The 56,208-nt window shown below is 56.5% G+C and carries 55 protein-coding genes, 2 tRNA genes and 3 rRNA genes (2 of these 60 only partly in view); 21 read left to right on the forward strand and 39 right to left on the reverse strand.

The window, feature by feature from the left end; genetic code table 11:
* Nucleotides 1-325, forward strand: the 3' end of a protein-coding gene (locus tag ACMGG5_RS07530; protein ID WP_420277668.1) for a response regulator. It extends 407 nt beyond the left edge of the window; the window shows 325 of its 732 coding nt (coding positions 408-732); the start codon falls outside the window, past its left edge; it ends in the stop codon at nt 323-325.
* Here ACMGG5_RS07530 and ACMGG5_RS07535 read toward each other — a convergent pair.
* The 6 genes from ACMGG5_RS07535 to ACMGG5_RS07560 are packed head-to-tail and all read right to left on the reverse strand — an operon-like array spanning nt 322 to nt 6,420.
* On the reverse strand, nt 322-1,326 hold the full coding sequence (locus ACMGG5_RS07535) for a carbohydrate kinase family protein (RefSeq protein ID WP_420277669.1): 1,005 nt from the start codon (nt 1,324-1,326) through the stop codon (nt 322-324). The genes ACMGG5_RS07530 and ACMGG5_RS07535 overlap by 4 nt on opposite strands.
* The gene (locus ACMGG5_RS07540; RefSeq protein WP_420278610.1) at nt 1,326-2,186 is read right to left on the reverse strand and encodes a ketose 1,6-bisphosphate aldolase; all 861 of its coding nucleotides are present in this window, start codon (nt 2,184-2,186) and stop codon (nt 1,326-1,328) included. The genes ACMGG5_RS07535 and ACMGG5_RS07540 overlap by 1 nt, the downstream gene beginning before the upstream one ends.
* Nucleotides 2,187-2,196: 10 nt before the next feature.
* Nucleotides 2,197-2,883 (reverse strand): D-lyxose/D-mannose family sugar isomerase, encoded by a 687-nt coding sequence (locus tag ACMGG5_RS07545; RefSeq protein WP_420277670.1) that lies wholly within the window; start codon nt 2,881-2,883, stop codon nt 2,197-2,199.
* 50 nt (nt 2,884-2,933) lie between these two features.
* A complete protein-coding gene (locus ACMGG5_RS07550; protein WP_021242935.1) occupies nt 2,934-3,875 on the reverse strand; it encodes an ABC transporter substrate-binding protein in 942 nt (313 codons plus the stop codon).
* A 32-nt stretch (nt 3,876-3,907) separates the two neighbouring features.
* Nucleotides 3,908-4,903: an ABC transporter permease subunit gene (locus ACMGG5_RS07555; RefSeq protein WP_048990313.1), complete on the reverse strand. Its 996-nt coding sequence runs from the start codon at nt 4,901-4,903 to the stop codon at nt 3,908-3,910.
* A 2-nt stretch (nt 4,904-4,905) separates the two neighbouring features.
* Nucleotides 4,906-6,420: a sugar ABC transporter ATP-binding protein gene (locus ACMGG5_RS07560; RefSeq protein ID WP_023334199.1), complete on the reverse strand. Its 1,515-nt coding sequence runs from the start codon at nt 6,418-6,420 to the stop codon at nt 4,906-4,908.
* A 125-nt stretch (nt 6,421-6,545) separates the two neighbouring features.
* On the opposite strand from ACMGG5_RS07560, the gene ACMGG5_RS07565 reads away from it, so the two are divergent.
* The gene (locus ACMGG5_RS07565; protein WP_420277671.1) at nt 6,546-8,825 is read left to right on the forward strand and encodes an ATP-binding protein; all 2,280 of its coding nucleotides are present in this window, start codon (nt 6,546-6,548) and stop codon (nt 8,823-8,825) included.
* Between the two features lie 69 nt (nt 8,826-8,894).
* Entirely contained in the window at nt 8,895-9,218 is a 324-nt protein-coding gene (yjdP, locus tag ACMGG5_RS07570; protein ID WP_032650638.1) for a DDRRRQL repeat protein YjdP, read from the forward strand.
* A 52-nt stretch (nt 9,219-9,270) separates the two neighbouring features.
* Here the strand turns inward: yjdP and phnP are convergent, their stop codons facing one another.
* The 16 genes from phnP to ACMGG5_RS07650 form a co-directional block, all read right to left on the reverse strand.
* A complete protein-coding gene (phnP, locus tag ACMGG5_RS07575; RefSeq protein ID WP_420277672.1) occupies nt 9,271-10,029 on the reverse strand; it encodes a phosphonate metabolism protein PhnP in 759 nt (252 codons plus the stop codon).
* A 9-nt stretch (nt 10,030-10,038) separates the two neighbouring features.
* Nucleotides 10,039-10,473: an aminoalkylphosphonate N-acetyltransferase gene (gene phnO, locus ACMGG5_RS07580; RefSeq protein ID WP_024906746.1), complete on the reverse strand. Its 435-nt coding sequence runs from the start codon at nt 10,471-10,473 to the stop codon at nt 10,039-10,041.
* A complete protein-coding gene (gene phnN, locus ACMGG5_RS07585; RefSeq protein ID WP_208763893.1) occupies nt 10,466-11,017 on the reverse strand; it encodes a ribose 1,5-bisphosphokinase in 552 nt (183 codons plus the stop codon). The genes phnO and phnN overlap by 8 nt, the downstream gene beginning before the upstream one ends.
* The gene (gene phnM / locus ACMGG5_RS07590; protein WP_420277673.1) at nt 11,014-12,150 is read right to left on the reverse strand and encodes an alpha-D-ribose 1-methylphosphonate 5-triphosphate diphosphatase; all 1,137 of its coding nucleotides are present in this window, start codon (nt 12,148-12,150) and stop codon (nt 11,014-11,016) included. Before phnM ends, phnN begins: the two co-directional genes overlap by 4 nt.
* On the reverse strand, nt 12,147-12,827 hold the full coding sequence (phnL, locus tag ACMGG5_RS07595; RefSeq protein ID WP_420277674.1) for a phosphonate C-P lyase system protein PhnL: 681 nt from the start codon (nt 12,825-12,827) through the stop codon (nt 12,147-12,149). The genes phnM and phnL overlap by 4 nt, the downstream gene beginning before the upstream one ends.
* Nucleotides 12,828-12,836: 9 nt before the next feature.
* Nucleotides 12,837-13,592 (reverse strand): phosphonate C-P lyase system protein PhnK, encoded by a 756-nt coding sequence (gene phnK, locus ACMGG5_RS07600; RefSeq protein ID WP_420277675.1) that lies wholly within the window; start codon nt 13,590-13,592, stop codon nt 12,837-12,839.
* Nucleotides 13,589-14,434, reverse strand: a complete 846-nt coding sequence (locus ACMGG5_RS07605) for an alpha-D-ribose 1-methylphosphonate 5-phosphate C-P-lyase PhnJ (protein WP_048990321.1) — start codon at nt 14,432-14,434, stop codon at nt 13,589-13,591. Before ACMGG5_RS07605 ends, phnK begins: the two co-directional genes overlap by 4 nt.
* The gene (locus ACMGG5_RS07610; RefSeq protein WP_420277676.1) at nt 14,427-15,491 is read right to left on the reverse strand and encodes a carbon-phosphorus lyase complex subunit PhnI; all 1,065 of its coding nucleotides are present in this window, start codon (nt 15,489-15,491) and stop codon (nt 14,427-14,429) included. The genes ACMGG5_RS07605 and ACMGG5_RS07610 overlap by 8 nt, the downstream gene beginning before the upstream one ends.
* A complete protein-coding gene (phnH, locus tag ACMGG5_RS07615) occupies nt 15,491-16,075 on the reverse strand; it encodes a phosphonate C-P lyase system protein PhnH (RefSeq protein ID WP_048990324.1) in 585 nt (194 codons plus the stop codon). Before phnH ends, ACMGG5_RS07610 begins: the two co-directional genes overlap by 1 nt.
* Nucleotides 16,072-16,524, reverse strand: coding sequence for a phosphonate C-P lyase system protein PhnG (gene phnG, locus ACMGG5_RS07620; protein ID WP_407821138.1), 453 nt, complete (start codon nt 16,522-16,524; stop codon nt 16,072-16,074). Before phnG ends, phnH begins: the two co-directional genes overlap by 4 nt.
* The gene (gene phnF, locus ACMGG5_RS07625) at nt 16,525-17,250 is read right to left on the reverse strand and encodes a phosphonate metabolism transcriptional regulator PhnF (protein ID WP_290094316.1); all 726 of its coding nucleotides are present in this window, start codon (nt 17,248-17,250) and stop codon (nt 16,525-16,527) included.
* A gap of 20 nt (nt 17,251-17,270) precedes the next feature.
* On the reverse strand, nt 17,271-18,050 hold the full coding sequence (gene phnE, locus ACMGG5_RS07630; RefSeq protein ID WP_023334213.1) for a phosphonate ABC transporter, permease protein PhnE: 780 nt from the start codon (nt 18,048-18,050) through the stop codon (nt 17,271-17,273).
* 126 nt (nt 18,051-18,176) lie between these two features.
* On the reverse strand, nt 18,177-19,193 hold the full coding sequence (gene phnD / locus ACMGG5_RS07635; protein ID WP_024906756.1) for a phosphonate ABC transporter substrate-binding protein: 1,017 nt from the start codon (nt 19,191-19,193) through the stop codon (nt 18,177-18,179).
* 24 nt (nt 19,194-19,217) lie between these two features.
* Entirely contained in the window at nt 19,218-20,006 is a 789-nt protein-coding gene (gene phnC, locus ACMGG5_RS07640; protein WP_048990326.1) for a phosphonate ABC transporter ATP-binding protein, read from the reverse strand.
* A 135-nt stretch (nt 20,007-20,141) separates the two neighbouring features.
* Nucleotides 20,142-20,579: a VOC family metalloprotein YjdN gene (yjdN, locus tag ACMGG5_RS07645; protein WP_024906758.1), complete on the reverse strand. Its 438-nt coding sequence runs from the start codon at nt 20,577-20,579 to the stop codon at nt 20,142-20,144.
* Between the two features lie 80 nt (nt 20,580-20,659).
* Nucleotides 20,660-20,995, reverse strand: a complete 336-nt coding sequence (locus ACMGG5_RS07650) for a zinc ribbon domain-containing protein YjdM (protein ID WP_023310096.1) — start codon at nt 20,993-20,995, stop codon at nt 20,660-20,662.
* A gap of 596 nt (nt 20,996-21,591) precedes the next feature.
* Between ACMGG5_RS07650 and crfC the strand changes: the two genes are divergently transcribed.
* The gene (gene crfC / locus ACMGG5_RS07655; RefSeq protein ID WP_148768858.1) at nt 21,592-23,946 is read left to right on the forward strand and encodes a clamp-binding protein CrfC; all 2,355 of its coding nucleotides are present in this window, start codon (nt 21,592-21,594) and stop codon (nt 23,944-23,946) included.
* Entirely contained in the window at nt 23,943-24,818 is an 876-nt protein-coding gene (locus tag ACMGG5_RS07660) for a diguanylate cyclase regulator RdcB family protein (protein ID WP_024906760.1), read from the forward strand. Before crfC ends, ACMGG5_RS07660 begins: the two co-directional genes overlap by 4 nt.
* 62 nt (nt 24,819-24,880) lie before the next feature.
* Here the strand turns inward: ACMGG5_RS07660 and kdgT are convergent, their stop codons facing one another.
* A complete protein-coding gene (kdgT, locus tag ACMGG5_RS07665; RefSeq protein ID WP_024906761.1) occupies nt 24,881-25,873 on the reverse strand; it encodes a 2-keto-3-deoxygluconate transporter in 993 nt (330 codons plus the stop codon).
* A gap of 649 nt (nt 25,874-26,522) precedes the next feature.
* Between kdgT and proP the strand changes: the two genes are divergently transcribed.
* Nucleotides 26,523-28,025: a glycine betaine/L-proline transporter ProP gene (gene proP / locus ACMGG5_RS07670; protein ID WP_024906762.1), complete on the forward strand. Its 1,503-nt coding sequence runs from the start codon at nt 26,523-26,525 to the stop codon at nt 28,023-28,025.
* Nucleotides 28,026-28,058: 33 nt separating this feature from the next.
* On the opposite strand, the gene ACMGG5_RS07675 is transcribed toward proP, so the two are convergent.
* Complete coding sequence (locus ACMGG5_RS07675) at nt 28,059-29,012, reverse strand: nickel/cobalt transporter (protein WP_420277677.1); 954 nt, start codon at nt 29,010-29,012, stop codon at nt 28,059-28,061.
* A gap of 497 nt (nt 29,013-29,509) precedes the next feature.
* Between ACMGG5_RS07675 and ACMGG5_RS07680 the strand changes: the two genes are divergently transcribed.
* From ACMGG5_RS07680 to rrf, 4 genes are all read left to right on the forward strand, one after another.
* Nucleotides 29,510-31,051 (forward strand): 16S ribosomal RNA (locus ACMGG5_RS07680).
* 85 nt (nt 31,052-31,136) lie between these two features.
* Nucleotides 31,137-31,212, forward strand: a tRNA-Glu gene (locus ACMGG5_RS07685).
* A 183-nt stretch (nt 31,213-31,395) separates the two neighbouring features.
* Nucleotides 31,396-34,300, forward strand: a 23S ribosomal RNA gene (locus ACMGG5_RS07690).
* Between the two features lie 72 nt (nt 34,301-34,372).
* Nucleotides 34,373-34,488, forward strand: a 5S ribosomal RNA gene (gene rrf / locus ACMGG5_RS07695).
* The 16S, 23S and 5S rRNA genes sit together here with 1 tRNA gene alongside, the layout of an rRNA operon.
* 240 nt (nt 34,489-34,728) lie before the next feature.
* Here the strand turns inward: rrf and ACMGG5_RS07700 are convergent.
* From ACMGG5_RS07700 to aspA, 6 genes are all read right to left on the reverse strand, one after another.
* Nucleotides 34,729-34,804: transfer RNA gene (locus tag ACMGG5_RS07700), tRNA-Phe, on the reverse strand.
* Nucleotides 34,805-34,931: 127 nt separating this feature from the next.
* Nucleotides 34,932-35,507, reverse strand: coding sequence for a transcriptional regulator (locus ACMGG5_RS07705; RefSeq protein ID WP_021240733.1), 576 nt, complete (start codon nt 35,505-35,507; stop codon nt 34,932-34,934).
* 49 nt (nt 35,508-35,556) lie between these two features.
* A complete protein-coding gene (locus ACMGG5_RS07710; RefSeq protein WP_420277678.1) occupies nt 35,557-37,254 on the reverse strand; it encodes a protein-disulfide reductase DsbD in 1,698 nt (565 codons plus the stop codon).
* Nucleotides 37,230-37,553: a divalent cation tolerance protein CutA gene (gene cutA, locus ACMGG5_RS07715; protein WP_014168278.1), complete on the reverse strand. Its 324-nt coding sequence runs from the start codon at nt 37,551-37,553 to the stop codon at nt 37,230-37,232. The genes ACMGG5_RS07710 and cutA overlap by 25 nt, the downstream gene beginning before the upstream one ends.
* Nucleotides 37,554-37,666: 113 nt before the next feature.
* On the reverse strand, nt 37,667-38,968 hold the full coding sequence (locus ACMGG5_RS07720) for an anaerobic C4-dicarboxylate transporter (protein WP_024907357.1): 1,302 nt from the start codon (nt 38,966-38,968) through the stop codon (nt 37,667-37,669).
* 115 nt (nt 38,969-39,083) lie between these two features.
* Nucleotides 39,084-40,520 carry an aspartate ammonia-lyase gene (gene aspA / locus ACMGG5_RS07725; protein ID WP_003855923.1) on the reverse strand — a complete coding sequence of 479 codons (1,437 nt, stop codon included), beginning with the start codon at nt 40,518-40,520 and terminating at the stop codon, nt 39,084-39,086.
* Nucleotides 40,521-40,855: 335 nt separating this feature from the next.
* Between aspA and ACMGG5_RS07730 the strand changes: the two genes are divergently transcribed.
* On the forward strand, nt 40,856-41,320 hold the full coding sequence (locus tag ACMGG5_RS07730; RefSeq protein ID WP_024907356.1) for an FxsA family protein: 465 nt from the start codon (nt 40,856-40,858) through the stop codon (nt 41,318-41,320).
* A 34-nt stretch (nt 41,321-41,354) separates the two neighbouring features.
* Here ACMGG5_RS07730 and yjeH read toward each other — a convergent pair whose 3' ends face one another.
* Nucleotides 41,355-42,596: an L-methionine/branched-chain amino acid transporter gene (gene yjeH / locus ACMGG5_RS07735; RefSeq protein ID WP_024907355.1), complete on the reverse strand. Its 1,242-nt coding sequence runs from the start codon at nt 42,594-42,596 to the stop codon at nt 41,355-41,357.
* Between the two features lie 179 nt (nt 42,597-42,775).
* Between yjeH and ACMGG5_RS07740 the strand changes: the two genes are divergently transcribed.
* The 3 genes from ACMGG5_RS07740 to ACMGG5_RS07750 all read left to right on the forward strand — a co-directional run bounded on the left by ACMGG5_RS07740 (nt 42,776) and on the right by ACMGG5_RS07750 (nt 45,232).
* A complete protein-coding gene (locus ACMGG5_RS07740) occupies nt 42,776-43,069 on the forward strand; it encodes a co-chaperone GroES (RefSeq protein WP_003855929.1) in 294 nt (97 codons plus the stop codon).
* A gap of 31 nt (nt 43,070-43,100) precedes the next feature.
* On the forward strand, nt 43,101-44,744 hold the full coding sequence (gene groL / locus ACMGG5_RS07745; protein WP_023310114.1) for a chaperonin GroEL: 1,644 nt from the start codon (nt 43,101-43,103) through the stop codon (nt 44,742-44,744).
* Nucleotides 44,745-44,878: 134 nt separating this feature from the next.
* Complete coding sequence (locus ACMGG5_RS07750) at nt 44,879-45,232, forward strand: DUF4156 domain-containing protein (RefSeq protein ID WP_024907354.1); 354 nt, start codon at nt 44,879-44,881, stop codon at nt 45,230-45,232.
* A 47-nt stretch (nt 45,233-45,279) separates the two neighbouring features.
* On the opposite strand, the gene epmB is transcribed toward ACMGG5_RS07750, so the two are convergent.
* Nucleotides 45,280-46,308: an EF-P beta-lysylation protein EpmB gene (epmB, locus tag ACMGG5_RS07755; protein ID WP_049123429.1), complete on the reverse strand. Its 1,029-nt coding sequence runs from the start codon at nt 46,306-46,308 to the stop codon at nt 45,280-45,282.
* A 40-nt stretch (nt 46,309-46,348) separates the two neighbouring features.
* On the opposite strand from epmB, the gene efp reads away from it, so the two are divergent.
* The 3 genes from efp to ecnB all read left to right on the forward strand — a co-directional run bounded on the left by efp (nt 46,349) and on the right by ecnB (nt 47,359).
* Complete coding sequence (gene efp / locus ACMGG5_RS07760; protein WP_010427766.1) at nt 46,349-46,915, forward strand: elongation factor P; 567 nt, start codon at nt 46,349-46,351, stop codon at nt 46,913-46,915.
* Between the two features lie 57 nt (nt 46,916-46,972).
* A complete protein-coding gene (locus tag ACMGG5_RS07765; RefSeq protein WP_048990206.1) occupies nt 46,973-47,104 on the forward strand; it encodes an entericidin A/B family lipoprotein in 132 nt (43 codons plus the stop codon).
* A 108-nt stretch (nt 47,105-47,212) separates the two neighbouring features.
* Entirely contained in the window at nt 47,213-47,359 is a 147-nt protein-coding gene (gene ecnB / locus ACMGG5_RS07770; protein WP_003025482.1) for a lipoprotein toxin entericidin B, read from the forward strand.
* 37 nt (nt 47,360-47,396) lie between these two features.
* On the opposite strand, the gene ACMGG5_RS07775 is transcribed toward ecnB, so the two are convergent.
* Complete coding sequence (locus tag ACMGG5_RS07775) at nt 47,397-47,996, reverse strand: helix-turn-helix transcriptional regulator (RefSeq protein WP_420277679.1); 600 nt, start codon at nt 47,994-47,996, stop codon at nt 47,397-47,399.
* A gap of 261 nt (nt 47,997-48,257) precedes the next feature.
* On the opposite strand from ACMGG5_RS07775, the gene sugE reads away from it, so the two are divergent.
* Complete coding sequence (gene sugE, locus ACMGG5_RS07780; protein ID WP_008502938.1) at nt 48,258-48,575, forward strand: quaternary ammonium compound efflux SMR transporter SugE; 318 nt, start codon at nt 48,258-48,260, stop codon at nt 48,573-48,575.
* Here sugE and ACMGG5_RS07785 read toward each other — a convergent pair.
* Nucleotides 48,572-49,102 carry a lipocalin family protein gene (locus ACMGG5_RS07785; protein WP_024907350.1) on the reverse strand — a complete coding sequence of 177 codons (531 nt, stop codon included), beginning with the start codon at nt 49,100-49,102 and terminating at the stop codon, nt 48,572-48,574. The two genes, sugE and ACMGG5_RS07785, sit on opposite strands and share 4 nt — an antisense overlap.
* A gap of 121 nt (nt 49,103-49,223) precedes the next feature.
* The gene (blaACT, locus tag ACMGG5_RS07790; protein ID WP_420277680.1) at nt 49,224-50,369 is read right to left on the reverse strand and encodes an ACT family cephalosporin-hydrolyzing class C beta-lactamase; all 1,146 of its coding nucleotides are present in this window, start codon (nt 50,367-50,369) and stop codon (nt 49,224-49,226) included.
* Between the two features lie 132 nt (nt 50,370-50,501).
* Here blaACT and ampR point away from each other — a divergent pair, with 132 nt between their 5' ends.
* The gene (gene ampR / locus ACMGG5_RS07795) at nt 50,502-51,377 is read left to right on the forward strand and encodes a LysR family transcriptional regulator AmpR (RefSeq protein ID WP_024907348.1); all 876 of its coding nucleotides are present in this window, start codon (nt 50,502-50,504) and stop codon (nt 51,375-51,377) included.
* A gap of 29 nt (nt 51,378-51,406) precedes the next feature.
* Here ampR and frdD read toward each other — a convergent pair whose 3' ends face one another.
* Genes frdD through frdA form a run of 4 tightly spaced genes read right to left on the reverse strand, consistent with a single transcriptional unit; the run spans nt 51,407 to nt 54,700 of the window.
* Nucleotides 51,407-51,766 carry a fumarate reductase subunit FrdD gene (frdD, locus tag ACMGG5_RS07800; RefSeq protein ID WP_013095272.1) on the reverse strand — a complete coding sequence of 120 codons (360 nt, stop codon included), beginning with the start codon at nt 51,764-51,766 and terminating at the stop codon, nt 51,407-51,409.
* A 10-nt stretch (nt 51,767-51,776) separates the two neighbouring features.
* Nucleotides 51,777-52,172, reverse strand: coding sequence for a fumarate reductase subunit FrdC (gene frdC / locus ACMGG5_RS07805; RefSeq protein ID WP_024907347.1), 396 nt, complete (start codon nt 52,170-52,172; stop codon nt 51,777-51,779).
* 10 nt (nt 52,173-52,182) lie between these two features.
* Nucleotides 52,183-52,917 carry a succinate dehydrogenase/fumarate reductase iron-sulfur subunit gene (locus tag ACMGG5_RS07810; protein ID WP_023310124.1) on the reverse strand — a complete coding sequence of 245 codons (735 nt, stop codon included), beginning with the start codon at nt 52,915-52,917 and terminating at the stop codon, nt 52,183-52,185.
* Nucleotides 52,910-54,700: a fumarate reductase (quinol) flavoprotein subunit gene (gene frdA, locus ACMGG5_RS07815; RefSeq protein ID WP_024907346.1), complete on the reverse strand. Its 1,791-nt coding sequence runs from the start codon at nt 54,698-54,700 to the stop codon at nt 52,910-52,912. The genes ACMGG5_RS07810 and frdA overlap by 8 nt, the downstream gene beginning before the upstream one ends.
* 310 nt (nt 54,701-55,010) lie before the next feature.
* Here frdA and epmA point away from each other — a divergent pair, with 310 nt between their 5' ends.
* Both epmA and yjeM read left to right on the forward strand, forming a co-directional pair.
* The gene (gene epmA / locus ACMGG5_RS07820) at nt 55,011-55,988 is read left to right on the forward strand and encodes an elongation factor P--(R)-beta-lysine ligase (RefSeq protein WP_420277681.1); all 978 of its coding nucleotides are present in this window, start codon (nt 55,011-55,013) and stop codon (nt 55,986-55,988) included.
* Nucleotides 55,989-56,183: 195 nt separating this feature from the next.
* A protein-coding gene (yjeM, locus tag ACMGG5_RS07825; RefSeq protein ID WP_420277682.1) for a glutamate/gamma-aminobutyrate family transporter YjeM crosses the window boundary here: on the forward strand, nt 56,184-56,208 show its start. The gene runs 1,475 nt beyond the window's last position; only the first 25 of its 1,500 coding nucleotides appear in the window; the start codon lies at nt 56,184-56,186; its stop codon lies off the right edge, out of view.

Here is a 56,208-nt window from a genome sequence, read left to right on the forward strand (position 1 = left end):
CATTGCGTTTAACGGATGGACGCTCGATACCACCCGCTGTGAGCTGAGCGATCCGCAGCGTAATCCCGTCCCGTTAACCCAGGGCGAGTACGGCCTGCTGCTGGCGCTCACGCAAAATGCCCGTCGGGTGCTGAGCCGTGACCGGCTTCTTGAGCTGACTCACAGCGAAAGCGCCGACGTGTTCGACCGCACGATCGACGTGTTGATCATGCGCCTGCGACGGAAAATCGAGGCTAACCCCCATCAGCCTGCACTCATTAAAACCATCCGTGGGTTGGGCTATGTGTTTGCTACCGACGTTTCCCATAGCGAGAAAGCGGCCTAAGTATTCTCTTTGATAAACAGCTGCAGCTCGGCCAGCGTTTTCGCGCCGTCAATCGCGTTGGCGGCCAGCAGGCTTGCCCGCGCGCAGGCGTGCGCCAGATAAATGCTCTCCGTGAGCGGCAGCGATTCATGGCAACCGTATAAAAATCCGGCGCAAAAAGCATCGCCCGCGCCAACGCTGCCGATAATCTCTTTCTGCTCAAGTAACCATGATGGGATCCAGCGACCTTGCTCACCCGGCGCTTCCCCCCATGCCCCTTCCGGACAGTGGATCACAACCCGCTGACGAACGCCTGCTGCCAGCAGCTGTGCGGCGGCTTCAGCAATATGGGCTGTGTTCAGCGCATCGCTGCCGTCGCGCATCTCCAGCCCGCTAAACTCCCCGGCTTCCAGCTCGTTAATGACCAGATAATCAAGATGGCGCAGGGCAGGGAGCACCAGCGGCTGGTAGCGCGGGTCGCCCTTGCGGGAAACCAGGTCGAGCGAGGTTTCATACCCCTGGTCGCGCATCTGCGCCAGCAGCCGCGCGCTGCGGGTGCCAAATTCGTCATCGGGCATATCCAGGCTGTCGAGCAGCAGCAGGTAGCCGAGATGGAAGATCTTCATCGATCCGTCTAAGCGATCGAAGGCGGGAAGATCCAGCAGGCGGTTGGCGCCCGGCGAGTGGAAAAAGGTGCGTTGTCCGCTGGGATCGGTCATCACCTGCGACATGGAGGTCGGTGCGAAGGTGGTGCGCTGTACGCGCTGGCGATTGACATGGTACTGGTCGAGCATCGCCAGAATGTAGTCCCCGTCGCTGTCTTCCCCGATCAGCCCCACCGCCTGCAGCGGCAGGCCAACGTGCATTTTCGCCAGCGTCAGCAGGACGTTGAGCGGCGCGCCGCCGGTTGAGCGTTCGCTGTGGGTGATTTCCGCCAGCCAGCCGCGCTCCGGCCACTGCACGATCTGGTGGACGTGGTCCACCAGCATATTGCCTGCGGCGATTATGCCCTTACGTTCCATTATGCCTGCCCCGCGCTGCCGAAGATGCGCATCTGTTCGGCGACCGTATCGGTTATCGCCTCTTCTATCCCCAGCAGCAGCTCGGCAAATTCATCATACAGCGGCTGGCGCTTCGCCATGCGCTGCTCAACGGCGGCGAGCGCGGCCTGCGACATGCCGGTATAGAAATTGATTTTATGAATGCCCAGCTCAATCGCGCGACGGAAGTCGGCATCGCTAATCCCGGAGCCGCCGTGTAAAACCAGCGGCAGCCCCGTCTGCTGACTGATGGCGTCCAGGCGTGGGAAATCGAGTTTCGGCTCGCCCTTGTATTTGCCGTGCGCGTTGCCGATAGCCACCGCCAGCGCGTCAATGCCGGTTGAATCGACAAATTCGCGCGCCAGCTGCGGGTCGGTAAAGCACGCTTCATCCGCATGTCCGTAAAGCGCGCCGCCTTCATCCCCCCCGACCGCGCCCAGCTCCGCCTCCACCGAGACGCCCACCGCATGGCACATTTTCACCACTTCCCGCGTCTGGCGGATGTTTTCCTCATAGCTCAGCGTAGAGCCGTCGAACATCACCGAGCTGAACCCTAAGCGCAGGGCGCGCACCACGGCATCAAAATGCAGGCCGTGATCGAGGTTGAGCACCACGGGAATGTCGTGACGGGCGGCTTCGAACTTCACCGCTTCGACAAGCGAATCCAGCGACACGTACTTAAAGTGCACTTCGGCGATGTTGATGATAAACGGCGAGCGCTCCTGCTTTGCGGCGGCGAACAGCGCGCGCAGGAAGTGGGAGTCGAGCACGTTAAACGCGCCCAGCGCGTAGCGGTGTTGTCTGGCGTGCGCAAGACCGTCGGCAAGAGAAATCAATGGCATCATTCACCCCTTATATCCGAAACTGGTTGTACTCGTTGCACAGCACCAGCAGCGCCGGCTCGTCTTCTTCGATGTTGTTATAGCGGGCAACGGGCTGCAAAAAGTGGTTGTCGTGCTCGTCGTCATTGACCGAGGACACTTCCCCGACCAGCACGTCGCCGAAGCCGCGTTCGCCCCAGAAGCTGTGATAAAGACCGGGCGTCAGGCAGATGCTTTCCCCTGGCGTGAGGCGCAGCTGGCTGCCGGGGGCGTGGGTCTGACGGCAGCCGTCGACGGTGACCGTCACGTCGGTGTTTTCCGTCTCTTCATGTGCACCGGCATTCCACAATTCTACAATCAGGTTCCCGCCACCCCGGTTGATGATGTCTTCTCGCTTACGCCAGTGAAAATGCATCGGCGTCACCTGGCCGTCGCGCACGTGCATGATTTTTTCGGCATAGCCTTTTTCATACGGCACCCCGTTGGGCGAGCCGTTGCGCAGGGTGAACAGCGTCAGGCCCTGTGCGGCAAAGCTGTTGCCGCCGAACGCCGTCACGTCCCAGCCGAGCTTGAGGTCGAACACTTCCTGCCACGCGGCCTGGTCAAGCTGCTGCCATTTTGTTGGCGGAAAGCTTGCAAACGGCGGGAGATGGACGTCGTGCATGGAAAAGAACTGCCGCGTGTGGCCGAGAATTTCATTGATGTCGGAGCGTTTCATGGGGACTCCTTGAAAACAGTTCCCTCTCCCTGCGGGAGAGGGAAAAAGGATCATTTAACCGTCCACCCCTTATACGTGCCGACGTTCTTTTTATCGATCATCGTCACCGGGATCAGCACGGGCGCTTTCGGCGCAGGCTTGCCCTGGAGAATGTCATAGCCGATCTCCACCGCTTTTGCCGCCATCACCTGCGGATCTTGCGCCGGGGTTGCCACAAACAGCGAGTTTTCACGCTTCAGCGCTTCCTCACCGTCCGGTGAACCATCCACGCCGACGATAAAGAACTCATTGCGCTGCGCCTGCTTCGCGGCCAGATCGGCGCCGATCGCCGTCGGATCGTTAATCGCAAACACGCCGTCGATCTTCGGATTGGCCGCCAGCAGGGAGGTCATGACTTCCAGACCGCCTTCACGACTGCCTTTGGCGTTCTGGTTATCCGAGAGCACCTTGATATCCGGGTGTTTTTTGAACTCCGTCTGACAACCTTCCACGCGGTTTTGCACCGCAGAGACCGGTGGTCCGTTGATGATCACCACGTTGCCTTTGCCTTTCAGGCGGTCGGTAATGTACTTACAGGCCATTTCGCCCGCCTGGGTGTTATCGGAGGTGATGGTGGCATCAGCCCCTTCCGCCGCCACGTCAACCGCCACGACCACGATCCCGGCGTCCTTCGCACGCTTCACCGCTGGGCCGATCCCTTTGGAATCCGCGGCGTTGAGGATGATCATGTCTACCTTCGCGGCAATAAAGTTGTCGATCTGAGCCACCTGCTGGCCCAGATCGTACCCGCTGGAAACCAGCGTCACCTTGACGTTATCCCCAGCCAGCTTGCGCGCTTCCAGCTCGGCACCTTTGGTGATCTGCACGAAGAACGGGTTGGCCAGATCGCCCACCGTCACGCCGATGGACTTCAGATCTTTTGCCTGCGCAAACGGCGTTGCGGCAAGCAGCGCGCCAGCACAGAGCGCGGTCACTAACGGTTTCAAACGCATATGGTTTTCCTCGAAGCTGTAGGGTGTTGTTGTTATGCACTTTGATGGTGTCGGGTACGGTATTTGTCGATCAGCACCGCTATGATGATCACCGCCCCTTTGATCACCAGCTGCCAGAAGTAGGAGACGCCCATCAGCGTCATGCCGTTGTTGAGGGTGGCGATGATCAGGGCGCCGACCAGCGTGCCGGTGATCGTGCCAATCCCGCCGACGAAGCTGGTGCCGCCAAGGATCACCGCCGCAATCGCATCCAGCTCGTAGCCTGTGCCGAGGTTGCCGTTAGCGCTGTACAGGCGTGAGGCGCTCATGACGCCGCCGAGGCCGGAGAGCAGGCCGCTCATGCCGTAGACAAACAGCAGCACCAGCCAGACCTTGATGCCCGTTAAGCGCGCCGCCTGCATGTTGCCGCCCACGGCGTAGATATGAACGCCGAGCGTGGTGCGGCGCAGGATGAACCAGCAGATAGCGATGACCGCGAGGGCGATCACCACCAGCCACGGAATCGGGCCGAGATAGTTATTGCCGATCCACTCAAAGTTGATGTTGGAGTTAATGACCGTCGTGCCGTCGGCCAGCAGATACGCCGCACCGCGCAGTGCCGTATAGGTGCCGAGCGTCACGATGAAGGGCGGCAGTCCGGCGAAGGCCACCAGCGCGCCGTTGAACAGGCCCAGCACCATGCCGAGCATCAGCGCGGCCGGAATGGAGAGCATGGCAAATTCAGGGATAAGTGAGACCACCATCGCCGCTACCGCCGTAGTGCCCAAAATCGAGCCCACGGAGAGGTCAATCCCGCCGGTTAAAATGATGAAGGTCATTCCCGCCGCCAGCACGATGTTGATCGACGCCTGACGGGTAATGTTGAGCAGGTTGCTCTCGGTAAAGAAGTTCGGGGCAATAAAGCCAAATACCGCCACAATCAGGATCAGAATCGGCAAAATACCGACCGTTTGCATCAGATCGCTCATCAGCATTTTTTTTGCGGAGGCGGATTTCGCCACCTGCTGCGGACTGGTTGAATGTGTCATGGTTACACCGCCTGATGATGAGTGTCGTTCACGCCGGTTGCCAGCGTCATGATGTTTTCCTGAGAGATGTCGCGCCCGTGGAGCTCGCCCGCAATGCTGCCTTCACGCATCACGTACACCCTGTCGCTCATCCCCACCACTTCCGGCAGCTCGCTGGAGATCATCAAAATCGCCACCCCTTTGCGCGCCATCTGGTTCATGATGCGGTAGATCTCGCTTTTCGCGCCGACGTCCACGCCGCGGGTGGGTTCGTCCAGAATCAGAATGCGCGGACCGATGGCCACCCAGCGGGAGATCAGCAGCTTTTGCTGGTTGCCGCCCGAGAGCCCGCCCGCGCGCACCTGCGAATGCGGCACGCGGATGTTGAGCAGGGCAATGGCATCATCGGAAATCGACTGGGCTTTTTTACGGTTTAGCATGCCGAAGGTGGCGTCGCGTTCCAGCGTCGCCATGGTGATGTTCTCCTGCGCCGCCAGCTCCAGAAACAACCCCTGCTCCTTGCGGTTTTCGGTGAGAAAACCGATGCCGTTTTCGATGGCCGCGCGCGGGGAGTGGATCACCACCGGCTCTCCGTCGACCTCAATCATGCCGCCGGTGGCTTTACGTACGCCGAAGATAAGCTGCGCCAGCTCGGAGCGTCCGGCCCCGACCAACCCCGCCAGCCCGACGATTTCGCCGGAACGCACCTGCAGGCTGCAGGGCTGTACTTTTTTACCGTCGGTGAGGTGGTGCACGTTGAGGCGCGGGCTGCCGAGGGGAATGTCACGCTCCTTGTTGAACAGGTCGCTTAGCGGGCGGCCCACCATCATGCGCACCAGCTCAGAGGCATTCAGCTTGTCGCGCGTCAGGCTGCCGACGTACTGCCCGTCGCGCAGAACGCTGACGCGGTCAGAGAGTTCATACACTTCCGCCATGCGGTGGCTGATATAGATGATTGCCATTCCTTCATCGCGCAGGCGTAAAATCAGTTCAAACAGGCGATGCGTTTCCCGCGAGGAGAGGGCGGCGGTGGGTTCATCCATCACCAGAATGCGGCTGTTGCGGTGCAGCGCGCGGGCGATCTCCACCTGCTGCTGCTCGGCGATGGTCAGCTTCATCACCAGGTCGGTGGCGCTGAACTGCGCGCCGAGACGGTCAATCACCGCCTGCGCCTGGGCGGCCATCTCTTTGCGCTGCACCATCCCGCCGCGCGACAGCTCGCTGCCGAGGAAGATATTTTCGGCAACGGTCAGATTGGGCGCGAGCTGCATCTCCTGATAAATCAGGGTGATGCCCGCGGCCAGCGCATCTTTCGGCCCTTTAATATGAAACGGCTGGCCGTCGATCAGGATCTCGCCGCTGGTGGCGGTATAGGCCCCCGCGAGGATTTTCATCAGCGTACTTTTTCCCGCGCCGTTTTCCCCCATCAGCGCGTGGATCTCACCGGGGAAAACCGTCAAATCCACACCCTTGAGCGCGTGGAAACTGCCAAACGTTTTGGCAATGCTGCGCATCTCTAATACCGGGGTTCTGCTCATGGCGGATCTCCTGTGAATGCCGATTTCTGCACTTCATCACAGGTGCGTAAATGCAAAATGTCAGAAGCTGTTCATATTTGTCATAGTTATGAATAGCTAATGTGGATCACAGTTACGGAGTCAACATGTCTTCACGCCCCCCGTTTTTCGCCAGCGCCCGCGGTCGCCTGCTGATATTTAATCTGCTGGTGGTCGCCGTGACGCTGATGGTGAGCGGCGTGGCGGTGCTAGGCTTTCGTCACGCCAGTCAAATCCAGGAGCAGGTTCAGCAGCAAACGCTGGATGACATGACCGGCAGCATGAACCTGGCCCGTGATACCGCCAACGTGGCGACGGCGGCGGTGCGGCTCTCGCAGGTCGTCGGGGCGCTGGAGTACAAAGGCGAAGCCGAGCGCCTGAAGCAGACGCAAATGGCACTGCGCCGCTCGCTGGAACAGCTTGCCGATGCGCCGCTGGCGCAGCAGGAGCCGGCGCTGGTGGCGCGCATTATTCAGCGAAGCAATGAGTTGCAGCAGAGCGTGACGGAGATGCTTGAGCGCGGGCAGCGACGCCATCTGGAGCGTAACGCGCTGCTCAGCTCGCTATATCAAAGCCAGAGCTACCTGCGTCATCTGCAGGACATCAACCGCCGTTACGACAGTAACGTACCGGATGCGCAGCAGCTGATGGAGATGGATCGGCTGATCGCTGCTGCCATCGACACCCCTTCGCCGCGCGCGACCGTTCATCAACTGGACGCAGTGGCCGCAACGCTGCCCCGAAATGCCGTACAGCCGGTCGTGAAGGGGGTTCTGCCTGATTTTAATGCCGAGTTAGGCAAGCTCGCCCCGCTGTCGAAGCAGCTGGAAGAGAGCGATCTGGCGATAAGCTGGTATATGTTCCACATCAAGGCGCTGGTGGCGATCCTCAATAGCGACATCAATCAGTACGTCGGGCAGGTGGCACAGGCCTCCCGGCTTCGTACTGATCAGAGTCATCACGAGCTGCAATCCATCAGCGTGTTTATCAGTATCTTCGCCATCCTGGCGCTGATCATCACCGGGTGCGCCTGCTGGTATATCTACCGCAATCTGGCCTCTAACCTGACGGCCATTTCCCGGGCGATGTCGCGCCTTGCTCACGGCGAACAGGATGTTTCCGTTCCTGCCCTCCAGCGGCGCGATGAGCTGGGTGAACTGGCGCGCGCGTTTAACGTTTTTGCCCGCAATACCGCCTCGCTTGAGCACACCACACGTCTGCTGAAAGAAAAAACCACACAGATGGAGATCGACCGCGTCGAGCGTCAGGGGCTGGAAGAGGCGCTGCTACATAGCCAGAAGATGAAGGCGGTCGGACAGCTGACCGGCGGGCTGGCGCATGATTTTAATAACCTGCTGGCGGTGATCATCGGCAGCCTTGAGCTTACCGACCCCGAATCAAAAGATGCGCCGCGCATTACCCGGGCGCTGAAGGCGGCCGAGCGTGGCGCCTTACTGACCCAGCGCCTGCTGGCGTTTTCCCGCAAGCAATCCCTGACGCCACATGCGGTAGAGATGCTGCCGCTGCTGGAGAATCTTCGGGAACTGATGCGCCACTCCTTGCCCGCCACCCTGACCCTGGAGATTGAAGCGCAATCACCGGCCTGGCCCGCGTGGATAGACGTCAGCCAGCTGGAAAACGCCATCATCAACCTGGTGATGAACGCCCGCGATGCGATGGAGGGGCAAAGCGGGGTGATTAAAATTCGCACCTGGAATCAGCGCGTCACCCGCAGCGACGGTCGCAGGCAGGATATGGTGGCGCTGGAGGTCATTGACCGCGGCAGCGGCATGTCGCAGGAGGTGAAATCCCGGGTCTTTGAACCGTTCTTCACCACCAAGCAGACCGGAAGCGGGAGCGGGTTAGGCCTGTCGATGGTCTATGGCTTTGTGCGCCAGTCCGGTGGGCGCGTGGAGATTGAAAGCGCGCCGGGGCAGGGGACGACTGTCCGGCTTCATCTCCCGCGATCTGTGCTGCCCGCCGCTGCAGATGATGAAGCGCTGTCAGCCACCGCCTCCGTCGAGAGCGAGCGCCTGGTTCTGGTGCTGGAGGATGAAGCGGATGTCCGCCAGACCCTGTGCGAGCAGCTGCATCAGCTTGGTTACCTGACGCTGGAAGCGGACAACGGCGAGCAGGCGCTGAGCATGCTGGCGGCGTCGCCGGATATTGGCATGTTTATCAGCGACCTGATGTTGCCCGGCAGCCTCAGCGGAGCCGAGGTGATAAACCATGTGCGTAATCATTATCCGCAGCTTCCGGTGCTGCTGATCAGCGGCCAGGATTTACGACCCACGCATAATCCTCAGCTGCCGGACGTTCCGTTACTGCGTAAGCCGTTTACGCGGGTGCAGCTGGCGCAGGCGCTGCGGAAAGTGATGGTAATTTGAGATTCCTCCGCTACCCCCGTTCCCTACCGTTCATTATCGTAAGGTCAGTTCACCTGCGAGTCTGGCCTTATGAAACGTTACTCAACCGCTCTGTTATTCGGTCTGCTGTCACTCACCAGCCAACTGGCTCATGCCGATATTGTTGATGATGCTATTGGCAACATTCAGCAGGCTATCAACGATGCCTATAATCCCAGCAGCAGTCGCAGCAGCAGCGATGACGATCGTTATGACCGCAGCCGTCAAATCGACAGCAGACAGTACGACGATCGTCGTCGACAGCTTGAGGACAGACGACGCCGTTTAGACGAGCGCCAGCGACAGCTGGATGACGATCGCCGTCGGTTAGAAGAGGATGAGCGCAGGTTAGAGGACGATTACGATCGAGGCTAAGTGCGGCCTGTTGCCCTCACCCCAACCCTCTCCCACGGGAGAGGGAGAAAACCTAATCCAGCACCAGCACCATCCCGTCATACCCCGCTTCAATGCCGTCGGGCAGCGGATTATCCATCATCCACACGTCAAACTGATGGCTGATGTGGGTCAGGATCACCTGCGGACAGCCAATCACCTCGTTTAGCGCCATCACGGTATTTAAGTCGCAATGGTTTCGCGGCGTCTCGTCGCGCGGTGCATGGCTGCAGTCGATAATCATCGCCTGCGGCTGATTGTTGAGCAGGAACTTCACTGTTTTTTCCGGCAGCCCGGCGGTGTCGGAAAGCCAGGCCACGCGGCTGTGGGCCGACTCCAGCAAATACCCGAAGGTCAGTTTTGAATGGTTGAGCGGCAGCGGCGTGACCCGCATCCCCTGAAGTTCAAACATCATAAACGGTTCGACCGTGTGGCTGAAATCCAGAATCCCCGGGTGTTTAAACAGGTCGTCGCATCCTGCTTCGTCCGGCGGACCGTATACCGGAATCGTCGCGCCAACGCCCCAGCGCAGGGGGAACAGCCCCTGAACGTGATCCATATGGTAATGGGTGAGCAAAAACTGCTGAAAGCTGCCTGCGGGCCAGTCGTCCATCAGGTGCGGAATGCCCGCGTCCAGCAGCGTCACCGCATCGTTGAATTTGACCACCGCGCTACAGGGGCGACGGCGATAGGTCTCCTGCAGGCGCGCCCGGCGACACGCCGCGCAGTCGCAGCCAAAGACCGGCACCAGCTGGGCGCCGCCCGTTCCCGTCAACGTGATTGTCAGACTCATAACGCACCTCTACAGCGGTTTGGTGAATCGGAAATGGCTCTGCGTGTATCCTTCACGAACGTAAAAACGGTGCGCGTCAGTGCGCTTCACGCTGGTGGAAAGTTCGGTCAGCTCCGCGCCGGCCTGCCGTGCCACCTCTTCCGCCCAGGCCAGCAGCTGGCTGCCCACCTTTAACCCACGCGCCTGCGGCATCACCACCAGCTCCTGGATTTCGCCGATCCAGCGCGCGTGATGGAGGTGAAACTGCATATGCAGGCCGATCATGCCGACAACATGTCCGCCCAGCTCGGCAAGCTGGTAGCGCATATTGTGATCCTGAAGGTTGGCAAGAAATCCGGCGTGGAACGCCTGATGGTCGAACTCTGCCTGTTTAAGTTCGCAGATCAGGGCATAGACAATCTGCGCATCGTCGGCAGTAGCGGGGCGAAGCTGGCAGTCAGGCATGCTGTTTCTCCTTCTGACGGATAAGCGATAAAAAGGTATCGACTGACTGTAGCAAACTTCCGTCGTTATTGAGGATGTGGCAGTCGGACGGGGCATAGCGGGCCGCACGCTCTAGCCGCTGATCGATCTCACGGGCTGATTCACGCCCCCGGCTCTGCAACCGGCTGCGCAGAACGTCCGGCGAAACCTGCAGACAGATCGGTAGCAGGGCTGCTCCATAGCGGGCGCGCGCTTGTGGTAGATGCGCGCGGGAGCCGTTAACCAGCACATCGAACCCCGCATGCAGCCACAGATCGGTCTCAATGCCGATCCCGTAGTAATAGCCGTTGGCATGCCAGCTCAGCGCCAGCAGGTTTTGCCCGGCACGAATGAAAAACTCCTGCTCGCTCAGGGCGATATGGTTTTCACTCCCCGCATTGGCCGCGCGGGTAATATAGCGGTGCGCGACCAGCAGCTGCGGATGTTCCCGCTGCCGTAAGGCGGACAGCAGGCTGTCCTTACCGGAGCCTGAAGGCCCCATTAGCCAGATTAATCTCCCCATCAGAACACCCTTTTTCCCTGACGCCAGACGTGGTCGATATGAACGTGCTCGCCCTTACGGTGGGCGAGTACCAGGTCCGCACGTTTCCCTTCGGCAATTTCTCCGCGATCGTGAAGGTTAAGCGCCGAGGCTGGGTTTTTCGTCACCAGGCGAATCGCCTGCGGCAGCGTAAAGCGGTTGCCCTCGTCGTCGGCCACTAGGAACGCCGCATCCAGCAGGCTGGCGGGGTAGTAGTCGGACGAGAGGATATCCAGCAGGCCGAGGGAAGCGAGCTTGCTTGCCGCAACGTTGCCGGAGTGCGAGCCGCCGCGCACGATATTTGGCGCGCCCATCAGCACGTTCATGCCGTGCTTTCGGGAGGCTTCAGCCGCTTCAAACGTGGTGGGAAATTCGGCGATCACGCTGCCAAGCTGGTGGGATTCAAGCACGTGATCGTGCGTGGCGTCGTCATGGCTGGCCAGCGCGATATTGCGGTCACGACACATCGCGGCAATTTTGAGGCGGTTAGGCTGCGACCATTGTGCCGCAAGCGCCAACTGCTCTTCCTCGTAGCGCGCCATCTCTGCATCGCTGAGAGAATATTTCCCCTGATAGTATTCGCGATACTTTTCAATGTTGGCGAACTGACGCTGTCCCGGCGAGTGATCCATCAGAGAGACCAGCGAGACCGGCTCGCGCCCGACCAGTTTTTCAAACAGCGGCAGGGTGGTGTAGTGCGGCAGCTCGCAGCGCAGGTGCAGACGGTGCTCGGCGCGGTTGAGGCCGCGTTTTTGCGTCTCCTCCACGGCGTTGATCATCTTCTCCAGGTTCTCCAGGCGATCGCCGCCGTCGCGCACGTCGCCAATGGCCACCGCGTCCAGCACGGTGGTGATGCCGCTGGCGACCATCAGCGCGTCGTGGCTGCTCATGGCTGAATGGGCGGGCCAGTCCACCTTCGGACGCGGGGTGAAGAATTTGTCCAGATTATCGGTATGCAGTTCAATCAGCCCCGGCAGCAGCCAGCCGCCGTCGCCGTCCATCGCTTCAGGAGTACGGCTTTGGGTTTCGGCAAAGGCGCGAATAACGCCTTCATGGACTTCAACCGAGCCATCAACGACTTCATTGTCCAGCACCAGCTTGACGTTATTGATAATCATGCGGAAGTCCCCATTGGGTGCAGTCTGTCTGCGACGCGGGTGCGAACGGTCTCGTCGTGGAAGATCCCGACGATCGCCGCCCCGCGCGCTTTGGCCTGTTCGATCAGCGCCACTACGGCCGCGCTGTTTTTATCGTCGAGCGAGGCGGTGGGCTCATCAAGCAGCAGTATCGGGTAGTCGACGATAAAGCCGCGGGCGATATTGACGCGCTGCTGCTCGCCGCCGGAAAAGGTCGACGGGGCGAGGTGCCACAGGCGCTCGGGCACGTTGAGGCGCGTCAGCAGGCTGGCGGCTTTGGCGGCGCAGTCTTCGCGCGGCACGCCGAGATCCAGCAGGGGCTGCATCACCACGTCCATGGCGGAGATCCGCGGGATCACCCGCAGAAACTGGCTCACCCAGCCGATCGTCGAGCGGCGCACTTCCAGCACTTTACGCGCGGGGGCCTTTACCAGGTCGATCCATTCATCGCCGTGGCGAATGTGAATATGACCTTCGTCGGGCAGATAGTTGGCATACAGGGAGCGCAGCAGGGTCGATTTTCCGCTGCCGGAGTGGCCGTGCAGCACTACGCATTCGCCCTTGTTTACCTCTAACGAGGCGTTTTGCAGCACCGGCAGGCGCACGCCGTTTTGCTGGTGGAGCACAAAGGTTTTACTTACGTTTTGTACGCGGATCATGTTGGCCTCTTAATTCTGCAATACGGACGACACCAGCAGCTGGGTGTACGGATGGTGGGGATCGTCGAGCACGCGGTCGGTTAACCCACTTTCCACCACCTGACCCTGCTTCATCACCAGCAGGCGGTCCGCCAGCAGGCGCGCAACGCCCAGATCGTGGGTGACAATCACCACTGCCAGGTTCAGCTCTACCACCAGGCCGCGCAGCAGGTCGAGCAGGCGCGCCTGCACCGAGACGTCCAGCCCGCCGGTGGGTTCATCCATAAACACCAGATTCGGGTGCGTGACCAGGTTGCGGGCGATCTGCAGGCGCTGCTGCATACCGCCGGAGAAGGTGGTGGGCAGGTCGTCGATGCGCGAGGCGGGGATTTCAACTTCTTCCAGCCAGTGCTGCGCCGTAGCGCGGATATTGCCGTAATGGCGCGCGCCGGTGGCCATCAGGCGTTCGCCGATGTTGCCGCCCGCCGAGACCTGACGGCGCAGGCCGTCCATCGGGTGCTGATGCACCACGCCCCACTCGGTGCGCAGCAGACGGCGGCGCTCGGCCTCGCTCATGCCGTAGAGGGAGTGTCCCAGATACAGGATCTCGCCGTGTTGCGGCGCGAGGCGCGCGGAGATGGACTTCAGCAGGGTGGTTTTGCCGGAGCCGGACTCGCCGACGATCCCCAGCACTTCGCCCGGCCACAGCTCGAACGACACGTCGCTGAAGCCTTTGCCCGGCGCGTACAGGTGGGTCAGGTTGTTAACCGAAAGCAGCGGTTTCATTGGCCGTTCGCCTCGCTCTGTTGGCGGCAGAAATCGGTGTCGGAGCAGACAAACATCCGTTTGCCCGTGTCGTCCAGCACCACTTCATCCAGATAGCTGTGTTTGGATCCGCAGATGGCGCACGGCTCGTCCCACTCCTGCACCGTAAACGGGTGATCGTCGAAATCCAGGCTTTCGACACGCGTGTACGGCGGGACGGCGTAGATGCGTTTTTCACGCCCGGCGCCGAACAGCTGCAGGGCGGGCATCATGTCCATCTTCGGGTTATCGAATTTCGGGATCGGCGACGGGTCCATGACGTAGCGCCCATTCACCTTCACCGGGTAGGCATAGGTGGTGGCGATATGGCCGAAGCGGGCGATATCCTCATACAGCTTCACCTGCATGACTCCGTACTCTTCCAGGGCGTGCATGGTGCGGGTCTCCGTTTCGCGCGGCTCGATAAAGCGCAGCGGCTCCGGGATCGGCACCTGGAAAATCAAAATCTGATCTTCAGCGAGCGGGGTTTCCGGAATGCGGTGGCGTGTCTGGATCAGCGTCGCGTCTTCGGTTTTTTCCGTGGTCGCGACGCCCGTTACCCGCTGAAAGAAGCTGCGGATCGACACGGCGTTGGTGGTGTCGTCCGCGCCCTGGTCGATGACCTTCAGCACGTCCGCCTCGCCGATCACGCTGGCGGTGATCTGAATACCGCCCGTGCCCCAGCCGTAGGGCATCGGCATTTCGCGGCCGCCGAACGGCACCTGATAGCCCGGAATGGCCACCGCTTTTAAGATGGCGCGGCGGATCATGCGTTTGGTTTGTTCATCCAGATAGGCAAAGTTGTAGCCGCTTAAGTTAGCCATGTTTGCGCTCCCGTTGCAGGCGTTTCAGCAGTTCCAGTTCGGCCTGGAAATCGACGTAGTGCGGCAGCTTGAGGTGCGAGACAAAGCCCGCGGCCTCAACGTTATCCGCGTGGGCCAGCACGAACTCTTCGTCCTGCGCCGGGCCTGCAACGTGCTCGCCGTAGTCCGGTGCCTGCAGCGCACGGTCAACCAGCGCCATCGCCATCGCCTTTCGTTCACCGAGGCCAAACACCAGCCCGTAGCCGCGGGTAAAGTGCGGGTCTTCATTTTCGGGCGCGACAAATCCGTTAACCATTTCGCATTCGGTCATCAGCAGTTCGCCGACGTTTACCGCAAAACCCAGCTCTTCCGGCACGATTTCGACGTCGATATAGCCGCTGCGGATCTCGGCCGCAAACGGGTGGTTGCGCCCGTAGCCGCGCTGGGTGGAGTAGGCCAGCGCCAGCAGATAGCCTTCGTCGCCGCGCATCAGCTGCTGCAGGCGGGACGAGCGCGAGCACGGGTAAACCGGCGGCGTGCGGGTGATGTCATCCGGCTGCGCGTCTGAATCCTCTTCCGCCTTCGCCAGACCCTGTTTCGCCAGCAGGCTGAAAACGTGCGGAGACGGTTCCTGTTCGGCATCAGAGGTACTGAGCGGCGGCGTTTCGCCGTTCGCCAGCAGGGTAAAATCCAGCAGGCGATGGGTGTAGTCACAGGTAGGGCCAAGCAGCTGGCCGCCGGGGATGTCTTTATAAACGGCAGAAATGCGGCGCTCCAGGCGCATCTCCGCCGTGTTCACCGGCTCGCTGACCGCCAGTTTGGCAAGCGTGGTGCGGTAGGCGCGCAGCAGGAAGATGGCTTCCACGTTATCGCCGCTGGCCTGCTTCAGGGCCAGCGCCGCCAGCTCGCGGTCGGCGATGCCGCCCTCGGTCATCACCCGGTCGACGGCGAGGTTTAGCTGCTGTTCAATCTGGGCGACGCGCAGCTCGGGCAGCTGTTCATCGCCCCGTCGTCTGTGCGCCTGCAGCGCATGGGCGGCGGCGATAGCCTTCTCGCCCCCTTTGACGGCAACGTACATCAGCACACCTCCACGTGGGTGGTCCGCGGGATCGCCAGCAGGCGCTCGCCGCAGGTCAGGATCAGGTCAATGCCCAGCGGGAACGGATGCGGGCGCTCGGTCAGCTCGTGAATGATGCACTCCGGCAGCTGCGGCGCGACCATGCGCTCGTCGGCGATGCCTGCACCCGTGAGGCGCAGCATGCGGCCGCCGCTCAGGCTGGAGACCTGCAAAATCAGCGTGGCGCTGGTCTCCGGGGCGACGGCGCTGCCTTCGCTCAGGTCGTTGAGCTGCTCGTGGCTGATGTGCTCGTCGGCCACGGCAAAGACCGCCTGCCGGGGCTGATCGACCAGCGGGGCGCCGGTATGAAAGCGCAGGTTCTGGCTGGCGATGTCGTTCGACAGCGCGCCCGAAAGCCATACCGGGGTGTCGTTATCGGCAAGCGTCAGCAGCACGCTGGTGGTTGCCAGATTCAGCGGCAGCCAGCCCTGGGAAAGCTGGTGCAGCGAAACAATCACGCCCGGCTCGCTCATCGCTTTCAGCAGGCGACGAAAACTGTGTTGGGCATCCTGGACTGCCAGGGTAAAAGCAGGTTGAAGCGTCATGCGTTGTCTCCGCGAACGAGCGTAAAGAAGTCGACCCGGCTGGTGTTCACTTCGGCCTGACGTGCGGCAATGCGCGCGGCGCGGTCGGCTTCCAGCGGGGCAATAAGGGTTTCCATCAGCGTCTGAAAATTGGGCTGTTCCTGTAAAAGCGCGTCGATCACCGCGCAGCGCTCGGCGTGCGCTTTGTCGCGCCCGAGCACGTAGCTGTAGCCCAGCGTGCCGCTGTTCAGACGGATCGCCGCGCGGGTGAGGGTGGCGTCTCCGGCGAAGAAGCGCTCGCCGGTGCCGCCCATGCGCGCCTGGATCTGAACGAGGCCGATCTCCGGGGCGCGGAGGGTGTCGTAATCAGGTGCCAGACTAAGGGCGCTCATGCGGGCAGAGAGCGCGGCAGGCTGGCTGTGGGCCAGCACGCGCATCCAGCGCTGTCGGGTGGCGGTGTCGAAGTGCATTCAGTGCTCCATGGTGAATTCGATCATGTCGGCGCGGGTCAGGCTGACGGAGTATTCCGTCGCGTCGATCTCGCCGTCACGGTGGTTGAGGGTGCGTACGCAGAGCAGCGGGGCCATATTGGGAATTTCAAGCACCTTGCTCTCTTTCGCCTGCGCGCGACGGGCGCTGATGCGCGTCTGGGTGCGCTTGAGTGCAATGCCTGTCGCATCCTGAAGAAAATCATGCAGCGACCCGCTGGAGAAATGCTGCAGCATGGGCCAGAGGGCGAGGTCCGCGAAGTAGTGGTCTATCTGGCATACCGCCACGCCATTAACGCGACGCAGGGTGCGCAGGTGGATGACGTTATCGCCCTCCTGAATCCCCAGCGCGTCCGCCACGTGGCTGGAGGCCGGACGCAATACCGAGAGCAGCTTTTCGCTGGTCGGGTGGCTGCCCTGATCAAGCAGGTTCTGGCTAAAGCGCGCCTGGGCGTTAAGCGGGTAGTCGAACGGGCGCATCAGCACCAGCACGCCCACGCCCTGACGGCGCTGGACCCAGCCGCGCTCGACCAGCTGGTCAATGGCGCGGCGCAGGGTGTGTCGGTTCACCTCATAGCGGTCGGCAAGCTGCTGCTCGGCGGGGAGGTAGTCCCCGCAGCGGTAGTGCGTGCGTAGCTCCACTTCGAGCTTTGCCGCAATCTCTTGCCAGCGGGTGGGGTAACTGGTCGGATGTCTGGATAAGTGCATAGAAAACAAAGCCTCGCTTCTCAGATGAAGTGCTTACGCAAACGTTGAGAGAGGAAATCCAGCAGGCTGACGGTTACGATGATGAGTACCATCAGGGCGCAGGTTTGCTGGAACTGGAAACCGCGAATCGCTTCCCACAGGGTGACGCCAATCCCGCCTGCGCCGACCATGCCGACGACGGTGGCGGAGCGAACGTTGGACTCAAAGCGGTACAGGGAGTAGGAGATCAGCAGGGGCATCACCTGCGGCAGGACGCCGTAGAGGATCTCTTCGATTTTGTTAGCGCCCGTTGCGCGGATGCCTTCCACCGGGCCGGGCTCGATGGCTTCGACCGCCTCAGAGAGCAGCTTGGAAAGCACGCCGGTCGTGTGGATGAACAGCGCCATTACGCCGGCGAACGGACCCAGGCCGACAGCGACCACGAACAGCATCGCAAAGACCATTTCGTTGATGGCGCGGCAGGCGTCCATCAGGCGGCGCATGGGCTGATACACCCACCACGGCACGATGTTTTCGGCGCTCATCAGGCCAAACGGAATAGAGAGAACGACGGCCAGCGCGGTGCCCCAGACGGCGATTTGCAGAGTGACCGCCATTTCGCTGAGATAGTCCTGCCACTGGCTGAAGTCCGGCGGGAAGAAGTCGGCGGCGAAGGTCGCCATGTTGCCCGCGTCTTTGAAGAGCAGCAGCGGATCCATTTCCGCGCCCTTCCAGGAGATAACCAGCACCGCCAGCAGGATGGCCCAGCTAATGAGCGAGAACCAGCTGCGCTTTGGCGGTGGGAGGGTGATGGTTTGCATGTTGGCTCCTTTGGTTTATGTCCCCTCACCCCGACCCTCTCCCCAAAGGGGCGAGGGGGAAAAGACCGCGCCGTGCAGTCCCCTCTCCCCTATGAGGAGAGGGTTAGGGTGAGGGGGAGAAAGGCACTACTGCACCGCTTTATTCACGCTGGTCATCGCGCCGAGCGCGGCGGTCAGGCGGTCGAGGTCTTCAAGCTGGGCCTGAATCGCGGCCACTTTGCTGGTCTTCTCCTCGTCCTTCAGCCCTTTGTTGTCTTTCACGCCCTGCATCTCTTTAAACAGCGCCAGCTGGCGAATCGGGACCAGCTGCAGGTCGCTTGACGGGCGGAACGGTGCCCAGCCCAGACGTTCCAGGACCGCTTTCTCTTCCGGCGTTTTGCCATAGGTCATAAAGAAGTCGTACACCTTGTCCTTGGTGCTTTCGGACAGGTTTTTACGCCACACAATCGGGTCGCCGGGGATCAGCGGGGATTTCCAGATAACCTTGATCTCTTTCAGCTTGTCCGGTGCGGAGGTCTTCAGCTTGTCGAGGTTCTCGGTGTTGTTGGTGGCAACATCCACCTGCTTGTTGGCCACGGCCAGAGCGTTGGTTTCATGGCTGGCGTTCACCGTGCGTTTGAAGTCGCTGGCGGAGGCGTTGTTTTTGGCGAAGACGTAGTATCCAGGGACAAGGTAGCCCGAGGTGGAGTTCGGATCGCCGTTGCCGAAGGTCAGCTCTTTGCGTTTGGCGAGCATGTCGTTGAGGTTGTTGATCGGGCTGTCTTTGTTGACGATCAGCACGCTCCAGTACCCCGGGGAGCCATCTGCCGCGACGGTCTGGGCAAAGACCTGGCCGTTCGCGCGGTCCACCGCTTCCATGGCGGAGAGGTTGCCGTACCAGGCGATGTCCACTTTGTTAAAGCGCATCCCCTGGATGATGCCCGCGTAGTCCGGGGCGAAGAAGGCGTTCACTTTGATCCCCAGCTTGGTTTCCATATCTTTCAGGAACGGTTCCCACTGAGGCTTCAGGTTCTGCTGTGATTCCGTCGAAATAATGCCGAAGTTCAGTGCTTTTTCCTGCTCTTGTGCATACGCCGGGCTTAGGAGGGTGCTGAGGCTGAACATGCTGGTAAAGGCCAGCGCGGCAACGGCTTTGTAGCTCATGTACTTTCCTCGGATCGGGTTTAATTAAGCAGCCTGCGCGTTCTCTTCGACGCGGTTAATGCTGCGGTAGAGATGGTCAAAACGTTCGTTATCAAACTGATGGCTCGCGCCATCAAAGAACACGTGTCCCTGACGCAGGGCGACAATGCGTTCGCAGTAGCGCAGGGCGTAATCCACCTGATGCAGCGTGACCACCACGGTAATGCCGTCGTTCTGGTTAATGTCGCGCAGGGTCTCCATCACGATGCGGGCGGACTCCGGGTCCAGCGAGGCAATGGGTTCGTCAGCAAGAATGATTTGCGCTTTCTGCATCAGGGCGCGGGCAATGGCGACGCGCTGCTGCTGTCCACCGGACAGTGTGGAAACGCGCTGGTGGGCGAAATGCGCCATGCCGACGCGGGTCAGCGCCTGTAAGGCTTCCTGCTTTTGGGAAGGGGAGAACCAGCGCAGGCAGGTGCGCCAGAACGGGGTGCTGCCAAGCGCGCCAATCAGCACGTTCTCCAGCACCGTCAGGCGGTTTACCAGGTTGAACTGCTGGAAGATGTAGCCCGTCTGGGCGCGGCTCTTGCGGATATCGCTGGCGAGACGCCCCGCGCGCTGCACGGTATTGCCCAGCAGCTCGACGTGGCTTTCCGGCGTTTTATCGCAGATGATAAGGCCGCTTAAATGACGCAGAAGGGTGGATTTACCTGAACCAGATGGCCCGAGAAGCGCCACCATGTCGCCCTGCTGGACGGTCAGATCAACGGCATGCAGAGCCTTATTGTGATTGAAGGTCTTGCTCAGTTTCTCGACGCGGATGACAGTTTGCATGTGCTGGGCCTCACGATAAATGTGGCCTCATGCTGGCGCATCAATGTGACATTTGGGTTAAGTCTGGGTTGCGGGAGTTTGAAGAGTTGAGCGGAGTTTGATGACAGGCGGAGGCAGAACGCCCCCGCCCGAAAATTAGTGCTGCTGTTTAACGACGTTAATCATCCACGGCACGCCGTATTTATCGGTGACTTTACCGAAACCGTGTGCCCAGAAGGTTTCCTGCCAGGCCATTTCGATATTCCCGCCCGCGGCGAGGTTGTCGAACCAGCGCTTGCCTTCATTGACGTCCTGGGTATCGAGTACCAGCGTGAAACCCGCGTACTGTGCGTTGCTGCCCGGCGGCATCCCGTCGCTCATCATGATATCGCTGCCTGCAATGCGGACGTTGGAGTGAGCGATAGCGGAATCCGGAAATTTCATACCGGACGGACAGCCTTCCTCGCTGTTATCGCTTTTTGGCATTTCGCCGAAGGTGATTTTATAGAGAGGCTCTGCGCCGACGGCTTGCTGGTAGAAGGCGGTGGCCTCTGCGCAGTTGCCGGCGAAAGAGATGTAGGGACTTAACGGCATAATCTTTACCTCACGTAAGAAAAGCCCATTAAGTGTAGTTCCCGTAAGCCCGGTAAGCGAAGCGCCACCGGGCGGGTAAATCAGTTCTTTTTCACGAACTCTGATTTCAGTTTCATCGGACCGAAGCCGTCAATTTTGCAGTCGATATTATGATCGCCTTCCACCAGACGGATATTCTTCACTTTGGTGCCAATCTTCAGCATGGAAGAACTGCCTTTTACTTTCAGGTCCTTAATCACGGTTACGCTGTCGCCGTCCGCCAGCAGATTGCCGTTCGCATCTTTTACGACAAGTGCATCAGCATCGTGTGATGGTTCGGCATCATTCCATTCGTGAGCGCATTCCGGGCAGATGAACATGCCATTATCTTCATAGGTGTATTCAGAATTGCATTTCGGGCAGTGTGGGAGTGACATATCGGTATCCTCAAAAAGTGTAAACGCGCTGGAAGTGCCAGCTAAATGACGGCAGTGTGCCGAAAAAGGCGGCAAGTATAGCGCAAATCCACACGGTTGTCGGTGATATTGTGAATTAAAAAAGATGCAAAAAGCGTATCGGGAGTGACACTTCCTGTCAGTCAGATAAGCGATGCTTACGTCATTAGCACGGTGGGAAAAAATTGATGCTAAATATATCGAATATTTTATTGCAGCAAATTGCTACGCCCCTCCATTTCGGATAAGGTGAAGCAACACATCGTTATTTATCTCCTGACCTCGCTGCCATACATATCTTTTGGCAGGGGCGTATTACCTCTCTTTTTAGATGGGTAAATAATGATGATATATCCTGAAGTTTCTTAAAATTGGGCTACGCTTTTTTCTTTTGGCTGTCAGGCCAGGAGGAGAGCTTTACACGCCATGCAAGGATAGCGAATTATTTCTGATTATCATCAATTAGTTATATTTCGGCGAACATGTTTTCCACACGTGATCATATAAGCCTGAACAACATAATTAATACCAGTGGCTTAATAAAAGTAATAAATTTGCGTTAAGGAAAGTCTTTTATCATGCACACACAGACCATTTTTGAATTAAGCCAGGAAGCCGAGCGTTTGTTACAGCTCGCCCTGCAAAATCTTGATACGTTGAAATCAATGCCGGCTGCGATGCTGGAGAGCACAGCGGCTGCCATTACGGGTGAAAAGAACAACGTTTTACCTTTGCATTTTAGCGCGCGCGGCGTCGATGCACAGCAGGCGATGCTGAATAATGAATTACGGAAAATAACCCGGCTGGAAATGGTCCTGGCTATTGTAGGCACCATGAAAGCGGGGAAATCGACCACCATTAATGCGATTGTAGGGACCGAAGTGTTGCCGAACCGCAATCGTCCGATGACGGCGCTTCCCACCCTGATTCGGCACACGCCGGGTCAGAAGGACCCGGTGCTGCATTTTTCACATGCCTCGCCGATTGATGAATTGATTCAACTGCTCCAGAAAAAGCTATGCGATTACGACCGGGGGAAGCTGGCCCAGCATCTTGAAATTGATAAAGACATGAATACGCTGCTGGAGCGCATTGAAAAAGGAGAAGCTTTTGAGAAGCATCACCTTGGCGCGCAGCCAATATTTCATTGTCTGAAAAGCCTCAACGACCTGGTGAGACTTTCCCAGGCGTTAGGTGTGGCGTTTCCGTTCTCTGAATATGCGGCTATCGAACATATTCCGGTCATTGAAGTGGAGTTCGTGCATCTTGCGGGTCTGGATGCTCATCTCGGACAGCTGACGCTGCTCGATACGCCCGGACCGAATGAGGCCGGACAGCCACATCTGCAAAAAATGCTCAACGAGCAATTGTCCCGTGCGTCGGCGGTGCTGGCCGTGATGGATTATACCCAGCTTAAATCCATCTCTGATGAAGAAGTTCGCCAGGCCATTTCCGCGGCGGGAAAATCAGTGCCGTTATATGCGCTGGTCAATAAATTCGATCAGAAAGATCGCAATAGCGACGATGAAGAGCAGGTCCGGGCGATGATCTCCGGTACCTTAATGAAGGGCAATATTTCACCTGGCCAGATCTACCCCGTTTCATCCATGTGGGCATATCTGGCGAACCGCGCGCGCTACGAGATGAATACCCACGGACAGCTGCCGGATCATCAGGAGCAGCCCTGGGTGCAGGATTTTGCCGAGGCTGCGCTTGGACGTCGCTGGCGCACGGCGGACCTGGACGATATCGATCATATTCGTCATTCTGCCGATTTGCTCTGGGAAGATTCGCTGTTTGAACAACCCATACGCAAATTGATTTACGCCGCCTATGCCAATGCCTCGCTATACGCGCTGCGTTCGGCTTCGCATAAGCTCCTTAATTACGCACAAAATGCCCGGGAGTACCTCGACTTCCGCTATCAGGGTCTGACGGTTGCCTTTGAGGCGCTGGAATTGAATATTGCACGTCTGGAAGAGGACACGGCGCTTCTTCAGACGCGCCAGTGCGTCGTGAGCGATGAGGTGAAACATGAAGTTGAGGAGGCGCTGAACGCCACTGCGGACTTTATGGGGGCCCAAAAAATCGCGCTTAACCAGGCGATTGGCGAGGTGTTCAGCGCTCGGCATATTCTTGATTTGGCAGGCATCGCTCGGCAGAACCCTCACGGTGGCGAGCCGCACGAGCTGAAGCAGCTGGTTCTGGACGATGAAGGGCAGGCGCAGATCGCGCTGAATAAAATCCGCTCCTCCTGCGAGCTGGTGATGCTGGATGCGCAGACGAAGATTTGCCGGGAACTGGCGTTACGCTTCGACCAGCTTGAGTCTACGCTGGCGCGTTCCCTGAACGAAGCCATGCGCCCTATCGAAGCACGTATTAAAGAGCATCTGAGCCATGCGGGTTTTCGGGCGCGAATCAGTTTCCCGGCGTTTCAGGCGAGCCAGCTTAACTTCAATACGCGGGCGCTGTTTAACGATGCGATTGCGCAGGATGACAGTCAGGCAGACCCGCCATCAGGCGGGAGCAGCATGCGGGAAACGGTTTCTCGCTGGCTCAATAATCCGGGCTGGGGCTGGGATGAGTATGTGGAAACGCGCACGCGCTATGTTATCGACATTGCGCAGCTACATGACAAATTTAAGCAACATATTGAGCAGTTTTGTGAACAAATACGTAAAGCTTTGTCGGCGCAGGTCGATGTCTCTGTTACGGCAGGAATGGCAACGTTCTTTGCAGAATTTTCGTTGTGCCTGACCGGGTTACAGGAAAGCTTGCGTGATAGCCTCGCAGTGCGTCAACAGAATGAGCATTCAACCCGAGCGCTCTGCCAGTTGTTGAAGCAAAGTATCACAACTGCGACGTGGATACAGGAAGATACCCGACTGTTACGCGATGATATTCAAACTCTATTCGCGGCAGAGCAACCATGACAACACCACTACTGGATGGCCCCGGGCGAACGCTGGAGTGTATTAATCCAAAATTTATGGTCGATCTGGTGCAGGGGGGAGACGCGGCGCGTCATCCTCACCTGGGACCACAGCAGCTTCAGTTTCGTGAGCGTTTGACGCAGGAAATCATGACGCATACCCGGCTACGCCCCTGGGCGATGGCGGGGATGCTCAATGAAAATGCGGGGCTGCGCCTGGGGCTGGCGGAAAAACTGGCCGGCATGCTTGATCCGGGTCATCTCGCGCTGACGCTGATGGCTGAGAAGCTGATTGCTTTGCGCCAGCAGACTCACCCGCGCGCCCCGCAATCCCCTGGGCTGATGCAGCAATACGGTGAACTCGCTTCTCATTTTACCCAACGCGCAGCCTATAAAGAAAAGGCGCTGACCCAGCGCGGGCTCACGGTGCAGGCGGGCGAGCACAGTGAGCAGATTTTTACCCGCTGGCGGGCCGGGCACTATGATGGCTGGTCGCTGGCCGGGCGCTGTTTTATTGTCCTGGAAGAGCTGCGCTGGGGGGCATTTGGTGATGCATGCCGCCTCGCGAATGAAGATGTGGCGGCAATGCTTAAGGATAACCTGCGCAGCATGGCGGCTAACTATCTGGCGCAGGGCATTAATGCGTCACCCACGACCCGCCATTTCTATCACCAGTGGCTGACAACGCCGGCCTCTCCGGGTTTAATCGATCATAAAGACATGCTGGGGTGGCTGGGGGACTGGTGTCAGGCGGATCAACATCCGGTGAGCTGGTCAGTCACGCAAAACTGGCAGACCGTCGCGCTGGGTATGCCGAGGCTCTGTTCGGCAAAACGGCTGGTTGACGGGATGGTGGAAGAGATTTTTGGGTGATCCCTTCCCCCTCACCCTAACCCTCTCCCCGCAGGGGAGAGGGGATGGTTTGGTGCGGTGTGTTAATGATTCATTTCTATTGGTTTCGGTTCAGGCTGGGCCTCTTGCATATTCCCGTAGCGTTTCGCGTACAGCGCCGTGATGATCGGCACCAGAATCGCGGTGACAATGACGCTGGCGGCAACCAGCGCTGTCGCTGAAGCGGCCACCGGTTCGAAGGCCGGGTTAATCTGGGCAATAATCACCGGGTTTGCGACGGCAGCCCCTGCGGCTGAAGAGGCGGCGACGCCGGCCGTGCCGTTTCCTCCTCCGATCACGCGGTCGGCAATGATCAGCGGAATACCGGTAATGACGATCACGGCGACCCCCAACACAATACCCAGCAGGCCGGTATCGAGGATAACCTTCAGATTTATGGTGTTCCCCAGTGCGAAGCCGAAGAACGGGATCAGCACCGGCGTGGCTTTGCTGAAGAAATCACGCAGATCGTGATCGAGATTGCCAAGGGCAAAGCCGATCAGGAAGGGCAGGATCGCGCCGACAAAGTGGTGGGGTTCAAAAGAGGCCAGGCCAGCAGACCCCAGGATCAGCATCGTCATCAGCGGGCCAGACTCAAGAGACATCAACACAAATGCGCCGGACTCTTCTTTCGTCCCGTACTGATTCATCAGGCTGGCGTACAATCCGCCATTAGTCATATCCATCGCCGAGACAATCGCCAGGACCGATAATCCCGCGAAGAACCCGGTTTGAATTCCAGTCTCCGGGATGAACATCGCGCATATCATTGCTACCGCCCAGGCTACGGCTATTTTGGTTATCACCAGCGTGCCGGATTTCCGTATTACAGTACCTGTTGCCCGCAAATTAATGGATGCGCCGATACAAAAAAACCAGACGGCAAGAATCGGAACCGTGCCCGTTATCATGCCTTTTGTGAAACCGCCAAAATAAGCCCCGGTATCAGGGGCAAGGGTATTCAGGATGGCGCCCAGTACCAGCGGAACCAGCATCATACCGCCGGGTATGCGTTCTATCGTGGCTTTAATCTTCATGGACAAACCTCACATCGGAGCCCGCAGGACGGGTGACAGGTGTTAAAAATTAGTCAATAAATTCAATTAATTGCTCTTGTCGCTTGCGGTTTTTTTTCGATAATCCTGCACGCATAATTAAATGTGTGCTCTCGATTAACCTCATTCTGTAAAACATAAAACGCTGAATTCGGATTTATCATGCGATCATTGGAATATCGATTCAATGAAAATAAAACATCGTTTTAGTTATCTTTGTCACATATTCAATGTAAAACCTGAGTCCGGTTCCTGTTGATGGAAATTTATGTAAATTTGATGTGAATTACCGTGGTTTGTTTTTCTGTTACGAAAGAAATAATGACGTGCGTGTGGATGCTCTTTAGGTAGGTTAAGGAAGTGCTTATTGGCACTCCTTGACAAAAATTTGACTGAGTTGACCGGACGCGAAAATATGTGTGAAGTTGATCACAAATATAAACGCTGGTAGGGTAAAAAGGTCATTAACTGCCCAGGCAGGCGTCAACAGGTTCGGTTGTATCGGCGTAAAACGTCAATGTAAGTAAACCTGCTACGCTTGAATAAGGCGATTCGCATGGAGCGGATCCCATGGTTCACAGAACGCAAACTGGACTGTGAAACAGACAGGGCCGAGTCAACGAGGATAGCTATGCTAAGAAGGAAAAAGATTAAACCCATCACGCTTCGCGACGTCACCATTATTGATGACGCAAAGCTGCGTAAAGCCATTACCGCAGCCTCGCTCGGTAATGCGATGGAATGGTTCGATTTTGGTGTCTACGGCTTTGTGGCCTATGCGTTAGGTAAAGTGTTTTTCCCCGGGGCCGATCCCAGCCTTCAGATGATTGCCGCACTGGGTACGTTCTCCGTTCCCTTCCTGATTCGCCCGCTGGGTGGACTGTTCTTCGGTATGCTCGGCGATAAATATGGTCGTCAGAAAATCCTTGCCATCACCATCGTCATTATGTCGATCAGTACATTCTGTATCGGCCTTATCCCGTCTTACGCCACCATCGGCATTTGGGCACCGATTCTGCTGCTGATCTGTAAGATGGCTCAGGGCTTCTCCGTGGGTGGTGAATACACCGGCGCCTCGATCTTTGTTGCCGAGTACTCTCCGGACCGTAAGCGCGGGTTTATGGGAAGCTGGCTGGACTTCGGCTCGATTGCCGGGTTTGTTCTGGGCGCGGGCGTGGTGGTGCTGATTTCAACCGTAGTGGGGGAAGCGAACTTCCTCGACTGGGGCTGGCGTATCCCGTTCTTCCTGGCATTGCCGCTGGGGATCATTGGTCTCTACCTGCGTCATGCGCTTGAAGAAACGCCCGCGTTCCAGCAGCACGTCGATAAGCTGGAACAGGGTGACCGCGAAGGGCTGCAGGATGGTCCGAAGGTATCGTTCAAAGAGATTGCCACTAAGCACTGGCGCAGCCTGCTGACCTGTATTGGCCTGGTGATTTCGACCAACGTGACCTATTACATGCTGCTGACCTACATGCCGAGCTATCTGTCGCATAACCTGCACTACTCGGAAGATCACGGTGTCTTGATTATTATCGCCATCATGGTCGGTATGCTGTTTGTGCAGCCGATTATGGGCCTGTTGAGTGACCGTTTTGGCCGTCGACCGTTCATTATTCTGGGAAGCGTTGCGCTGTTTGCTCTGGCAATCCCGGCATTTATTCTGATTAACAGCGATGTGCTGGGGCTGATTTTTGCCGGTCTGCTGATGCTGGCGGTGATCCTTAACTGCTTTATCGGGGTGATGGCCTCAACGCTGCCCGCGATGTTCCCGACCCACATTCGCTACAGTGCGCTGGCCGCGGCCTTTAACATCTCGGTGCTGATTGCCGGCCTGACCCCGACGCTTGCCGCCTCGCTGGTGGAGAGCACGCAGAACCTGATGATGCCGGCTTATTACCTGATGGTGATCGCGGTGATCGGTTTGATTACCGGTATTACCATGAAGGAGACGGCGAATCGTCCTCTGAAAGGTGCAACGCCTGCGGCGTCTGATATTCAGGAAGCGAAAGAGATCCTGCGTGAGCACTACGATAACGTAGAGCAGAAGATTGAAGATATCGACGCAGAGATTGAAGAGCTGCAGAAAAAACGCTCCCGACTGGTGGACCAGCATCCACGCATCAACGAGTAATAAAAAAACCCGCCAACGGCGGGTTTTCTTTTATTAGCATCCGGCGGCGATGTAGTCGCCATTGGCACTGATGGGGATCACCGTCAGGAACAGCACCGTCGCGAACAGGATCAGGACTATCCCTCCGGCTATTTTGACTGCCGGTACGAGCCATCTTAATGAGGCGCTTTCTCCGAACCAGCTCACCGTGCGCTCGCGGGCGTAGCGTACTGCCAGTGAAAGCCCCACGATAGAAAGCGCGGTTCCCAAAGACATGGTCATGACTGCGGCCACCCCCCAGGTGACAATGCCCAGCGCGTTCGAAAACATCAGAATCATGATCGCCCCGCTGCACGGGCGTGCGCCAATTGCCAGAATGACACCCAGACGGGTTTTCCAGTCGCCCTGCGTCAGGTCTGTACCTACGCCGTGATGGCCGCAGCCACAGTGTTCGTCGTGCTGATGAAGCGGCTTAATGGCAAAGACAGACATCCTGCGCGGGCGCAGACTCTTCAGCGCCTGGTAAATGACAAATGCGCCGAATGCGCCAATAAGTACTGCGCTGATCTTCTCCACGTACCAGCGGCTGGTACTGATATCCCCTGAGGCGAGGTTGAACCCCACCGCCAGAATAAAGACAAAAAGAATGGCGCTGACGCCCTGCATCAGGCTACCCAGGAAGGGGACGACCCGGGCGGCCAGCTCGCTTTCCTTATTGGTGGTCAGATAGGTCGTCACAATGAATTTTCCATGCCCGGGTCCGATGGCGTGAAGGACACCATAAAGGAAAGCTCCCGTTAACAGCCATAATCCGCCGCTGTACTGGTGGTTATTAAGCTGCAGCAGATACATCACCAGATAACGGTGCAGCGTAATTTGTGTGGCGAGACACCACTGGATAAAAGCGTTCCAGTGCGCATGCAGGGTAAAACCGGCAAAGAGGATTGCCAGCAGCATCACTCCTGCTGTAGGGAGACGCCAGTCACGGGCGAGGCGTTGTGTGGTCATGAGGATGGGCCTGCACAGAGGAGAGTATTTGCCGCTAGTATAGTTGATCTTCCCGCGCAATTCGTAGGATCGCATCGCGATCCGCTCATGATTGTGGATAACTTTGTGTATAAAAGGGTATAAGGCGGGGTTTTGCTGGGGAATGCAGCAGTCAGTCATTTTTTTGCAACTTTTCGGTTGCGGTCGTTCGGGAACTCCCTATAATGCGCCTCCATCGACACGGCGGATGTGAATCACTTCACACAACAAGCGGTTCGGTTGAAGAGAAAAAATCCTGAAATAACGGGTTGACTCTGAAAGAGGAAAGCGTAATATACGCCACCTCGCAACGGTGAGCGAAAGCCGCGTTGCACTGCTCTTTAACAATTTATCAGACAATCTGTGTGGGCACTCAAAGTGACATGGATTCTTAACGTCCTCGGACGAAAAATGAATACCAAGTCTCTGAGTGAACATGCGTAATTCATTACGAAGTTTAATTCACGAGCATCAAACTTAAATTGAAGAGTTTGATCATGGCTCAGATTGAACGCTGGCGGCAGGCCTAACACATGCAAGTCGAGCGGTAGCACAGGAGAGCTTGCTCTCTGGGTGACGAGCGGCGGACGGGTGAGTAATGTCTGGGAAACTGCCTGATGGAGGGGGATAACTACTGGAAACGGTAGCTAATACCGCATAACGTCGCAAGACCAAAGAGGGGGACCTTCGGGCCTCTTGCCATCAGATGTGCCCAGATGGGATTAGCTAGTAGGTGGGGTAACGGCTCACCTAGGCGACGATCCCTAGCTGGTCTGAGAGGATGACCAGCCACACTGGAACTGAGACACGGTCCAGACTCCTACGGGAGGCAGCAGTGGGGAATATTGCACAATGGGCGCAAGCCTGATGCAGCCATGCCGCGTGTATGAAGAAGGCCTTCGGGTTGTAAAGTACTTTCAGCGGGGAGGAAGGTGTTGAGGTTAATAACCTCAGCAATTGACGTTACCCGCAGAAGAAGCACCGGCTAACTCCGTGCCAGCAGCCGCGGTAATACGGAGGGTGCAAGCGTTAATCGGAATTACTGGGCGTAAAGCGCACGCAGGCGGTCTGTCAAGTCGGATGTGAAATCCCCGGGCTCAACCTGGGAACTGCATTCGAAACTGGCAGGCTAGAGTCTTGTAGAGGGGGGTAGAATTCCAGGTGTAGCGGTGAAATGCGTAGAGATCTGGAGGAATACCGGTGGCGAAGGCGGCCCCCTGGACAAAGACTGACGCTCAGGTGCGAAAGCGTGGGGAGCAAACAGGATTAGATACCCTGGTAGTCCACGCCGTAAACGATGTCGACTTGGAGGTTGTGCCCTTGAGGCGTGGCTTCCGGAGCTAACGCGTTAAGTCGACCGCCTGGGGAGTACGGCCGCAAGGTTAAAACTCAAATGAATTGACGGGGGCCCGCACAAGCGGTGGAGCATGTGGTTTAATTCGATGCAACGCGAAGAACCTTACCTACTCTTGACATCCAGAGAACTTTCCAGAGATGGATTGGTGCCTTCGGGAACTCTGAGACAGGTGCTGCATGGCTGTCGTCAGCTCGTGTTGTGAAATGTTGGGTTAAGTCCCGCAACGAGCGCAACCCTTATCCTTTGTTGCCAGCGGTTAGGCCGGGAACTCAAAGGAGACTGCCAGTGATAAACTGGAGGAAGGTGGGGATGACGTCAAGTCATCATGGCCCTTACGAGTAGGGCTACACACGTGCTACAATGGCGCATACAAAGAGAAGCGACCTCGCGAGAGCAAGCGGACCTCATAAAGTGCGTCGTAGTCCGGATTGGAGTCTGCAACTCGACTCCATGAAGTCGGAATCGCTAGTAATCGTAGATCAGAATGCTACGGTGAATACGTTCCCGGGCCTTGTACACACCGCCCGTCACACCATGGGAGTGGGTTGCAAAAGAAGTAGGTAGCTTAACCTTCGGGAGGGCGCTTACCACTTTGTGATTCATGACTGGGGTGAAGTCGTAACAAGGTAACCGTAGGGGAACCTGCGGTTGGATCACCTCCTTACCTTAAAGAACCTGCCTTTGCAGTGCTCACACAGATTGTCTGATGAAAAGTAAATAGCAAGGCGTCTTGCGATTGAGACTTCAGTGTCCCCTTCGTCTAGAGGCCCAGGACACCGCCCTTTCACGGCGGTAACAGGGGTTCGAATCCCCTAGGGGACGCCACTTGCTGGTTCGTGAGTGAAAGTCACCGGCCGTCATATCTCAAAACTCATCTTCGGGTGACGTTTGAGATATTTGCTCTTTAAAAATCTGGATCAAGCTGAAAATTGAAACGACACATCTTTAAGGTGTGTTCGAGTCTCTCAAATTTTCGCAATCATGAAGTGAAACATCTTCGGGTTGTGAGGTTAAGCGACTAAGCGTACACGGTGGATGCCCTGGCAGTCAGAGGCGATGAAGGACGTGCTAATCTGCGAAAAGCGCCGGCGAGGTGATATGAACCTTTGACCCGGCGATGTCCGAATGGGGAAACCCAGTGTGTTTCGACACACTATCGTTAACTGAATACATAGGTTAACGAGGCGAACCGGGGGAACTGAAACATCTAAGTACCCCGAGGAAAAGAAATCAACCGAGATTCCCCCAGTAGCGGCGAGCGAACGGGGAGCAGCCCAGAGTCTGAATCAGCTTGTGTGTTAGTGGAAGCGTCTGGAAAGTCGCAGGGTACAGGGTGATACTCCCGTACACGAAAATGCACAGGTTGTGAACTCGAAGAGTAGGGCGGGACACGTGGTATCCTGTCTGAATATGGGGGGACCATCCTCCAAGGCTAAATACTCCTGACTGACCGATAGTGAACCAGTACCGTGAGGGAAAGGCGAAAAGAACCCCGGCGAGGGGAGTGAAAAAGAACCTGAAACCGTGTACGTACAAGCAGTGGGAGCACCTTCGTGGTGTGACTGCGTACCTTTTGTATAATGGGTCAGCGACTTATATTCTGTAGCAAGGTTAACCGTATAGGGGAGCCGAAGGGAAACCGAGTCTTAACTGGGCGTTAAGTTGCAGGGTATAGACCCGAAACCCGGTGATCTAGCCATGGGCAGGTTGAAGGTTGGGTAACACTAACTGGAGGACCGAACCGACTAATGTTGAAAAATTAGCGGATGACTTGTGGCTGGGGGTGAAAGGCCAATCAAACCGGGAGATAGCTGGTTCTCCCCGAAAGCTATTTAGGTAGCGCCTCGTGAACTCATCTTCGGGGGTAGAGCACTGTTTCGGCTAGGGGGCCATCCCGGCTTACCAACCCGATGCAAACTACGAATACCGAAGAATGTTATCACGGGAGACACACGGCGGGTGCTAACGTCCGTCGTGAAGAGGGAAACAACCCAGACCGCCAGCTAAGGTCCCAAAGTCATGGTTAAGTGGGAAACGATGTGGGAAGGCACAGACAGCCAGGATGTTGGCTTAGAAGCAGCCATCATTTAAAGAAAGCGTAATAGCTCACTGGTCGAGTCGGCCTGCGCGGAAGATGTAACGGGGCTAAACCATGCACCGAAGCTGCGGCAGCGACACTTAGGTGTTGTTGGGTAGGGGAGCGTTCTGTAAGCCGTTGAAGGTGTGCTGTGAGGCATGCTGGAGGTATCAGAAGTGCGAATGCTGACATAAGTAACGATAAAGCGGGTGAAAAGCCCGCTCGCCGGAAGACCAAGGGTTCCTGTCCAACGTTAATCGGGGCAGGGTGAGTCGACCCCTAAGGCGAGGCCGAAAGGCGTAGTCGATGGGAAACAGGTTAATATTCCTGTACTTGGTGTTACTGCGAAGGGGGGACGGAGAAGGCTATGTTAGCCGGGCGACGGTTGTCCCGGTTTAAGCATGTAGGCGGAGGTTCCAGGTAAATCCGGTACCTTTTAACGCTGAGGTGTGATGACGAGGCACTACGGTGCTGAAGTAACAAATGCCCTGCTTCCAGGAAAAGCCTCTAAGCATCAGGTAACATCAAATCGTACCCCAAACCGACACAGGTGGTCAGGTAGAGAATACCAAGGCGCTTGAGAGAACTCGGGTGAAGGAACTAGGCAAAATGGTGCCGTAACTTCGGGAGAAGGCACGCTGATATGTAGGTGAAGCCCCTGCGGGTGGAGCTGAAATCAGTCGAAGATACCAGCTGGCTGCAACTGTTTATTAAAAACACAGCACTGTGCAAACACGAAAGTGGACGTATACGGTGTGACGCCTGCCCGGTGCCGGAAGGTTAATTGATGGGGTTAGCGGCAACGCGAAGCTCTTGATCGAAGCCCCGGTAAACGGCGGCCGTAACTATAACGGTCCTAAGGTAGCGAAATTCCTTGTCGGGTAAGTTCCGACCTGCACGAATGGCGTAATGATGGCCAGGCTGTCTCCACCCGAGACTCAGTGAAATTGAACTCGCTGTGAAGATGCAGTGTACCCGCGGCAAGACGGAAAGACCCCGTGAACCTTTACTATAGCTTGACACTGAACACTGGTCCTTGATGTGTAGGATAGGTGGGAGGCTTTGAAGCGTGGACGCCAGTCTGCGTGGAGCCGTCCTTGAAATACCACCCTTTAATGGCTGGTGTTCTAACGTAGACCCGTAATCCGGGTTGCGGACAGTGTCTGGTGGGTAGTTTGACTGGGGCGGTCTCCTCCCAAAGAGTAACGGAGGAGCACGAAGGTTAGCTAATCCTGGTCGGACATCAGGAGGTTAGTGCAATGGCATAAGCTAGCTTGACTGCGAGAGTGACGGCTCGAGCAGGTGCGAAAGCAGGTCATAGTGATCCGGTGGTTCTGAATGGAAGGGCCATCGCTCAACGGATAAAAGGTACTCCGGGGATAACAGGCTGATACCGCCCAAGAGTTCATATCGACGGCGGTGTTTGGCACCTCGATGTCGGCTCATCACATCCTGGGGCTGAAGTAGGTCCCAAGGGTATGGCTGTTCGCCATTTAAAGTGGTACGCGAGCTGGGTTTAGAACGTCGTGAGACAGTTCGGTCCCTATCTGCCGTGGGCGCTGGAGAATTGAGGGGGGCTGCTCCTAGTACGAGAGGACCGGAGTGGACGCATCACTGGTGTTCGGGTTGTCATGCCAATGGCACTGCCCGGTAGCTAAATGCGGAAAAGATAAGTGCTGAAAGCATCTAAGCACGAAACTTGCCCCGAGATGAGTTCTCCCTGAGACTTTAAGTCTCCTGAAGGAACGTTGAAGACGACGACGTTGATAGGTCGGGTGTGTAAGCGCAGCGATGCGTTGAGCTAACCGATACTAATGAACCGTGAGGCTTAACCTTACAACGCCGAAGATGTTTTGGCGAAGAGACGAACAATCAAAATTCAGCCTTGATACAGATTAACAGAATTTGCCTGGCGGCTTTAGCGCGGTGGTCCCACCTGACCCCATGCCGAACTCAGAAGTGAAACGCCGTAGCGCCGATGGTAGTGTGGGGTCTCCCCATGTGAGAGTAGGGAACTGCCAGGCATCAATTAAGAAGAACCCCGTACCGTAAGGTGCGGGGTTTTTTGCTTTGCACGCCAGAAAACATGCCGGATGACGGCTTCGCCTTATCCGGCCTACAAAACCTGCAGGCCCGGTAAGCGCAGCGCCACCGGGCATGGCAGACCGCACGATCCCACGGTAAAAAGAAGCAAGAATACTAAAGAAGGGATTTATAAACGCAGAAAAGCAAAAACCCAGCCATAGGCTGGGTTCTTTAAATAGTGGTGCCCGGACTCGGAATCGAACCAAGGACACGGGGATTTTCAATCCCCTGCTCTACCGACTGAGCTATCCGGGCAACGGAGCGCATTAAACCGCAATCGCGCCTTATCGTCAACATTATTTCGGGAAAAGCTGTTCAATTGCTTAACTTTGCGGCAATCTGATGGTTTACGCGTCGAATAGGGCAAATTTAACAGGCTCGCTTACGTCAATGCCCCACCCATACGGCACTGAGCAAAGCGCAGAATATCTTCCGCCAGTCGGTGCGCCGTATCTACGTCGGCCTGGCTACGGTTCACCAGCATGCGGCTCAGGCAGCCCTCCAGCACCAGCTCCATCTGTTTCGCCACCATTGCCGGGTCATCCACTTCAAGACGGGTCAGCAGCTCGTGAGTGAAGTCATGCGCTGCCCGTTTTTGCTGATCCGCCAACTGGTGGACAGGATGGTCGGGATCGGGATAGAACGTACAGGCCGCAATAAACAGGCAACCCGGATAGCGATTGTTGCTGACACATTCCGTCAGGGCGGTATAGCGCGCCAGCAGCTTTTGTTCCGCAGTCAGCTCTTCATTCAGCATCAGCTGCCTGCGCCAGATATCAACCTGCTGGCTGAGATAGCGTAGAGCATCATAAACGAGCGCCTCTTTATCCGGCCAGAAGCGCTTAAGATCATCCAGGGGGTAATCGATACGGTCGGCTACCATCTCAAGCGTGGTGCTGGCGATCCCATAAATCTCAAGTAATTGCAGGGCTTGTCCCAGTACGTCTTCGCGTTGCACGGTTGTCTCCTCCGCTATTCCCAACGGTGTGTTACGTTTACAGTGTTGTTTACGGTTGGCGATTGCGCAAATGCGCGCTGAATGCCGCGGCATCCATAAAGCCGGTTACACGCTGTTCTGGCTGCTCCTGTCCCTGTTGATTGAAAAACAGGATGGTTGGCAGCCCGAGCACGTTAAGCTGCTTCAGTAGAGCCTTATCCTGCGCATTATTGGCGGTTACGTTCGCCTGGAGCAGAACAGTCTCTTTCAGGGCGTTTTGTACCTGAGGATCGCTAAAGGTGTATTTTTCAAACTCTTTGCAGGCGACGCACCAGTCGGCATAGAGATCGAGCATCACCGGCTTGCCTTTTGCCTGTGCGAGCGCGCTGTTGAGCTCATCAACGTTCTTAATCTGGATGAAGTTCAGATGCGCCTGCGTCTGGCCGACCGGCGAGCCGAACGCCCAGTCCTGAAGAGGACGCACGCTCACCAGCGCGGCGGCGAGCAGGAGGATTTGCACCAGGCGCATCCACGCTTTTTTGGCCCCCAGACTGACGATAAACGCCCAGGAGAAGAACGCTACGCCGAGCATCGCCCAGAGGCGAGAGCCCCATACGTCACCCGTAATGCGTTCCAGCAGGAACACCGGCAGCGCCAGAATCACAAAACCAAACGCGGTTTTCACCGTCTCCATCCACGGGCCGCTCTTCGGCAGCAGGCGGTTGCCGAAAACCGTGACCAGAATCAGCGGCAGGCCCATGCCCAGCGCGTAAAGGTACAGCGTACCGCCGCCAAGCCACAGATTGCCGCTCTGGGCGATATAGAGCAGGATGGCGCTCAGCGGTGCGGTGGTGCAAGGGGAACAAATTAAACCAGCGATGGCACCCATCGCGAATACCCCACCCGCCGAGCCACCCTGCTGGCGATTACTCATTAGCGTTAAGCGAGTTTGCAGAGACGACGGTAACTGCAGGGTAAACAGGCCGAACATCGACAGAGCCAGCAGGATAAACACCACCGACAAGCCAATAAGGACGTAAGGATGCTGCAGTGCGGCCTGGAACTGTAACCCGGCAGCGGCAACCACAAGGCCAAGGGCTGTGTAGGTCAACGCCATGCCCTGCACATAAATAAAGGCCAACAGCAGGGCGCGGGCGGTGGAAAGCCGTTGCTTACCGCCCAGCACGATGCCAGAGATGAGCGGATACATCGGCAGCACGCACGGCGTAAAGGCAATGCCGATACCGATCAGCAAGGCCCACAGCGCGGAGAACGGAAGGTCTGACGCAGCTTCACTTTTACCGCTCTCCCCAGAGGGGAGAGGGGAGAAAGCGGCGGCAGCCTTAACTTCGCTGAGCGGAACGACCTTCGTTTCAGGCGGATAGCAGAATCCCGCGTCCGCGCACCCCTGATAGGTCACCGTCAGGGTCGCACCTTTATCCGCCTGATTCACCGTAACAGGCACGCTCAGGCGCTGGCGGTAGATTTCACTCTTGCCGTAGAACTCGTCCTCATGCCACTCACCAGAGGGCATCTGTAAAGCGCCCACGCTGGCCTGAGCAGGTGTAATGCTTACCTGCTTGCGATAGAGGTAATAACCCTCTTTCACCTGCCAGTTGAGCGTAAGGTCATGCTGGTTTTGCTGAAAATCGAAAACGAAAGCCTGGCCGGCAGGGATGAAGTTCGAACGGCCGGGCGCGTCAAACAACCCGGCAAATACTGATGTGCTGCACAGCAGCAGGATCAGCGTAAGGAAGCGTTGAGCCATGAGAGATAGTCGTTATCGCCATGAACCACTGGCAGGACCAGCAGCTCCGGGGTTTGGTAAGGATGATGAGATTTGAGGCAGTCCAGGAGTGCCTGCTGATTCGCCAGATTGGTTTTGAGCAACATCTGGACTTCGTACTCTTGCTCCAGCTTACCTTCCCAATAGTAAAGAGAGGTCGCGCCGGGGAGGAGCGTGACGCAGGCTGCCAGTTTTTCGGCCAGCACTTTGGCGGCGAGATCCTGGGCAGAGGCTTCATCAGGGGCGGTACACAGTACGACAACGGCATCAGGCGTGTTCACAAGTCGACCTCCTCATCACGAAAGGTTTCACTATATCACGCAAGGCGGTTGGTCATTAATGAAACGGGCCGCAGAGCGGCCCGATTTTAACTATTTTTACAACCGGGAACGGTTTACAGCACCACGCCACCGATGATAAAGCCGAGGATCACGCAGAGTGAAATGGCGACCACGCCCGGGATCAGGAACGCATGGTTAAACACATACTTACCGATACGGGTTGAGCCGGTGTCGTCCATCTCAACGGCCGCCAGCAAGGTTGGGTAGGTAGGCAGCACGAACAGGGCAGAAACAGCAGCAAACGAGGCGATAGCGGTTAACGGGGTGACGCCCAGCATCAGAGCCGCAGGCATCAGCGCTTTGGTGGTCGCTGCCTGAGAGTAAAGCAGGGTAGCCGCAAAGAACAGCACGACCGCCAGCAGCCATGGGTAGTTATGCAGCAGGTCGCCTGCTACGGTCTGAATGTCGCTAATGTGCGCTTTCACGAAGGTATCACCGAGCCACGCCACACCCAGCACGCACACGCAGGCGCTCATACCGGATTTGAAGGTGCTGGCGTTCAGCACTTCGCTGGTGTCAATTTTACAGGTGATGCTAATCAGCGTTGCGATGGTCAGCATGAACACCACAATCGCTTCGTTACGCGGCAGGACCGGGTTCTGGATCAGACCCACGGTATCGCTGATGGCGGTCGCATAGAACATGACGGCGACAATCCCAATCAGGAACAGCAGCACGGAGCGTTTCGCATGTGGCTTCAGTTCGAAGACCTGGCTGCCGCGCAGGCTCACTTCACCTTTTGCCAGACGCTCCTGATAAACCGGGTCGTCTTTCAGTTCAGCGCCGAGGAAGTTGCACAGCACAGCGGTAATCATCACCGCAATCAGCGTCACCGGGATACAGATCGCCAGCAGCGTCAGGTAGCTCACGCCCATCGGCTCCAGGATACCGGCGAAGAAGACCACCGCCGCGGAAATCGGCGAGGCGGTAATGGCGATCTGGGACGCGACGACCGCAATAGAGAGCGGACGAGACGGACGGATACCCTGTTCTTTCGCCACTTCGGTAATCACCGGTAACGTGGAGAAAGCGGTGTGGCCAGTACCGGCGAGAATGGTCATAAACCAGGTCACCAGCGGAGCAAGGAAGGTAATGTATTTAGGGTGGCGGCGTAGCATGCGTTCCGCCAGGCTTACCAGGTAGTCCATACCGCCTGCCACCTGCATGGCGGCAATAGCGGCAATAACAGCCATGATGATTTCGATAACGTCGAACGGGATAGCGCCGGGTTTAATCTGAAAGATAAGGGTAAGAACGAGCACTCCAAGACCGCCGGCAAAACCGATGCCGATACCCCCGAGTCGTGCTCCCAAATAAATCGCCAACAAGACGATGACGAGTTCTGCTCCAAACATAAGGACCTGCCTTGCTTATTAACAAGTTGATATTGAATTGTTGTATTTTGGTAACGCCTAAAAAGAAAAAAGGCACGTCACAAGTGACGTGCCTTAAGAAGCCTAGCCTGAACGGTTACTGTTCGCTTTCATCGGTATATCGTTTCGCTTTATATGCCGGGTGCATCAGGTTTTGGGCCGAGAAGATATCGTCCAGCTCGGCTTCGGTCAACAGCCCGCGCTCCAGCACCACTTCACGCACGCTCTTACCGGTTTCGGCACAAATCTTACCGACGATGTCGCCGTTGTGGTGGCCGATGAACGGGTTGAGGTAGGTGACGATCCCGATGGAGTTATAGACATAACCTTCACAGACTTCTTTATTCGCCGTGATGCCGTTAATGCATTTTTCCAGCAGGTTGTAGCAGGCATTGGTCAGAATGTGGATAGATTCAAACATCGCCTGGCCAATTACCGGCTCCATCACGTTCAGCTGCAGCTGACCCGCTTCAGAGGCCATGGTTACGGTCGTATCGTTACCGATGACTTTAAAGCAAACCTGATTCACTACTTCTGGCACGACCGGGTTCACCTTGGCCGGCATGATGGATGAACCCGCCTGCAGTTCTGGCAGGTTGATTTCATTCAGGCCAGCGCGCGGACCGGAAGAGAGCAGGCGCAGGTCATTACAGATTTTGGACAGTTTCACCGCCAGACGTTTCAGCGCGCTGTGTACCATGACGTAGGCGCCGCAGTCGGAGGTCGCTTCAATCAGGTCTTCTGCAGGCACAACCGGCAGGTTGGACACTTCAGCCAGCTTCTGTACCGCCAGTTGCTGATAGCCATCCGGGGTGTTCAGACGCGTACCGATAGCGGTGGCGCCCAGGTTCACTTCCAGCAGCAGCTCGGAGGTACGCAGCAGGTTTTTGGTCTCTTCGTTCAGCAGTACGTTAAACGCGTGGAATTCCTGACCGAGGGTCATCGGCACCGCATCCTGCAGCTGGGTACGACCCATTTTCAGAATGTCCTGGAACTCAACCGCTTTACGCTGGAAGCCATCGCCCAGCTGGTTGATCGCATCCACCAGTTTCACCACGGAGGCATACACCGCAATACGGAAGCCGGTTGGGTAGGCGTCGTTGGTGGACTGGCATTTGTTGACGTGGTCGTTCGGGTTCAGGTACTGGTATTCACCTTTCTGGTGACCCATCAGCTCCAGGCCAATGTTTGCCAGTACTTCGTTGGTATTCATGTTGACGGAGGTGCCCGCGCCGCCCTGATAGACGTCAACCGGGAACTGATCCATGCATTTGCCGTTGTTCAGCACTTCATCGCAGGCCGCGATAATCGCATTTGCCGCGCTTTTAGGAATGGTTTGCAGCTCTTTGTTGGCCAGGGCTGCGGCTTTCTTCACCATCACCATGCCACGAACAAACTCAGGGATGTCACTGATTTTGCTGTTGCTGATGTAGAAGTTTTCAATCGCTCTCAGAGTGTGGACACCGTAGTAGGCATCCGCTGGAACTTCCCTGGTACCCAACAAGTCTTCTTCGATACGAATGTTGTTTAACATGTGAACCTTCTTTTCAAGCTGCCGATGGATTGTACTAAACACACAGTATTTATGTGGTTTTGAATATTTTCTGGCCGACGATTATTCCCTCAATCAGCCAGATGCTCGAGATCATATGCTGATGATAGCGAATTGCCGTAAGCTGGATCACTTATTATCGAGCCGATTCCATGATAATTATTAATCTGTGAAATGGGTCACCGCTTTAATATTTCCAAAAAAAATATCCGTGCAAACTGATTGAATTTTCGCTAACCGTCACCATCTCATACAAACGCGCGTCGCGAACACATTCAGACAGGGGCCTGATAGCCTCTGCCACACAGGAGATGCCAGTGCGCTGGATACCGTTTATTGCTTTCTTTCTCTATGTTTACATTGAGATTTCCATTTTCATCCAGGTTGCCCATGTGCTGGGCGTCCTGCTGACGTTGATTCTGGTGATTTTCACCTCCGTCATCGGCATGTCGCTGGTGCGTAATCAGGGTTTCAAAAATTTCCTGTTAATGCAGGAGAAGATGGCCGCAGGCGAAAGCCCGGCAGCGGAGATGATCAAAAGCGTATCGCTGATTATTGCGGGGCTGCTGCTGATCCTGCCGGGGTTCTTCACCGACTTCCTCGGCCTTCTGTTGCTTCTGCCGCCGGTGCAAAAGCACCTGACCATGAAGCTGCTGCCGCATCTGCGCTTTAACCGTATGCCTGGCGGTGGGTTCAGCACCGGGCCAGGCGATACCTTTGAAGGGGAATATCAGCGTAAAGATGAACAGCACGACCGTTTAGACCATAAAGACGATCGGTGATAGATTTGCCCGGTGGCGCTTCGCTTACCGGGCGCTACTGGTGCGCATCGCGCTTCGGTAAAAACAGCCACAGTCCTGCCAGCATGACAATCGCGTACAGACTCTTCCATCCCACCATCGCCAGCAACAGCAGGCAAAGCCCACCCCCGATGACCGCCAGTGTTTTATAGCGACCTTGCAGCAAACGACATCCCGCCAGCATGCACAGCAGGTAGATCATAATGAAAATACCGTTGGCGTAGACGATCAGCGCGTCCAGATTGATCTTCAGTGCGTAAATACACAGCGTGCTCAATACGCAGCAGCCCAGCACGGCATTCAGGGCATTCAGCGGAAGCTGGCGTTTAGACAGGCGCGCGAGGCGATTTTCAGGTTTGTCGAGCGCCTGCGACCACACCAGCCGGGCAAAGCTCTGGATATAAATATTCAGGCTGGCAAAACAGGCCAGATAGCCGATGACGCAGGCGATCCACAGCGCCTTCACACCGAACAGATTAACCACGATACCCGGCAGCGATGCCGCGGCGGCGAGATCCGCACCGAACGCGTGGAAGTGCAACACCAGCACGGTACACGCCCAGTAGACCGTGCCTGCCAGCAGCAGGCCTATCATCAGCGCCCGGGGGAAATCGCGCTCAGGCTGCTTAAATTCAGAGGCAAGATGGGCAAAGGCTTCCAGACCCACAAAACACCAGAACATGACGGAGAGCGCGGCGAAAAGCTGTGAATGATCGACGTCTGTCACCGCCGGGAAGGGAATTTCCTTGATTGTGATATCGCCCGCCCACCAGATAGCGGCAACGAGCGCGACAATCAGCACCGCAACCAGCGTCTGCAGGTTGGCGCTGGAGCGGGCCCCGCGAGAGCCTACCCACCAGACGATAGCCAGCGTGCCCAGTTCTGCCAGCAACAGCTGCTCGTTATGCCAGCCAAACAGCGCCTGACCAAAGCCGGTCGCAATGTGCAGCGCCGCAGGAAGGCCAACCGGAATGACGGAGAGAAACAGCCAGCCGGTGACACGCTGCAGCCGCGGCCCAAAGGCCAGGCCGACAAAGTGCGCCACGCCGCCCGCGCTGGGGAAATGCCGCCCCAGGATGGCAAACACAATGGCTATCGGGAAAACCAGTACAATCAGCGCTGGCCACGCCCACAGGCTATTATTTCCCGCGACCAGCGCCGCCAGTGCCGGTACGGCAAACACGCCCGTACCTAACAAGGAGGTTGAGAGCAGGCCAACGCCCTGCGCCAGCCCTAACTCCTGCTTGAGTCCACTCATTGACATCGCCCTGCCAGTACCAAAAGAGAGGCGATGGTAACACTTTCGCAAATTTTTTTTTCAACTCCCCCTTGAAGGGGTAAAAAGCTATCCCCATCTCTCAGGGCACTAGTCGGAAAACCGCTTGCGGGCCGGCGTCATCCATAACTGATAATGACTTTCTCAAAGGAGAGCTATCAATGAGTATTCGTCCGTTACATGATCGTGTGATCGTCAAACGTAAAGAAGTTGAAACCAAGTCTGCTGGCGGCATCGTTCTGACCGGTTCTGCAGCAGCCAAATCAACGCGTGGCGAAATCATCGCTGTCGGTAAGGGCCGCATCCTGGAAAACGGAACTGTGCAGCCGCTGGACGTTAAAGTTGGTGACATCGTAATTTTCAACGATGGCTACGGCGTGAAATCCGAGAAGATCGACAATGAAGAAGTGTTGATCATGTCCGAGAGCGACATTCTGGCAATTGTTGAAGCGTAATTTACGCACGAGAATTTGAGGAAATAAGAACATGGCAGCTAAAGACGTAAAATTCGGTAACGACGCTCGTGTAAAAATGCTCCGCGGCGTAAACGTACTGGCAGATGCAGTTAAAGTGACCCTGGGCCCGAAAGGCCGTAACGTAGTGCTGGATAAATCCTTCGGCGCGCCAACCATCACCAAAGATGGTGTTTCTGTAGCACGTGAAATCGAGCTGGAAGACAAGTTCGAAAACATGGGCGCGCAGATGGTGAAAGAAGTTGCCTCTAAAGCGAACGACGCTGCAGGCGACGGTACCACCACCGCGACCGTTCTGGCGCAGGCTATCATCACTGAAGGTCTGAAAGCCGTTGCTGCGGGCATGAACCCAATGGATCTGAAACGTGGTATCGACAAAGCTGTCGCCTCCGCTGTTGAAGAACTGAAAGCGCTGTCCGTACCGTGCTCTGACTCTAAAGCCATTGCTCAGGTTGGTACCATCTCCGCTAACTCCGACGAAACCGTAGGTAAACTGATCGCAGAAGCGATGGATAAAGTCGGTAAAGAAGGCGTGATCACCGTTGAAGACGGTACCGGTCTGGAAGACGAACTGGACGTGGTTGAAGGTATGCAGTTCGACCGCGGTTACCTGTCCCCATACTTCATCAACAAGCCAGAGACTGGCGCTGTTGAGCTGGAAAGCCCGTTCATCCTGCTGGCTGACAAGAAAATCTCCAACATCCGCGAAATGCTGCCAGTGCTGGAAGCCGTTGCTAAAGCAGGCAAACCGCTGGTTATCATCGCTGAAGACGTTGAAGGCGAAGCGCTGGCAACTCTGGTGGTTAACACCATGCGCGGCATCGTGAAAGTGGCTGCTGTTAAAGCACCTGGCTTCGGCGATCGCCGTAAAGCGATGCTGCAGGATATCGCTACTCTGACCGGCGGTACCGTGATCTCTGAAGAGATCGGTATGGAGCTGGAAAAAGCGACCCTGGAAGACCTGGGCCAGGCGAAACGCGTTGTGATCAACAAAGACACCACCACCATCATCGATGGCGTGGGTGAAGAAGCCGCTATTCAGGGCCGCGTGGGTCAGATCCGTAAGCAGATCGAAGAAGCGACTTCCGATTACGACCGTGAAAAACTGCAGGAGCGCGTAGCGAAACTGGCTGGCGGCGTTGCGGTAATTAAAGTCGGTGCGGCGACCGAAGTTGAAATGAAAGAGAAAAAAGCACGCGTTGACGATGCCCTGCACGCGACCCGTGCTGCGGTAGAAGAAGGCGTGGTTGCGGGTGGTGGCGTTGCGCTGGTGCGCGTGGCCGCTAAACTGGCTGGCCTGACCGCTCAGAACGAAGATCAGAACGTGGGTATCAAAGTTGCGCTGCGCGCAATGGAAGCGCCTCTGCGTCAGATCGTGTCCAACGCCGGTGAAGAGCCATCTGTTGTGGCGAACAACGTTAAAGCGGGCGAAGGTAACTACGGTTACAACGCTGCAACCGAAGAATACGGCAACATGATCGACTTCGGTATCCTGGACCCAACTAAAGTAACCCGTTCTGCTTTGCAGTATGCGGCCTCTGTTGCTGGTCTGATGATCACCACCGAGTGCATGGTGACCGACCTGCCAAAAGGCGATGCACCTGACTTAGGTGCTGCTGGTATGGGCGGCATGGGCGGAATGGGCGGCATGATGTAATCGTGCGCTCTACGTCGTAGAATGTGAAAAACCCCCGGGCAGAAATGCTCGGGGGTTTTTCTTTTGGTCATCTTTTAGGTATAAGATTTACACACGGACAACTACTGTCCAGCTTATTGAAAACGAGGAATAACATGCGCGTAAAAGTCTGTGCAGGGATTGTAGGGGCAGCATTGCTGCTGGCGGGTTGTAGCTCCAGCAATGAGCTGTCGGCAGCGGGCCAGGGCGTTCGCTTTGTGGAAGATAAGCCTGGCAGTGAATGCCAGCTGTTAGGTACGGCAACCGGTGAGCAAAGCAACTGGATGTCTGGTCAGCATGGCGAAGAAGGTGGCTCTATGCGCGGTGCGGCGAATGCCCTGCGTAACCAGGCTGCGGCAATGGGTGGCAACGTGATTTACGGCGTGAGCAGCCCAACGCAGAGTATGCTGTCCAGCTTCGTCCCGACCGCCAGCCAGATGAGCGGCCAGGTCTACAAGTGCCCGAACTGATTGCCTTTTTCCCTCTCCCTGTGGGAGAGGGTTAGGGTGAGGGGAAACTAGTGCTGCCGCAGCTGCAAATCCAGCGGCGTCTTGCTCGGCTCTCCGCCAATCTCGCGTGCCAGCTTCGGCACCATATAGCCTGAAACCAGCGTTAACAGTTCGCGCATAATCTGCCGGGCTTCTTCGTCCGTCACCATGAAATGGGCCGCGCCCTGAACGCGATCCAGCACGTGCAGGTAATAGGGCATCACGCCCGCATCAAACAGGGCATTGCTCAGATCGGCCAGCACGCGGGCGCTGTCATTGACTCCGCGCAGCAGCACGCTCTGGTTCAGCAGCGTCACGCCCGCTTTACGCAGTCGCGCCATCGCCGCGCGAAACGCATCGTCAATTTCGTTCGCGTGGTTAATATGGTTCACCAGCAGCACCTGCAATCGGGACTGCTCCAGGCGTGACACCAGGCCGTCCGTGATACGTGCCGGAATAACAATCGGTAAACGGCTGTGAATGCGCAGGCGCTTAATGTGCGGGATGGCTTCAAGCTGAGTCAGCAGCCAGTCCAGCTCATGATCTTTTGCCATCAGCGGGTCGCCGCCGGAAAAAATAATCTCATCCAGCTCCGGATGGGCGGCGATATAGTCCAGCGCGACCTGCCAGTTGCGTTTATTGCCCTGGTTTTCGGCATAAGGGAAGTGCCGACGGAAGCAATAACGACAATTTACCGCACAGCCGCCTTTTACCAGCAGCAGGGCGCGGTTGAGATATTTGTGCAGTAAACCGGGCACCACGCTGTTCTGCTCTTCCAGCGGATCGGTGCTATAACCCGGCGCGGTGACAAACTCATCCTGCGAAGTAAGCGTTTGTTTTAATAGCGGATCGTCGGGATTGCCTTTCTCCATCCGCGCCACAAACGCGCGGGGAACGCGCAGGGCGAATAGGCGCTTTGCCTCGCGGCCTGCAAGCAACTCTGGGTGCTGATCGAGGTCTAAAAGACGCAGCAATTCATCAGGACTGGTGATTACATCGGCAAGTTGCGATAACCAATCTTCTCTGGACGGGGTGTTTAGGGTTACAATATGCGCCATTTTGTGGCTTAGCTACCAGTTAACAAATTTAGAGGGCCTTATGGCAACGTACTATAGCAACGATTTTCGTGCTGGTCTTAAAATCATGATGGACGGCGAACCGTACGCGGTTGAAGCCAGCGAATTCGTTAAACCAGGTAAAGGCCAGGCATTCGCACGCGTTAAGCTGCGCCGTCTGCTGACCGGTACCCGTGTTGAGAAAACCTTCAAGTCTACTGACTCCGCTGAAGGCGCTGATGTTGTTGATATGAACCTGACCTATCTGTACAACGACGGTGAGTTCTATCATTTCATGAACAACTCCACTTTCGAACAGCTGTCTGCTGATGAGAAAGCGGTAGGTGACAGCGCTAAATGGCTGCTGGATCAGGCTGAGTGCATCGTGACCCTGTGGAACGGCCAGCCTATCGCTGTGACCCCACCAAACTTCGTAGAACTGGAAATCGTTGAAACCGATCCAGGTCTGAAAGGTGATACCGCAGGTACCGGCGGTAAACCAGCCAAACTGTCTACCGGCGCCGTGGTTAAAGTGCCACTGTTCGTACAGACTGGCGAAGTGATCAAAGTGGATACCCGCTCCGGCGAATACGTATCCCGCGTGAAGTAATTTACGTATGATTGAAGGCGCAGCGCCCGCTGCGCCTGATTCTTGCAGGCAGGGATGATGAAACGTACCGTTAAAATTCTGCTTCTGTTAGCGCTTTCCTGCGCATTGCTTTCCGGCTGTAACACCACGCGTGGAATGGGACAAGACATCCAGGATCTCGGCCATATCATTTCTCACGCCGCCAGCTAAGTTCGTCTAATTTTCCTAAAAATGCGTCCTTTTCCGTCAACCGGCGGGATCTTGTCTATTCTTAAGTTGCTATACACAAAACAACTTTGGCTATAAAAGGAAGATATTATGGTTAAGAAGACAATTGCAGCGATCTTTTCAGTCCTGGTACTTTCTTCAGTGTTAACGGCCTGTAATACCACGCGTGGCGTCGGTCAGGATATTTCTGAAGGTGGTAGCGCAATCTCTGGTGCAGCAACAAAAGCTCAGCAGTAATGAATAAACGGTACGGGACCAGCCGGGTTTCGTACCGTCAGCTTTCCGATTCCTGCAGGGATAAAAACGGAGAAAAACGCGTATCCATATGCAATTTCATGCGGATATTGCGTTTATAGGTATAGACCGTTTTTCCGTTGATACTCAGGTTAGCGGCAATTTTTTGATTGCTCGCGCCGTCCATCCACAATGTCAGCACTTTCTCTTCCTGCCGGGTCAGCAAGGGGGCCGCCGCCGCTGGCCTTTCTGCGCATGAGCGCGAGATCAATGCGTCGTTGATAACCGTTGCCACTTCTTCGAGACTGGCGTTTTTCAACAACGACGACCACACCGGGAACTGTCCGAGCCAGTCTGTCATGCCGCTGTCCTCTCCCGATTGCAGCAAAATAAACGGTAAGCGTTCACTGGCGTTAAGCAGGGACGAGAGCTGCTGAAAATGGTGAATGTCCTGCCTGAAGCCGTACAGGTCAGCAATAACCAGCGTAGGTTTCCATTGCAGAATGTGTTCTCTGGCAAGAAACAGATTATTCAGCCCGGTCACAACGTAGTGTCCCGGGAACAAACCGGAATGATTGAGCCATGCTTCAAACCCCGTGCGGGTGAAGTGACAACGGTCAATCAAAAGAATTTTGAACATATTTTATTCGCAGTCGGCTAGTGGTTTGGCTTCCTGCCATCAGAAAGCACATCATCATAGAGAAGTCGGATGAGTGCTAAAAGCCGGAACTCCGCGCCATACTGCGGCTATTTCTTGCCTTAACGTGTTCAGCAAAAAATGATTGAAAAAAAATAGCACGCTAACCACAATAGGTGGCGTAATCTCTGCCTTACGGGACGACCCGTAAGCGTTTCTTTCACCGGGGACGGCCCCAACTTGTATTAAGTTAAGGAGCCTGACATGTCCTGGATCATTCTTTTTATTGCTGGCCTGCTCGAAGTGGTATGGGCGATTGGTCTCAAGTACACCCACGGATTTACCCGCCTGACGCCCAGCGTCATTACCGTTACCGCCATGATAGTCAGTATCGTTCTGTTATCCTGGGCGATGCGCTCTCTGCCTGTGGGAACGGCTTATGCCGTCTGGACGGGTATTGGCGCGGTGGGTGCCGCTATCACCGGCATTTTGCTGCTGGGAGAGTCAGCGAGTCTGGCGCGTATCGCCAGCCTCGCCTTGATTGTGGCCGGGATCGTTGGGCTGAAGCTCAGCACCCATTAATGGGGTTGTTTCACCCAGATAAGTTTTGACACATCAAACCCTTGCCGGGTCGCGACGTCCAGCATCTGCTGCTTCATTTCTGGTGAAAGTGTTGGCGTGCGGGAAAGTATCCATAGATAGTCGCGATCCGGCCCGCAGACCAGCGCGTGACGGTACTCTCTGTCGAGCGCGATCACGTTATAGCCGCCATAAAATGGGCCAAAGAACGAGACTTTAAGCGCGGCCCGCCGCGGGTCGCCCGTGAAGTACGCTTTCCCAATCGACTGTTGCCACATCTCCCGGTCGGGGTTATAGCCCCGGTTGATCACCTGAATACCGCCATCATCCATCGGGCTGTAATTCGCAGTGACCTTCTCTAAGCCCTGCTCAAACCGGTGGTCGAGGCGCGCGATTTCATACCATGTTCCAAGGAAGCGTTGTGCATCAAAAGGCGTGACGACGGTAACGCCAGGCGGTGGGGTAGGGGAACTGCAGGCAACCACTAAAAACGCGGCTGTCACCGCGGCAATAACAGGCAAAATGCGCATAGAAGTTTCCTTACTGTTTTTTGTTAAGTGTAGATGACGGCAAGGAAAATGTGGTTTTTGTACGGCGTCACACCGTGGATTTTGTAGGCCGGGTAAGGCGAAGCCGCCACCCGGCAATGTTTTACTGCAGCGCGTCGAGGATGCGGTATGCCGCATCAACGCGTGCAGGGTTCGGATAGCTTTTATTTGCCAGCATCACAATGCCGAGCTGCTTTTCAGGTATAAAGGCCACGTAGCTGCCAAATCCGCCGGTAGAGCCTGTTTTATGAACCCAGGAGGCCTTAACCGGCGGTGCCGGAGGATTTACTTCTCTCGCAGGCAACGGTGCCAGCGCCACCTTATTGTCGCTACCTTCAACTACGGTTTTGGCATCGACCGGCCAGTTAAGCATTTCCCAGCCTAACCCCTGATACATGGCCCCCACGCGCCAGTAGCGAGACTGCGCCAGGGCAATGCCTTGCCTGAGTGAAGTATCCTGAAGGGAGTCAGGCTTCATGTTCACCATCACCCAGCTCGCCATATCCTTCACGTTAGTTTTTACGCCATAGGCTTCCGCGTCGAGCATGCCTGGCGAAACGTGGACCGCTTTACCGTCACGGTATCCCCAGGCGTAATGCGCCTCTTCCGCTTTCGGAACGTTAATCCACGTATGGTTCAGCTTGAGCGGCTTAAAGACCCGCGCCGTTATGGCCTGCTCATAACTCATGCCGGAAGGTTTGACCGCCAGCGCGCCAAAAAGACCAATGCTGGTATTAGCATAAAGACGCGTGGTGCCCGGCTTCCACTGCGGCTGCCAGTTTTGATAAAAGCGCAGCAGAGAGGCGTTATCCGTGACCTCATCCAGTACCTGTAACGGCAGACCGCCTGCGGTATAGGTTGCCAGATCCAGCATGCGAATCCCCTGCCACTGCTTGCCCGTCAGCTCAGGCCAGTACTTTGTCGCCGGATCGCCGAGCGATATTTCACCGCGAGCAATGGCATCGCCACCCAGTACGCCGGTGAAGGTTTTACTTATAGAGCCCAGTTCGAACAAGGTTTGTGGGGTGACAGGTTTGTTTGCCGCAACATCGGCTTTACCGAAGGTAAAGTAGTGCGGCTGACCCTGATAAATCACCGCCACCGCCATACCCGGGATGGCCTGCGCTTTCATCAACGGCGTAACGGTACGTTCCACCACCTCAGCCAGCTGTTTTTCTGACATCGGTGCAGCCAATACTGAGAAGGAGGCGCTGAGCAGCAGGGCACAGCTTAGGGATTTTTTCATCATCAGTTATCTTCCGTAATAGCGGTTCAAGGGAGTGTCCGGGCCCGTCAGACCGCTGTAGTCTGTTGGATTTGACTATGGCTGACAAACGGTTAAATTTAGCATTAGCTGTTAATTTTTCTAACGGACGAGACTATGACGCGCAGCTATCTTCCTCTTAATTCCCTGCGGGCGTTTGAAGCTGCTGCCAGGCACCTCAGTTTTACGCATGCCGCTATCGAGCTGAACGTCACCCATTCCGCGATTAGCCAGCACGTAAAGGCGCTGGAGCAGCACCTTAATTGCCAGCTGTTTGTCCGCGTTTCGCGCGGGCTGATGTTGACCACCGAAGGCGAGAATTTGCTGCCGGTGCTGAATGACTCGTTCGATCGTATCGCCGGAATGTTGGATCGCTTTGCCAGCCAGCGTGCTCAGGAGAAGCTCAAAATAGGTGTGGTAGGGACCTTTGCCACGGGTGTTTTATTCTCAGAGCTCGCGGACTTTCGCCGCTGCTATCCGCATATTGATCTTCAGCTTTCCACCCATAACAATCGCGTCGATCCGGCGGCTGAAGGGCTTGATTACACCATTCGCTACGGTGGCGGCGCGTGGCATGGAACCGATGCTGAATTTCTTTGCGCCGCGCCGCTGTCTGCGCTCTGTACACCCGATATTGCCTCTTGCCTGAAAAGCCCGGCAGATATCCTGAAGTTTACCCTGCTGCGCTCCTACCGACGCGACGAGTGGGCTGCGTGGATGCAGGCAGCGGGTGAACATCCTCCCTCGCCGACGCACCGGGTGATGGTGTTTGACTCGTCCGTGACCATGCTGGAAGCGGCTCAGGCAGGCGTCGGGATTGCCATTGCGCCTGTCGACATGTTTACCCATTTACTCAGCAGCGAGCGCATCGTGCAGCCGTTTGCAACGCAGATTGACCTCGGCAGCTACTGGCTGACAAGACTACAGTCACGGACAGAAACGCCCGCAATGCGCGAGTTTGCTCAGTGGCTGGTGGGGAAGATGCAGAAATAAAAGGCCCGCCGGATGGCGGGCCTGAAGCGTCAGATGGTGACCACGGCAATCAGCGTCACCACGGTCAGGATGGTCGCCAGACCGTAGAACACCCATTTACCGCTCGGGACATGGATTTTCAGGTCATGCATCGCATGGTGAATACGGTGCAGACCACACCACAGCGGCAGGACGATCATCAGGAAGATGAACACGCGACCGATAAAGCTGCCCGCGAAAGCCAGTACGCGCTCGTAGCTCAGCGCATCGCCCGGGAACAGCCCCAGCGGCAGCATAATGCCGACCAGCAGGATGATGACGGGGGCGATGATGGCACTCCACATGCCGCCTGCGCCAAACAGGCCCCAGAAGACCGGCTCGTCAGAACGTTTTGGATTTGGATTGATCACAGGTGTCTCCTTACCAGAACAGTGCGACAAACAGAATGACCACAGTGACCAGAATCGTCACCGCCCAGAGCCCTTTAATCACCGGCTCTGGCCCCATTTTTTCGTCTTTAACGATGATGTTCGCCGCTTTTGGCGCCAGTTCAAACCAGGTTTTGGTATGAAGCAGCGCGGCCGCGAGCACGATCAGGTTCAGCACAACGATGATCGGGTTTTGCAGAAAACCGACAAAGTTGGCCCAGGTTTCCGGACCGTGCTTGAGGGCAAAAACGCCGTACATCAGCTCAAGGCTGAACCAGACCGCCGGTACCGCCGTGCCTTCACGCAGCATATAGAAGCGATAAAACGGCAGGTTTTTCCACCAGGTGGACGGCATTGGCCGCACATAGGCTTTGCGTTTAGTCGTCATCATGCACTCCTTAGCGTGGTTTCAGGGTAGCGATAAGAAAGTCTTTCGAGCTTTCCACTTTACCCTGCTGAATAGCGGCGGCCGGGTCGACGTGCTTCGGACAGACTTCGGAGCAGTAGCCCACAAAGGTACAGCTCCAGACGCCGTTCTGGCTGTTAAGCTGCGCCATACGTTCTTTTTTACCGTGGTCGCGGCTGTCCTCGTTATAGCGGTGCGCCAGGGTAATGGCGGCCGGGCCGATGAACTCCTTGTTCAGGCCAAACTGTGGACAGGCGGCGTAGCAAAGACCGCAGTTGATGCAGCCGGAGAACTGATGGTATTTCGCCATCTGCGCCGGGGTCTGGGTGTTTGGCCCCTGATCCGGCGTGCGTGGGTTACCAATGATATACGGCTTAATGGCTTCCAGGCTTTCGATAAAGTGGGTCATATCGACCACCAGATCGCGTTCAATCGGGAAGTTGCCCAGCGCTTCGACCTTAATACCTTTAGTGTACTCGCGCAGGAAGGTCTTACAGGCCAGCTTCGGCACCTTGTTGACCATCATGCCGCAGGAGCCGCAGATCGCCATGCGGCAGGACCAGCGGTAGCTCAGGTCTGGCGCCAGGTTGTCTTTGATATAGCCGAGCGCGTCCAGCAGGGAGGTTTGCTCGTCATAAGGCACTTCATAGAAAGCGCTGTGCGGTGCGGCGTCCACTTCCGGATTGTAGCGCACCACTTCAACTTTCATTTTTTGCATCTCAGCCATTCGCCTTCTCCTTCTTCTCGGCGGCTTCTGCTTCTGCACCGTACACGCGTTTTGCCGGCGGCAGCGTGGTGATTTTCACGTCGCTGTAGTCCAGACGCGTGGTGCCATCCGCATCGCGCCAGGCGAGAGTGTGTTTCAGGAAATTGACGTCGTCACGTTCGGTACAGCCTTCGTCCAGACGCTGGTGGGCCCCACGCGACTCTTTGCGCGCCAGCGCAGAGTGCGCCATACATTCCGCGACGTTCAGACCGTGGCCCAGCTCGATGGTGTAGAGCAGGTCGGTGTTGAATACGCTGGAGGTGTCGGTGATGCGCACGCGCTTGAAGCGCTCCTGCAGTTCCGCCAGCTTGTCGACGGTTTTTTGCATCAGCTCAGGGGTACGGTAGATACCGCAGCCTTCTTCCATCGACAGGCCCATCTCGTCGCGGATCTTAGACCAGTTCTCGTTACCCTCCTGGTTCACCAGATCTTTCAGGCGTTTTTCAACGTCTGCGACCTGCGCATCCAGCGCGGCACCGTTGGCTTCACCTGCGGTTGCCGCACGCTCCATTGCGCGCTCGCCCGCCATGCGGCCAAAGACAACCAGCTCTGCCAGCGAGTTAGACCCGAGACGGTTAGCGCCGTGCAGGCCAACGGAAGAACATTCGCCGACGGCGAACAGCCCTTTAATGCGGGTTTCGCACTGCTGATCGGTTTCGATACCGCCCATGGTGTAGTGCGCGGTTGGACGCACCGGGATCGGCTCTTTAACCGGATCCACGCCAACGTAGGCTTTCGCCAGCTCGCAGATGAACGGCAGACGTTCCAGCAGTTTCTTCTCGCCCAGATGACGCAGGTCGAGATAGACCACATCGCCGCGCGGCGTGGAGATGGTGTTGCCTTTGCGCCACTCGTGCCAGAAAGCCTGAGAGACTTTGTCACGCGGGCCGAGCTCCATGTATTTGTTCTTCGGCTCGCCGAGCGGGGTTTCCGGGCCCATGCCGTAATCCTGCAGATAGCGATAGCCGTTTTTATTGACCAGAATACCGCCTTCACCGCGGCAGCCTTCCGTCATCAGAATGCCGGAGCCCGGCAGGCCGGTTGGGTGATACTGCACGAATTCCATATCGCGCAGCGGCACGCCGTGGCTGAGCGCCATGCCCATACCGTCGCCGGTAACGATGCCGCCGTTGGTGTTATAACGATAAACGCGACCCGCACCGCCCGTCGCCATTACTACCGCGTTGGCGCGGATCTGGACGAGCGTGCCTTCCATCATGTTCATCGCCACCAGGCCGCGCGCCTGTCCATCATCCACCAGAATGTCGAGGACGAAATGTTCATCGAAGCGCTGGATTTGTGGGAACTGAAGGGAGGTCTGGAACAGGGTGTGCAGCATGTGGAAGCCGGTCTTATCGGCGGCGAACCAGGTGCGTTCGATCTTCATGCCGCCGAAGCGGCGAACGTTGACGCTGCCGTCCGGACGGCGGCTCCATGGACATCCCCACTGTTCAAGCTGGGTCATCTCCGTTGGACAATGGTGCACAAAGTAGTCAACGACATCCTGTTCGCAAAGCCAGTCGCCCCCTGCAACCGTGTCGTGGAAATGGTATTCAAAGCTGTCATGATCCTGCGCAACGGCGGCGGACCCTCCTTCTGCTGCCACTGTGTGACTACGCATTGGATAGACTTTTGAAATCAATGCGATTTTAGCGTTGGGATTAGCTTGCGCTGCAGCAATCGCAGCACGTAATCCAGCCCCGCCAGCGCCTATTACGGCAAGATCGGCTTGAAAAGTTTGCACGACATTCCTCCAGATTTTTGTTATTTCGCAACGCGACAAACTAAAGGTAGTTCACCCGTCCAAAAGGACGATTGCGAAAGCGTTTCCACTGCTCCTTTATGGGTAAAACAGTATAACCGTGTAGATGTCAGGGAAATTTGACGTGTTCGATTTTTTTGCTGTTCTGTCAGGCGATTTATCATGAAGATTGATGAAATACGTCACGCAATTGTTCACCTAAATGAAATGCGCTTTTTTACTGCACAAAATTTGTCTCTGCCCCGGCTAACGAGTAGACTTCGTGCCCTTGTCTGAAATCGGAGAACAACTCATGAGCGAAACGGCCACCTGGCAGCCGAGCGCATCCATCCCTAATCTGTTAAAACGCGCTGCAATTATGGCGGAGATCCGCCGTTTCTTTGCCGACCGCGGCGTCCTGGAGGTGGAAACCCCGTGCATGAGTCAGGCAACGGTAACGGATATTCATCTGGTCCCGTTTGAAACCCGTTTTGTTGGCCCCGGCCACTCTCAGGGCATGAATTTGTATCTGATGACCAGCCCGGAATACCACATGAAACGCCTGCTGGCAGCGGGGTGTGGTCCGGTCTATCAGCTGTGCCGCAGTTTCCGTAATGAAGAGATGGGTCGTCACCACAACCCGGAATTCACCATGCTGGAGTGGTACCGCCCGCATTATGATATGTACCGCCTGATGAATGAGGTGGACGATCTGCTGCAGCAGGTCCTGGACTGCTCGGAAGCCGAAACCCTTTCCTATCAGCAGGCTTTCCAGCGCCATCTGGAAATCGATCCGCTGTCGGCGGACAAAACCCAGCTGCGCGAAGTGGCGGCAAAACTGGATCTGAGCAACGTGGCGGATACCGAAGAGGATCGCGACACGCTGCTGCAGCTGCTGTTCACTTTTGGCGTTGAACCGCAGATTGGCAAAGATCGTCCGACGTTTGTTTATCACTTCCCGGCAAGCCAGGCCTCACTGGCGCAGATCAGTACCGAAGATCATCGTGTCGCAGAGCGTTTTGAGGTCTATTACAAAGGCATCGAGCTGGCAAACGGCTTCCATGAACTGACCGACGCCCGCGAGCAGCAGCAGCGCTTCGAGCAGGATAACCGCAAGCGTGCCGCGCGCGGTCTGCCGCAGCAGCCTGTTGATGTTAATCTGCTTGAAGCACTAAAAGCAGGTCTGCCGGATTGCTCCGGCGTGGCGCTGGGTGTTGACCGTCTGGTGATGCTGGCCCTGGGCGCAGAGCAGCTTGGCGATGTGATTGCCTTTACGGTCGATCGCGCCTAATAAAATGCCGGGTGGCGCTGCGCTTACCCGGCCTACCATTCCTGTCAATTAACCTTTCCATTTCAGCACGACAACATTAAAAACTGCCACATTCCCTATACACGGGTCTTTTTCTTAATTTGCCTCGTATAGCCACAATATTTGTCTGGTCTTCTGCTACCATCCGCGCAGTTTAATTCCTTTTCGGATGGTTCTATGTCCCAGTCACTCAAAAAGATGA

Source organism: Enterobacter sp. BNK-34 (genome assembly GCF_048684445.1).
Classification (GTDB): Bacteria; Pseudomonadota; Gammaproteobacteria; order Enterobacterales; family Enterobacteriaceae; genus Enterobacter; species Enterobacter pseudoroggenkampii.

Coding starts and splice junctions, on each gene's coding strand:
- ACMGG5_RS07535 (WP_420277669.1), bottom strand. CDS start 1,326: ATGGAACGTAAGGGCATAATCGCCGCAGGCAATATGCTGGTGGACCAC.
- ACMGG5_RS07540 (WP_420278610.1), bottom strand. CDS start 2,186: ATGCCATTGATTTCTCTTGCCGACGGTCTTGCGCACGCCAGACAACAC.
- ACMGG5_RS07545 (WP_420277670.1), bottom strand. CDS start 2,883: ATGAAACGCTCCGACATCAATGAAATTCTCGGCCACACGCGGCAGTTC.
- ACMGG5_RS07550 (WP_021242935.1), bottom strand. CDS start 3,875: ATGCGTTTGAAACCGTTAGTGACCGCGCTCTGTGCTGGCGCGCTGCTT.
- ACMGG5_RS07555 (WP_048990313.1), bottom strand. CDS start 4,903: ATGACACATTCAACCAGTCCGCAGCAGGTGGCGAAATCCGCCTCCGCA.
- ACMGG5_RS07560 (WP_023334199.1), bottom strand. CDS start 6,420: ATGAGCAGAACCCCGGTATTAGAGATGCGCAGCATTGCCAAAACGTTT.
- ACMGG5_RS07565 (WP_420277671.1), top strand. CDS start 6,546: ATGTCTTCACGCCCCCCGTTTTTCGCCAGCGCCCGCGGTCGCCTGCTG.
- yjdP (WP_032650638.1), top strand. CDS start 8,895: ATGAAACGTTACTCAACCGCTCTGTTATTCGGTCTGCTGTCACTCACC.
- phnP (WP_420277672.1), bottom strand. CDS start 10,029: ATGAGTCTGACAATCACGTTGACGGGAACGGGCGGCGCCCAGCTGGTG.
- phnO (WP_024906746.1), bottom strand. CDS start 10,473: ATGCCTGACTGCCAGCTTCGCCCCGCTACTGCCGACGATGCGCAGATT.
- phnM (WP_420277673.1), bottom strand. CDS start 12,150: ATGATTATCAATAACGTCAAGCTGGTGCTGGACAATGAAGTCGTTGAT.
- phnL (WP_420277674.1), bottom strand. CDS start 12,827: ATGATCCGCGTACAAAACGTAAGTAAAACCTTTGTGCTCCACCAGCAA.
- phnK (WP_420277675.1), bottom strand. CDS start 13,592: ATGAAACCGCTGCTTTCGGTTAACAACCTGACCCACCTGTACGCGCCG.
- ACMGG5_RS07605 (WP_048990321.1), bottom strand. CDS start 14,434: ATGGCTAACTTAAGCGGCTACAACTTTGCCTATCTGGATGAACAAACC.
- ACMGG5_RS07610 (WP_420277676.1), bottom strand. CDS start 15,491: ATGTACGTTGCCGTCAAAGGGGGCGAGAAGGCTATCGCCGCCGCCCAT.
- phnH (WP_048990324.1), bottom strand. CDS start 16,075: ATGACGCTTCAACCTGCTTTTACCCTGGCAGTCCAGGATGCCCAACAC.
- phnG (WP_407821138.1), bottom strand. CDS start 16,524: ATGCACTTCGACACCGCCACCCGACAGCGCTGGATGCGCGTGCTGGCC.
- phnF (WP_290094316.1), bottom strand. CDS start 17,250: ATGCACTTATCCAGACATCCGACCAGTTACCCCACCCGCTGGCAAGAG.
- phnE (WP_023334213.1), bottom strand. CDS start 18,050: ATGCAAACCATCACCCTCCCACCGCCAAAGCGCAGCTGGTTCTCGCTC.
- phnD (WP_024906756.1), bottom strand. CDS start 19,193: ATGAGCTACAAAGCCGTTGCCGCGCTGGCCTTTACCAGCATGTTCAGC.
- phnC (WP_048990326.1), bottom strand. CDS start 20,006: ATGCAAACTGTCATCCGCGTCGAGAAACTGAGCAAGACCTTCAATCAC.
- yjdN (WP_024906758.1), bottom strand. CDS start 20,579: ATGCCGTTAAGTCCCTACATCTCTTTCGCCGGCAACTGCGCAGAGGCC.
- ACMGG5_RS07650 (WP_023310096.1), bottom strand. CDS start 20,995: ATGTCACTCCCACACTGCCCGAAATGCAATTCTGAATACACCTATGAA.
- crfC (WP_148768858.1), top strand. CDS start 21,592: ATGCACACACAGACCATTTTTGAATTAAGCCAGGAAGCCGAGCGTTTG.
- ACMGG5_RS07660 (WP_024906760.1), top strand. CDS start 23,943: ATGACAACACCACTACTGGATGGCCCCGGGCGAACGCTGGAGTGTATT.
- kdgT (WP_024906761.1), bottom strand. CDS start 25,873: ATGAAGATTAAAGCCACGATAGAACGCATACCCGGCGGTATGATGCTG.
- proP (WP_024906762.1), top strand. CDS start 26,523: ATGCTAAGAAGGAAAAAGATTAAACCCATCACGCTTCGCGACGTCACC.
- ACMGG5_RS07675 (WP_420277677.1), bottom strand. CDS start 29,012: ATGACCACACAACGCCTCGCCCGTGACTGGCGTCTCCCTACAGCAGGA.
- ACMGG5_RS07710 (WP_420277678.1), bottom strand. CDS start 37,254: ATGGCTCAACGCTTCCTTACGCTGATCCTGCTGCTGTGCAGCACATCA.
- ACMGG5_RS07720 (WP_024907357.1), bottom strand. CDS start 38,968: ATGTTTGGAGCAGAACTCGTCATCGTCTTGTTGGCGATTTATTTGGGA.
- aspA (WP_003855923.1), bottom strand. CDS start 40,520: ATGTTAAACAACATTCGTATCGAAGAAGACTTGTTGGGTACCAGGGAA.
- yjeH (WP_024907355.1), bottom strand. CDS start 42,596: ATGAGTGGACTCAAGCAGGAGTTAGGGCTGGCGCAGGGCGTTGGCCTG.
- ACMGG5_RS07740 (WP_003855929.1), top strand. CDS start 42,776: ATGAGTATTCGTCCGTTACATGATCGTGTGATCGTCAAACGTAAAGAA.
- groL (WP_023310114.1), top strand. CDS start 43,101: ATGGCAGCTAAAGACGTAAAATTCGGTAACGACGCTCGTGTAAAAATG.
- ACMGG5_RS07750 (WP_024907354.1), top strand. CDS start 44,879: ATGCGCGTAAAAGTCTGTGCAGGGATTGTAGGGGCAGCATTGCTGCTG.
- epmB (WP_049123429.1), bottom strand. CDS start 46,308: ATGGCGCATATTGTAACCCTAAACACCCCGTCCAGAGAAGATTGGTTA.
- efp (WP_010427766.1), top strand. CDS start 46,349: ATGGCAACGTACTATAGCAACGATTTTCGTGCTGGTCTTAAAATCATG.
- ACMGG5_RS07765 (WP_048990206.1), top strand. CDS start 46,973: ATGAAACGTACCGTTAAAATTCTGCTTCTGTTAGCGCTTTCCTGCGCA.
- ecnB (WP_003025482.1), top strand. CDS start 47,213: ATGGTTAAGAAGACAATTGCAGCGATCTTTTCAGTCCTGGTACTTTCT.
- ACMGG5_RS07775 (WP_420277679.1), bottom strand. CDS start 47,996: ATGTTCAAAATTCTTTTGATTGACCGTTGTCACTTCACCCGCACGGGG.
- sugE (WP_008502938.1), top strand. CDS start 48,258: ATGTCCTGGATCATTCTTTTTATTGCTGGCCTGCTCGAAGTGGTATGG.
- ACMGG5_RS07785 (WP_024907350.1), bottom strand. CDS start 49,102: ATGCGCATTTTGCCTGTTATTGCCGCGGTGACAGCCGCGTTTTTAGTG.
- blaACT (WP_420277680.1), bottom strand. CDS start 50,369: ATGATGAAAAAATCCCTAAGCTGTGCCCTGCTGCTCAGCGCCTCCTTC.
- ampR (WP_024907348.1), top strand. CDS start 50,502: ATGACGCGCAGCTATCTTCCTCTTAATTCCCTGCGGGCGTTTGAAGCT.
- frdC (WP_024907347.1), bottom strand. CDS start 52,172: ATGACGACTAAACGCAAAGCCTATGTGCGGCCAATGCCGTCCACCTGG.
- ACMGG5_RS07810 (WP_023310124.1), bottom strand. CDS start 52,917: ATGGCTGAGATGCAAAAAATGAAAGTTGAAGTGGTGCGCTACAATCCG.
- epmA (WP_420277681.1), top strand. CDS start 55,011: ATGAGCGAAACGGCCACCTGGCAGCCGAGCGCATCCATCCCTAATCTG.